At 57.8% G+C, this 56189-nt stretch carries 60 protein-coding genes, 3 tRNA genes and 1 rRNA gene (1 of these 64 running past the window's edge); 8 read left to right on the top strand and 56 right to left on the bottom strand.

Going from position 1 to position 56189, the window contains the following annotated elements:
- The 7 genes from H8S45_RS00325 to H8S45_RS00295 all read right to left on the bottom strand — a co-directional run.
- Positions 1 to 915: the 5' portion of a D-alanyl-D-alanine carboxypeptidase family protein gene (locus tag H8S45_RS00325; RefSeq protein ID WP_107632070.1), read on the bottom strand. It extends 177 nt beyond the left edge of the window; only the first 915 of its 1092 coding nucleotides appear in the window; it begins with the start codon at positions 913 to 915; its stop codon lies beyond the left edge, outside the window.
- A gap of 72 nt (positions 916 to 987) precedes the next feature.
- Positions 988 to 1419 (bottom strand): GerW family sporulation protein, encoded by a 432-nt coding sequence (gene ytfJ / locus H8S45_RS00320; RefSeq protein WP_054327656.1) that lies wholly within the window; start codon positions 1417 to 1419, stop codon positions 988 to 990.
- Entirely contained in the window at positions 1412 to 2056 is a 645-nt protein-coding gene (locus H8S45_RS00315; protein ID WP_147573638.1) for a DUF2953 domain-containing protein, read from the bottom strand. The genes ytfJ and H8S45_RS00315 overlap by 8 nt, the downstream gene beginning before the upstream one ends.
- Before the next feature lie 7 nt (positions 2057 to 2063).
- Positions 2064 to 2684, bottom strand: a complete 621-nt coding sequence (gene scpB, locus H8S45_RS00310) for an SMC-Scp complex subunit ScpB (RefSeq protein ID WP_054327659.1) — start codon at positions 2682 to 2684, stop codon at positions 2064 to 2066.
- A complete protein-coding gene (locus tag H8S45_RS00305) occupies positions 2684 to 3403 on the bottom strand; it encodes a segregation and condensation protein A (protein WP_054327660.1) in 720 nt (239 codons plus the stop codon). Before H8S45_RS00305 ends, scpB begins: the two co-directional genes overlap by 1 nt.
- A 12-nt stretch (positions 3404 to 3415) precedes the next feature.
- Complete coding sequence (locus H8S45_RS00300; RefSeq protein WP_054327661.1) at positions 3416 to 4159, bottom strand: site-2 protease family protein; 744 nt, start codon at positions 4157 to 4159, stop codon at positions 3416 to 3418.
- Positions 4160 to 4429: 270 nt separating this feature from the next.
- Complete coding sequence (locus tag H8S45_RS00295) at positions 4430 to 5005, bottom strand: hypothetical protein (protein WP_054327662.1); 576 nt, start codon at positions 5003 to 5005, stop codon at positions 4430 to 4432.
- Positions 5006 to 5228: 223 nt separating this feature from the next.
- Here H8S45_RS00295 and H8S45_RS00290 point away from each other — a divergent pair, with 223 nt between their 5' ends.
- Together H8S45_RS00290 and H8S45_RS00285 are read left to right on the top strand one after the other, a co-directional pair.
- Positions 5229 to 6305, top strand: a complete 1077-nt coding sequence (locus tag H8S45_RS00290; RefSeq protein WP_242977957.1) for a sensor histidine kinase — start codon at positions 5229 to 5231, stop codon at positions 6303 to 6305.
- Complete coding sequence (locus H8S45_RS00285; RefSeq protein ID WP_054327664.1) at positions 6302 to 7009, top strand: response regulator; 708 nt, start codon at positions 6302 to 6304, stop codon at positions 7007 to 7009. The genes H8S45_RS00290 and H8S45_RS00285 overlap by 4 nt, the downstream gene beginning before the upstream one ends.
- A gap of 46 nt (positions 7010 to 7055) precedes the next feature.
- Here the strand turns inward: H8S45_RS00285 and H8S45_RS00280 are convergent, their stop codons facing one another.
- A complete protein-coding gene (locus H8S45_RS00280; protein WP_107632066.1) occupies positions 7056 to 8126 on the bottom strand; it encodes an FkbM family methyltransferase in 1071 nt (356 codons plus the stop codon).
- 173 nt (positions 8127 to 8299) lie between these two features.
- Between H8S45_RS00280 and H8S45_RS00275 the strand changes: the two genes are divergently transcribed.
- Together H8S45_RS00275 and H8S45_RS00270 are read left to right on the top strand one after the other, a co-directional pair.
- Entirely contained in the window at positions 8300 to 8707 is a 408-nt protein-coding gene (locus H8S45_RS00275) for a hypothetical protein (protein ID WP_054327666.1), read from the top strand.
- Positions 8708 to 9565: a hypothetical protein gene (locus tag H8S45_RS00270; RefSeq protein WP_054327667.1), complete on the top strand. Its 858-nt coding sequence runs from the start codon at positions 8708 to 8710 to the stop codon at positions 9563 to 9565.
- Positions 9566 to 9599: 34 nt separating this feature from the next.
- On the opposite strand, the gene H8S45_RS00265 is transcribed toward H8S45_RS00270, so the two are convergent.
- The 24 genes from H8S45_RS00265 to H8S45_RS00150 form a co-directional block, all read right to left on the bottom strand.
- Positions 9600 to 10568 (bottom strand): carbohydrate kinase family protein, encoded by a 969-nt coding sequence (locus H8S45_RS00265; protein WP_147573636.1) that lies wholly within the window; start codon positions 10566 to 10568, stop codon positions 9600 to 9602.
- Complete coding sequence (locus H8S45_RS00260) at positions 10565 to 11425, bottom strand: Cof-type HAD-IIB family hydrolase (RefSeq protein WP_186949418.1); 861 nt, start codon at positions 11423 to 11425, stop codon at positions 10565 to 10567. The genes H8S45_RS00265 and H8S45_RS00260 overlap by 4 nt, the downstream gene beginning before the upstream one ends.
- Positions 11426 to 11442: 17 nt before the next feature.
- Entirely contained in the window at positions 11443 to 12837 is a 1395-nt protein-coding gene (locus H8S45_RS00255; protein WP_107632063.1) for a glycoside hydrolase family 32 protein, read from the bottom strand.
- Positions 12834 to 14744, bottom strand: coding sequence for a PTS beta-glucoside transporter subunit IIBCA (locus tag H8S45_RS00250; protein ID WP_147573635.1), 1911 nt, complete (start codon positions 14742 to 14744; stop codon positions 12834 to 12836). The genes H8S45_RS00255 and H8S45_RS00250 overlap by 4 nt, the downstream gene beginning before the upstream one ends.
- A 214-nt stretch (positions 14745 to 14958) precedes the next feature.
- Positions 14959 to 15939 carry a LacI family DNA-binding transcriptional regulator gene (locus H8S45_RS00245; protein WP_107632061.1) on the bottom strand — a complete coding sequence of 327 codons (981 nt, stop codon included), beginning with the start codon at positions 15937 to 15939 and terminating at the stop codon, positions 14959 to 14961.
- A 24-nt stretch (positions 15940 to 15963) separates the two neighbouring features.
- On the bottom strand, positions 15964 to 16479 hold the full coding sequence (locus H8S45_RS00240; RefSeq protein WP_186949417.1) for a M48 family metallopeptidase: 516 nt from the start codon (positions 16477 to 16479) through the stop codon (positions 15964 to 15966).
- Positions 16466 to 17368 (bottom strand): DMT family transporter, encoded by a 903-nt coding sequence (locus H8S45_RS00235; RefSeq protein WP_147573632.1) that lies wholly within the window; start codon positions 17366 to 17368, stop codon positions 16466 to 16468. The genes H8S45_RS00240 and H8S45_RS00235 overlap by 14 nt, the downstream gene beginning before the upstream one ends.
- Before the next feature lie 94 nt (positions 17369 to 17462).
- Positions 17463 to 17960, bottom strand: coding sequence for a GreA/GreB family elongation factor (locus H8S45_RS00230; protein ID WP_054327673.1), 498 nt, complete (start codon positions 17958 to 17960; stop codon positions 17463 to 17465).
- A gap of 139 nt (positions 17961 to 18099) precedes the next feature.
- Positions 18100 to 18186, bottom strand: a tRNA-Leu gene (locus tag H8S45_RS00225).
- Positions 18187 to 18231: 45 nt separating this feature from the next.
- Positions 18232 to 19611: a sodium-dependent transporter gene (locus H8S45_RS00220; RefSeq protein ID WP_054327674.1), complete on the bottom strand. Its 1380-nt coding sequence runs from the start codon at positions 19609 to 19611 to the stop codon at positions 18232 to 18234.
- A gap of 38 nt (positions 19612 to 19649) precedes the next feature.
- Positions 19650 to 20147, bottom strand: a complete 498-nt coding sequence (gene tadA, locus H8S45_RS00215) for a tRNA adenosine(34) deaminase TadA (RefSeq protein WP_107632058.1) — start codon at positions 20145 to 20147, stop codon at positions 19650 to 19652.
- Between the two features lie 132 nt (positions 20148 to 20279).
- Complete coding sequence (mreB, locus tag H8S45_RS00210) at positions 20280 to 21344, bottom strand: rod shape-determining protein (protein WP_054327675.1); 1065 nt, start codon at positions 21342 to 21344, stop codon at positions 20280 to 20282.
- Between the two features lie 126 nt (positions 21345 to 21470).
- A complete protein-coding gene (gene recD2, locus H8S45_RS00205) occupies positions 21471 to 23720 on the bottom strand; it encodes an SF1B family DNA helicase RecD2 (protein ID WP_147573631.1) in 2250 nt (749 codons plus the stop codon).
- A 24-nt stretch (positions 23721 to 23744) separates the two neighbouring features.
- Positions 23745 to 24044, bottom strand: a complete 300-nt coding sequence (locus tag H8S45_RS00200; RefSeq protein ID WP_054327679.1) for a hypothetical protein — start codon at positions 24042 to 24044, stop codon at positions 23745 to 23747.
- Between the two features lie 157 nt (positions 24045 to 24201).
- Entirely contained in the window at positions 24202 to 24456 is a 255-nt protein-coding gene (locus H8S45_RS00195) for a hypothetical protein (protein WP_054327680.1), read from the bottom strand.
- Positions 24457 to 24551: 95 nt separating this feature from the next.
- On the bottom strand, positions 24552 to 25757 hold the full coding sequence (gene tuf, locus H8S45_RS00190; RefSeq protein ID WP_054327681.1) for an elongation factor Tu: 1206 nt from the start codon (positions 25755 to 25757) through the stop codon (positions 24552 to 24554).
- Positions 25758 to 25838: 81 nt separating this feature from the next.
- Positions 25839 to 27941, bottom strand: coding sequence for an elongation factor G (gene fusA / locus H8S45_RS00185; RefSeq protein WP_054327682.1), 2103 nt, complete (start codon positions 27939 to 27941; stop codon positions 25839 to 25841).
- Between the two features lie 36 nt (positions 27942 to 27977).
- Complete coding sequence (gene rpsG / locus H8S45_RS00180) at positions 27978 to 28448, bottom strand: 30S ribosomal protein S7 (protein WP_054327683.1); 471 nt, start codon at positions 28446 to 28448, stop codon at positions 27978 to 27980.
- Positions 28449 to 28639: 191 nt separating this feature from the next.
- Entirely contained in the window at positions 28640 to 29059 is a 420-nt protein-coding gene (gene rpsL, locus H8S45_RS00175) for a 30S ribosomal protein S12 (RefSeq protein WP_054327684.1), read from the bottom strand.
- 67 nt (positions 29060 to 29126) lie between these two features.
- Positions 29127 to 29369 carry a ribosomal L7Ae/L30e/S12e/Gadd45 family protein gene (locus H8S45_RS00170; protein WP_054327685.1) on the bottom strand — a complete coding sequence of 81 codons (243 nt, stop codon included), beginning with the start codon at positions 29367 to 29369 and terminating at the stop codon, positions 29127 to 29129.
- A 202-nt stretch (positions 29370 to 29571) separates the two neighbouring features.
- Entirely contained in the window at positions 29572 to 33105 is a 3534-nt protein-coding gene (gene rpoC / locus H8S45_RS00165) for a DNA-directed RNA polymerase subunit beta' (RefSeq protein ID WP_054327686.1), read from the bottom strand.
- Between the two features lie 53 nt (positions 33106 to 33158).
- Positions 33159 to 36866 (bottom strand): DNA-directed RNA polymerase subunit beta, encoded by a 3708-nt coding sequence (gene rpoB / locus H8S45_RS00160; protein ID WP_147573629.1) that lies wholly within the window; start codon positions 36864 to 36866, stop codon positions 33159 to 33161.
- Positions 36867 to 37102: 236 nt separating this feature from the next.
- Positions 37103 to 37792, bottom strand: coding sequence for a YoaK family protein (locus tag H8S45_RS00155; RefSeq protein ID WP_082397240.1), 690 nt, complete (start codon positions 37790 to 37792; stop codon positions 37103 to 37105).
- 104 nt (positions 37793 to 37896) lie between these two features.
- Positions 37897 to 38091, bottom strand: a complete 195-nt coding sequence (locus tag H8S45_RS00150) for a hypothetical protein (protein WP_054327687.1) — start codon at positions 38089 to 38091, stop codon at positions 37897 to 37899.
- A gap of 138 nt (positions 38092 to 38229) precedes the next feature.
- Here H8S45_RS00150 and H8S45_RS00145 point away from each other — a divergent pair, with 138 nt between their 5' ends.
- On the top strand, positions 38230 to 38400 hold the full coding sequence (locus tag H8S45_RS00145; protein WP_153802391.1) for a hypothetical protein: 171 nt from the start codon (positions 38230 to 38232) through the stop codon (positions 38398 to 38400).
- A gap of 69 nt (positions 38401 to 38469) precedes the next feature.
- Here H8S45_RS00145 and atpC read toward each other — a convergent pair whose 3' ends face one another.
- The 13 genes from atpC to H8S45_RS00080 all read right to left on the bottom strand — a co-directional run bounded on the left by atpC (position 38470) and on the right by H8S45_RS00080 (position 47627).
- Positions 38470 to 38871 (bottom strand): ATP synthase F1 subunit epsilon, encoded by a 402-nt coding sequence (atpC, locus tag H8S45_RS00140; protein ID WP_054327688.1) that lies wholly within the window; start codon positions 38869 to 38871, stop codon positions 38470 to 38472.
- A 1-nt stretch (position 38872) separates the two neighbouring features.
- Complete coding sequence (gene atpD / locus H8S45_RS00135) at positions 38873 to 40270, bottom strand: F0F1 ATP synthase subunit beta (protein ID WP_054327689.1); 1398 nt, start codon at positions 40268 to 40270, stop codon at positions 38873 to 38875.
- 26 nt (positions 40271 to 40296) lie between these two features.
- Positions 40297 to 41163, bottom strand: coding sequence for an ATP synthase F1 subunit gamma (gene atpG / locus H8S45_RS00130; RefSeq protein ID WP_054327690.1), 867 nt, complete (start codon positions 41161 to 41163; stop codon positions 40297 to 40299).
- Positions 41164 to 41184: 21 nt separating this feature from the next.
- Entirely contained in the window at positions 41185 to 42690 is a 1506-nt protein-coding gene (gene atpA / locus H8S45_RS00125) for a F0F1 ATP synthase subunit alpha (RefSeq protein ID WP_107632052.1), read from the bottom strand.
- 16 nt (positions 42691 to 42706) lie between these two features.
- Positions 42707 to 43249 carry an ATP synthase F1 subunit delta gene (gene atpH / locus H8S45_RS00120; RefSeq protein ID WP_054327691.1) on the bottom strand — a complete coding sequence of 181 codons (543 nt, stop codon included), beginning with the start codon at positions 43247 to 43249 and terminating at the stop codon, positions 42707 to 42709.
- Positions 43250 to 43253: 4 nt separating this feature from the next.
- The gene (atpF, locus tag H8S45_RS00115) at positions 43254 to 43751 is read right to left on the bottom strand and encodes a F0F1 ATP synthase subunit B (protein WP_082397241.1); all 498 of its coding nucleotides are present in this window, start codon (positions 43749 to 43751) and stop codon (positions 43254 to 43256) included.
- Positions 43752 to 43810: 59 nt separating this feature from the next.
- Positions 43811 to 44074, bottom strand: a complete 264-nt coding sequence (gene atpE / locus H8S45_RS00110) for an ATP synthase F0 subunit C (RefSeq protein WP_054327692.1) — start codon at positions 44072 to 44074, stop codon at positions 43811 to 43813.
- Between the two features lie 66 nt (positions 44075 to 44140).
- The gene (locus H8S45_RS00105; protein WP_242977956.1) at positions 44141 to 44860 is read right to left on the bottom strand and encodes a F0F1 ATP synthase subunit A; all 720 of its coding nucleotides are present in this window, start codon (positions 44858 to 44860) and stop codon (positions 44141 to 44143) included.
- On the bottom strand, positions 44857 to 45237 hold the full coding sequence (locus H8S45_RS00100) for an ATP synthase subunit I (protein ID WP_243182342.1): 381 nt from the start codon (positions 45235 to 45237) through the stop codon (positions 44857 to 44859). Before H8S45_RS00100 ends, H8S45_RS00105 begins: the two co-directional genes overlap by 4 nt.
- Positions 45238 to 45242: 5 nt before the next feature.
- Entirely contained in the window at positions 45243 to 45500 is a 258-nt protein-coding gene (locus H8S45_RS00095) for an AtpZ/AtpI family protein (protein ID WP_054327694.1), read from the bottom strand.
- A 195-nt stretch (positions 45501 to 45695) separates the two neighbouring features.
- On the bottom strand, positions 45696 to 45950 hold the full coding sequence (locus H8S45_RS00090) for a hypothetical protein (RefSeq protein ID WP_107632050.1): 255 nt from the start codon (positions 45948 to 45950) through the stop codon (positions 45696 to 45698).
- Positions 45951 to 45982: 32 nt separating this feature from the next.
- Complete coding sequence (locus H8S45_RS00085) at positions 45983 to 46393, bottom strand: hypothetical protein (protein WP_054327695.1); 411 nt, start codon at positions 46391 to 46393, stop codon at positions 45983 to 45985.
- 100 nt (positions 46394 to 46493) lie between these two features.
- Positions 46494 to 47627 (bottom strand): D-alanyl-D-alanine carboxypeptidase family protein, encoded by a 1134-nt coding sequence (locus tag H8S45_RS00080; protein ID WP_054327696.1) that lies wholly within the window; start codon positions 47625 to 47627, stop codon positions 46494 to 46496.
- Positions 47628 to 47756: 129 nt separating this feature from the next.
- Between H8S45_RS00080 and H8S45_RS00075 the strand changes: the two genes are divergently transcribed.
- A complete protein-coding gene (locus H8S45_RS00075; RefSeq protein WP_107632048.1) occupies positions 47757 to 48695 on the top strand; it encodes an AEC family transporter in 939 nt (312 codons plus the stop codon).
- Between the two features lie 43 nt (positions 48696 to 48738).
- Here the strand turns inward: H8S45_RS00075 and H8S45_RS16090 are convergent, their stop codons facing one another.
- The 7 genes from H8S45_RS16090 to H8S45_RS00040 form a co-directional block, all read right to left on the bottom strand.
- Positions 48739 to 49128 carry a CPCC family cysteine-rich protein gene (locus tag H8S45_RS16090; protein ID WP_082397243.1) on the bottom strand — a complete coding sequence of 130 codons (390 nt, stop codon included), beginning with the start codon at positions 49126 to 49128 and terminating at the stop codon, positions 48739 to 48741.
- Positions 49128 to 49877 carry an exodeoxyribonuclease III gene (locus tag H8S45_RS00065; protein ID WP_054327699.1) on the bottom strand — a complete coding sequence of 250 codons (750 nt, stop codon included), beginning with the start codon at positions 49875 to 49877 and terminating at the stop codon, positions 49128 to 49130. Before H8S45_RS00065 ends, H8S45_RS16090 begins: the two co-directional genes overlap by 1 nt.
- Positions 49878 to 49913: 36 nt before the next feature.
- On the bottom strand, positions 49914 to 50297 hold the full coding sequence (locus tag H8S45_RS00060) for a VOC family protein (protein ID WP_107632046.1): 384 nt from the start codon (positions 50295 to 50297) through the stop codon (positions 49914 to 49916).
- Between the two features lie 9 nt (positions 50298 to 50306).
- Positions 50307 to 51473 carry an aminotransferase class I/II-fold pyridoxal phosphate-dependent enzyme gene (locus H8S45_RS00055; protein WP_186949414.1) on the bottom strand — a complete coding sequence of 389 codons (1167 nt, stop codon included), beginning with the start codon at positions 51471 to 51473 and terminating at the stop codon, positions 50307 to 50309.
- Positions 51474 to 51478: 5 nt separating this feature from the next.
- Entirely contained in the window at positions 51479 to 52201 is a 723-nt protein-coding gene (locus H8S45_RS00050) for an alpha/beta fold hydrolase (protein WP_147573626.1), read from the bottom strand.
- A gap of 2 nt (positions 52202 to 52203) precedes the next feature.
- Positions 52204 to 52674, bottom strand: coding sequence for a VOC family protein (locus H8S45_RS00045; RefSeq protein WP_054327714.1), 471 nt, complete (start codon positions 52672 to 52674; stop codon positions 52204 to 52206).
- Between the two features lie 202 nt (positions 52675 to 52876).
- A complete protein-coding gene (locus H8S45_RS00040) occupies positions 52877 to 53425 on the bottom strand; it encodes a TetR/AcrR family transcriptional regulator (RefSeq protein ID WP_159068213.1) in 549 nt (182 codons plus the stop codon).
- A gap of 117 nt (positions 53426 to 53542) precedes the next feature.
- Here H8S45_RS00040 and H8S45_RS00035 point away from each other — a divergent pair, with 117 nt between their 5' ends.
- The gene (locus tag H8S45_RS00035) at positions 53543 to 54157 is read left to right on the top strand and encodes an MBL fold metallo-hydrolase (RefSeq protein WP_054327704.1); all 615 of its coding nucleotides are present in this window, start codon (positions 53543 to 53545) and stop codon (positions 54155 to 54157) included.
- 4 nt (positions 54158 to 54161) lie between these two features.
- A complete protein-coding gene (locus H8S45_RS00030) occupies positions 54162 to 54857 on the top strand; it encodes a flavodoxin family protein (protein WP_186949412.1) in 696 nt (231 codons plus the stop codon).
- A 39-nt stretch (positions 54858 to 54896) separates the two neighbouring features.
- On the opposite strand, the gene H8S45_RS00025 is transcribed toward H8S45_RS00030, so the two are convergent.
- The 4 genes from H8S45_RS00025 to H8S45_RS00010 all read right to left on the bottom strand — a co-directional run bounded on the left by H8S45_RS00025 (position 54897) and on the right by H8S45_RS00010 (position 56022).
- Entirely contained in the window at positions 54897 to 55544 is a 648-nt protein-coding gene (locus tag H8S45_RS00025; RefSeq protein WP_107632041.1) for an HAD hydrolase-like protein, read from the bottom strand.
- A 55-nt stretch (positions 55545 to 55599) separates the two neighbouring features.
- Positions 55600 to 55716: ribosomal RNA gene (gene rrf / locus H8S45_RS00020) — 5S ribosomal RNA — on the bottom strand.
- A 78-nt stretch (positions 55717 to 55794) separates the two neighbouring features.
- Positions 55795 to 55869, bottom strand: a tRNA-Glu gene (locus H8S45_RS00015).
- A 77-nt stretch (positions 55870 to 55946) separates the two neighbouring features.
- Positions 55947 to 56022: transfer RNA gene (locus H8S45_RS00010), tRNA-Lys, on the bottom strand.
- Between the last annotated feature and the right edge of the window lie 167 nt (positions 56023 to 56189).

Genomic DNA, 56189 nt, shown 5'->3' with positions numbered 1-56189 from the left:
TTTATCACCGTACCGCACGGTCTCAATCCGGTCCTTTTCCTCCGACGTGACATGGGCTGTCAGCGTATGCTGCGCAACGAGCGGAACCGTATCCGCATCCCCGCCAAAAACGCGCTGCACCGCGACCTCCTCCCCCGCCTCATGGAGCGTGATCTCCTCATATTGGGCAAAGCCTGCGTCGAGCAGCTCCATATGATCGTTCCAGTCGTTTGGGTCATTCAGGGTAACCGCGATCAGGGTGCGTCCGTTGCGCTCCGCCGCGGACACCAGACAGCGCCCCGCCGCCTTGGTGTAGCCTGTTTTGACGCCGATCGCGCCTTCATACATGCTGAGCAGGCGGTTATGGTTGCTCAGCGTGCGCTGTCCCACCGTATAGCTCTGGGTCGATACGATCTGGCGGAACACAGGATCGCGCAGGGCGGCGGCCGTGATCTGTGCCAGCTCATGGGCGGTTGTATAATGCGTTTCGCTGGAAAGGCCGTTGGGATTGTCGAAATGCGTATCCGTCAAGCCAAGCTCGGCCGCCTTTGCATTCATTTTTTCTATAAACACATCAAATCCGCCGCATTCGCCAGCGATTGCCACCGCCGCGTCATTGCCGGATTCCAGCATCAGCCCGTACAGCGTATCCCGCAGGGTCAGCTTTTCCCCTTCCTGCAGGTACATAGACGAGCCTTCGACTCGGGTATATTCCTTTTTCACCGTGTATTCCCGATCCAGATTGCCCTCGCCCAATGCGACAAGGGCGGTCATGATCTTTGTTGTGGACGCCATTGGCAGGCGTGCGTCGCCATTCTGTTCCAGCAGCACCTCGCCGGTATCCGCGTCCATCACAACCGCGCTCTGCGCGCTGAGCGCCCGCGAATCGGGCAGCAGCAGCAAACAGAGCAGTATCCCGCACCACAGTTTCTTCATGTTCGCACATCTCCCCTGCAAAACAAAACCTACTCAGCATTCGTGTGAGTAGGTTTTGCGGGAAATGCGGCATTATTCGTCAGCTTCGGCCGTTCGGTCCATATTTGGCCCTGCCTTTCCTTTGTAGCCCTCCACAAAGCTGGAAACCTTGTTAATCGCACCCGGGATCATTTCGACCAGGCGGTCGACCGTTGTCGAGGCCTGCGCGTTCACGCCGAGAATATTGGCGCTGCCGTCCGTGCCGATAATCAGGAAGCAAACGGGCGATACCGTCACGCCCGCACCGCCGCCGCCGCCAAAGGCCAGCGGTGCGCCCTGCGGCATATGCTTGGGCGCAAAATCGCTGCCGCCGGATGCAAAGCCGAACGTGACCTTGGAGACCGGAATCACGGTCGTGCCGTCCGCCGTGGTAATCGGCGTGCCAATAATGGTATTGACATCCACCATTTCCTTTATTTTCGCCATGGTCTCGGTCATCAGGTTGCTGATAGGATGCTCACTCATTTGTTATCGCCTCTTCTTTCTTTATCAATCGTTTATACAGACGGAAAAGTTCCCCGGCGTGCCGCAACAGCACGAGCAACAGGCGCAGCGGCCGCATGGAACAAAACACGGTAAACGCCCATTCCGTACGGTCTGCCTCAAAATCCGCGTCCACATCGACGTGATACGCTTTCATTTCAAAAGTATTCTCCAAAAACGGTACAATCATGCCGGTCAACGCTGCGGACTGCCCCAAAAGAAGTCCGGTTTTTGCCGCGTCGTCCGTGCCAATCCGCACCCGCACGCGCAGCCGGCTGATGCGGAGCGTATCCGCCATTTCGCTCAGCAGCGTCAAGGTCAGTCCGGCCAGCTCCCCGATATCCAGTTCCTCACGCTGAAAAGAATACCGGTATTTGGATTTTTTCCGCCTTTTTTTGCGTTTTGCCGGCGCCGCGGCAGTCTGCGGCGGCGCTTCCTCTCGCTTCGGCGGCGGCCAGACTGGGATACGCGCCGGCCCGTACCGGATTTCTACGCTGACCTCCCCGTTCACGCCCACGGCCTCTATCCCTGTGCGGACACAGAGCAGGAGGAGACAGACGGCCAGCATCAACAGGAGTAGCCCCAGCAGCACCGCCAAAATCCAAAGCAGAGCCGTCATATTCGCTTCACTCCGTTTCCTCCGGCCACGCCCGCGTGGGCGGGGACTCTATCTGCAGTTGTCCCTCCAACGCGGCCTCAGGCTGCCGCCCGTCCAAATCCAGCTCCATTTGTTCGTTTTCCTCAAGCGATGGCAGCGCGGGCAGCTCGCTCAGGCTACTGAGCGCGAACGTCCGCAGGAATATCTCGGTCGTGCGATAAAGGATCGGCCGGCCGGGTACATCCATGCGTCCGGCTTCTTCGATCAGGCCCTTTTCTGCCAGCCCTGCAACGGTGCCGCCCGAATCCACGCCGCGCAGCTGGTCGATGAACGCCCTTGTCACCGGCTGGCGGTACGCGACGATCGTCAGCACCTCCAGCGCGGCCGGAGACAGGGACGGCGGCTTGCGCGATTCGGTCACCCGACGGGCCGCGTCCGCATACAGCGGACGCGAACAGAGCTGTAGCTTGTCCTCCAGCCGCAGCAGCATCAGACCCCTGTTTTCAAAATCATATAGGTTTTCCAGCGCTGCGGCGGCCTCAAGCACCGCGCCTCGCGGCGCTTCCAGCGCTGCGGCCAGCCGGTCGACCGGTACAGCGTCCCCTGCGGCGAACAGCACAGCCTCCAGGCCGGCTTCGAGTTCGGTCATCAGACGTTACTCTCTCCTTTATCGTTTGTAAGCGTCAACTCCATATCCTCTCCGTCGCCTTCCAGCAGGATACGGCGGGTCTTGGACAGCTCAAGCACCGCCAGAAAGGTCGCGACGATCTCTGAACGGTTTTTCGCGTCGTCAAACAGCCTTCGAAACGGCACGCGGACCGACCGGATAAACCGCCGAAGGATCGCGGTGATCCGCGTTTCGACCGGCACAGGCTCCCGCCCGACAATGCCGGAGAACGCGCTCGCCGGCGGCGGTATCCGCCGCTGGGCCTTGCGCAGCATATTGTTAGCCGCCCGAACCAGATCGTTGACCGACTGGCGGTATTCTTTCGGCGCTTCCCCCAGGTTTTCCGGCGGTTTGACGAAGATATCCCGCCCGAGCTCCCCTTTTTCGCGGAAATACGGCGTGATTTCTTTTAGGCGCTGGTATTCCAGCAGCATCTCAACCAGTCCGGCACGGGGATCGTCCTCCTCGTCCTCCTCATGGCGCGGCAGCAGCATCTTCGACTTGATGTAAACAAGCTGCGCCGCCATCGCCACGAAATCCCCCGCGATGTCAAGGTCCATCGCCTCGGCCGCATGCAGGACTTCCATATACTGATCGAGTATCACCGCGATCGGGATGTCGTAAATGCTGACCTTGTTTTTGGCGATCAGATGCAGCAATAAATCGAGCGGGCCATCAAAATTCTCCAAATGAAAATCCATGACAGCATCCTGCTATAAAAACAGTCCGACAAACCGTGCCGCCAGGTTGATGGCCGCACTGTCCGCCATCAGCATCAGCCCGTCCAGCCAGCCGAACCAGATTGCCGCAACAAACAGGAGCAGGATCACACCCTGGTATTTTTGCAGCTTGAGCGACCAGGAGAACGGCAGGAACGCGTCAACCACGCGCGACCCGTCCAGCGGATGAACAGGGATAAGGTTGAATACCCCGAGGCCCACGGACAAAACCGCCGTATAGCCCAAAAAGATCATCAGCACAAGCAGAAATACCGCGATGCCGTTCGCGGCGATCTGTCCAGATGTCAAAAGAGACATCAGGAGGTAAACACCGCCTACGCCAAACGAGAAAACCTGCGTTCCCAGCAGGTAAACCCCGATCGCCAGATAACCCGCAAACGCCAAAAACGCCGTGATGAAATTGGCTGCGGGACCTGCAGCGGCAGTCAGCGCCATACCCGCTTTTCTATTTTTGAAGTTCGATATATTGACCGGCACAGGCCGCGCCCAGCCAAATCCGAACACCAGCAGGCATAAAAAACCGACCGGATCAATATGCGCTAAAGGGGAAAGCGTGACGCGGCCGGAATCGCGCGCCGTGCGATCGCCCAGCAGATAGGCCATTCCTCCATGCGCGGCCTCATGCACGGTGAGGCATAAAACGACCGCAGGGAGCGACAACGCAAGCGTGATGATTGCGGTCTGCAGGTCCCCCCTGCGCAGAGCACTCCAAAGCAAGCAAACTCCTCCAAACTATCAGCCGCACCGCTATTCTTGCCACGAGCGCCTGATTTTATCATTTTAACCTATTTTTTGCTTCCTAACAGACGCGTCAAAATAATTTTAACGCGGTTTTCCGGATAGCAAACCTGTGTATGTTTGGAATTATATCACAATACCAGCCAATTGTCATCCCTTTCTTGCTTTCCTGGTAAAAGGCAGTTCGCTTGATAAAAAGGGCTGCAGAATATTCTGCAGCCCTTTTCCCGTTCATATCAATTGAAAGTCTTATGCAGCGCGAGTGGCGTCACGGCCCTCCAAGAGCTCCACGGCAGCTTCCGCGTTCTTTACGCCATAGAAAACCAGTGCTTCCGCCCGGGTCCGATTCGTGGTGTTCTGACGGTCGATCATAGGATGGCACGCTCTCCAGCGGAGCTGCTTATTTACCTCTTCAAAAATCTTGCTGCCCAGAACGACGCTGTCTTCGTTCGCCACATCGCTGACAACCTTATAATCATCAATGTCGGACAGATCCATGGAGTAGAAAGTCTTGGCGTCGAATTCCAGAATAGCACGCTGGTTGGTGATGTAGTATTTCTGACGCTTCACGCTTGCACGCTCAAAGACTGGGGAAATCATAATCACAGCGCCGATGACTACCATACCGATTGCAACATTCATGCTCCACTGGCTGTTCTTCGTAACATAAGCTGCAAGCAGGCCGCCAATAATCACAACGGTCAGCAACCATGTACGCAGTACGCGGGTCTTATTGCCGTTTTCAATCAGCGGAAACGCCGCGGGCTCCCCCTGCCACAGCACGGTTTCGTTGTCCTGCAGATACTCTTGCAAATTTTTACTCATTAGAAACACTCCCTTTTTCATCTTGCACAGAATCCCTTTCTGTTGTCTCTATTATAGCGCATAATCCCGTTTAACCGCTGCTAAGGTCGCGTTTTGATTTGTTAATCTTCCGTCAAACGGCAACTTTTTCCCGTTCAGATTTTGTAAAGGATATTAACAGATTTTTAACACCTTTTCTGCTATAATGTTTTTGTACCCAATTGATAATAGGGAGTGTCCCATTTTGCAAAGCTCAAAGCATCGGAGTCCGTTTTTTTCCTTTTCCGCACGCGATTTTGCGGTTACCGCGGGCATTTTGGCCTGCGCGATTGAATTGTGCGTTATTTTAAGCATTGCCGATAGCATCGACGGCTTTGCGTATCCGATTTTCGTACTGGCCGTCCTGCTGGTTTCACGTTTAACGACCGGCTATTTTTTCGGTATCCTGGCCGCTCTGTTCAGCGTCATTGGCATCAACTATATTTTTACTTATCCATACTGGGCGTTCAACTTTACGCTGTCCGGCTATCCGCTGACGTTCCTGACCATGCTGTGCGTCTCGCTCATCACCTGTACGATGACCACCAAGCTCAAGCAGCAGGAGCGGATTCGGGCGGAAAGCGAAAAAGAGAAAATGCGCGCCAATCTGCTGCGCTCGGTTTCTCACGATATCCGCACGCCGCTGACATCGATCGTCGGCGTCACCTCCACCCTTCTGGAAACGCCCAACCTGCCGATTGCCGAGCAGCGCCAGCTTCTAGAGGACGCCCGCGACGAGGCGCAGTGGCTGATCCGCGTGGTGGAAAACCTGCTCTCCATCACCCGCATCGGGGACGCGCGCGCCCAGATTACCAAACAGCCGGAGGTCGTGGAGGAAATCCTCGGCGAGGTCGTGCAGAAATTCCGCAAGCGGTTTCCCGATGTTTCCATCCGCGTTGCCGCGCCGAGCGATCTCCTGTTTGTCCCCATGGACGCTATCCTGATCGAACAGGTGCTGTCCAATCTTCTGGAAAACGCGGTGATCCATGGTGAGACAACGACAAACATTCTGCTTTCCGTGCATCAGGAGGGCAAATACGCCTGTTTTTCCGTGCAGGACAACGGCAAAGGCATTCCCCCCAAGGAGCTTCCGACGCTATTTGACGGCAGCATGAAACGCAACGAAACGCCCGCTGGGGATGGGAAACGCAATATGGGCCTAGGCCTGTCGGTCTGTATGGCGATCGTACGCGCGCACAGTGGTACTATGGAAGCAAAAAATATGGGAGCGGGCGCGGAATTTTCTTTCCTGCTGCCGCTTTCCGAGGAGGAACTTAAATGAATATCCGAGAAAAAATCCTGATTGTAGAAGATGAAAAAAGCATTTCGCATTTTATTTCCACTATCCTCAATTCCAACGGTTACGAAACGATACAAGCCCGCACCGGTGCGGAGGCAATGTCCATGCTGTCCTCCCATTGTCCCGATCTGGTCATTCTGGACCTCGGCCTGCCGGACATGGACGGGCTGGAGGTACTCAACAGCCTGCGTTCCTGGTCCAGCCTGCCGGTGGTGGTCGTTTCCGCCCGCTCGCATGAGCATGACAAGGTCGGCGCGCTCGACCTCGGCGCGGACGACTATCTGACCAAGCCGTTCGGCACAGCCGAGCTTCTGGCCCGTGTCCGCACGGCAATCCGCCACACCCGCACCACCTCGGACAACGACGAGATCGCCCAGCGCGGCACCTATACGGTCGGGGACCTGACCATCGACTACAACAAGCATCAGGTCCTGGTGCGGGGAGAAAACGTCCATTTGACGCTGAGCGAATTCCGCATCGTCGCCCTGCTTGGCAAGTACGCCGGCAAGGTACTGACCTACGACTACATTATTAAGGAGTTGTGGGGGCCCCGCGCGGGCGGTGATAATCAGATCCTGCGCGTCAACATGGCGAACATCCGCCGCAAAATCGAAAAGAACCCCGCCGAGCCGGAATATCTGTTCACCGAGGTAGGCGTCGGCTACCGCCTCGCAGAAGGCGAATAAACCATACATAAAGAGCGCTGCCCGCAGGCAGCGCTCTTTTCCTGTTTTATGGGCAGACCGCATACAGGTTGGTATCCCATGCCGGCACATACGGATGGTGGCGCAGGTAAAGCCGGTAATCCGGACAAAGCGCATGCACCTGCAGCGCAAGGGAAAAGAAATCTCCGCTCCTATGGTAGGCTGCAAGGTTGAGCTTGGGCCGCCAGCTTCGGATGGTCTGCGCCGCGCCGCGCAGCGCCTCCCGCTCCGCGCCCTCCACATCCATTTTCAAATAGGTGCATGGCCTGCCGCGCAGCACGCTGTCCAGCGCGCGCATCCTTGTTTCCCTGCCCACATGCGAGATGCGCGACTGCCGCCCCGCCTGGTCCGAAAAGCACAGGACCGTATCCTCCGACCATGCGCCCGCCTGTTCCAGCGTTATATCCCCCGTAAGCTGTTCTTCCGCGTAGGCGGACAGCTTGCGAAAGCTGCGCCGGTCAGGCTCGAGCGCTGTGACCGAAGTGAAGCGCCCGCCAGTATAGTGCAGCAGCTCGCGGATCGTGTCCCCGTTATAGGCGCCCAAGTCTGCGAAACGCTCCTCCGGCCCGAGGCGCAGCACGGTACGGAACACCTCATCCTTATCGGTTTCGCTCGCGCACAGATAACAAAGCCTGCCGGACAGCTTGAAACGGACGGTATCCAGAAACACGGTGCGCGATCGTTCATCCGCCAGAAGCGCATACGCCCGCTCCATCTCCCCGCTGTGCGCGCGCACGAACGCTTCGTCAAATACCGCGCCCTCCACGACCGGCACATCCGGCGCGACCACGTCGAAGCGCCGGTCGAGCGCATACATCTTGTCCAGCACCTCCGGACGCTGGCTGGCAAACGCAATCACAATCAGGATATCCTCCCCAAACGCATCGACCACCTCGTCCAGCCGATGCACCCGAAACCCGCGGAAGCTGTGTCCCCGCACAAATTCATCGCTTGCAAATACTGCGGCGGCCTGAATCCCCAGCCGCTCAAACTGCCGAAGTATCTTATCCGCGCCGTCTCCCATGCCGTATAAAACAATCGGCCGCTTTTCTTCCTGCAGGCGCGGCCAGACGGACTGCTCGAGTGTCAAAAAATCCATTTCCAAAACTCCCTTATCCGTATCCTGGTATATTATACGTTCCGCCAAGCGCCCTGTAAAGCCTGCAGTCCGCAAATTTTTCCTCGGGCGGCGATTTTCTCGTTGCGGTTTTCAGTCCATTACAGTATAATTTACTTATCAGTGCATCTACTTTAACGGGGAGGCGGTTCTGCATGGCAAAATCCAACGGCATTTTGGCGATGAATCCCGAGCAATACCGCGAGATCGACGGTGTTGTATTTGATTTGGACAGTTATGCGAAGCACTGCCGGCCGGTCGAGCAAACGCCCGAGCCGATATTCCCCGCCGCCCCTTATCCCGCCGGCTGGTACCCCGTTGAGGAGGGACAAGCCCCTGTTCCCGTCATGGGAGGCGCGTTGCCCCCCCTCGAAACCGTCGTGACCGAAGACGGCATCACGATCCGGCGCACGGTTTGGGTGCAATGCGGTTCCGGCTCTGGTTCCTACCTGACCTCCTATACTACGTCCTACCGCACAAGTTATCGTTCGTCCGGTTCTGGTTCGCATTTTGGGGGTTCCTGCACTTACTTTGTCGGCGGCTATGGATTGGAGCTGATTTGAATGCTTTCCGCGTTTCATATCAACTGGACGTGCCCCTTTTTCGCGCGCACACCGGACCGGCCCTACGCGGTCGAACCGTTTGAACTGCTGACGACCGCGCTTTCCGCGCTCTCTTGGCAGAAAACCAACGGCTCCATCCGCATGATCTGCGACAGCACCGCCAAGCGATACTATGATGCGCTTGGCTTTTCCTTTCTCTGGGACGGCGGGGTGCATCCTCTGCTCGACGCCATGCCAGAGGATGTCAACCCCATCGCGTTTTGGGCGGCCGGCAAGCTGTATGCGCTTTCCGCCATGCCCGCGCCCTGTGTGATGATCGATACCGATTTTATTGTCTGGAAGCCGCTTGCGCCGCTGCTCCGCGGGCTGGATGCCGCCGCGGTCCACACAGAGGATATCATGCCCGATATCTACCCTGGGCCGGAGGCCTTCTCCCAGACGCGTGGCTTTGACTTTTCTGCTTTTGACTGGGCCGTGCGCCCCTATAACACCGCGCTTGCCTATTTTGGCAGCGATGCGTTCCGGCGGCATTATACGGATACCGCAATCCGCTTTATCCGCGCCTCCGCTACTGCGGACGACGTGCTGACCTACATGGTCTTTGCCGAACAGCGGCTCCTGGCAATGTGCGCGGCGCGGGAGCGCGTCCATGCCGCCGCGCTGTCCGACCTTGCCGCGTTGTTCAGCGGCAGGCAGCAGGGTTATTTCACCCATATCTGGGGCTTCAAACAGCAAATGCGGGACGAGCCCCTGCTTTACGAGGATTTCTGCCGCCGCTGCGCTGCGCGGCTGCGGCGCGACTTTCCTGAAGCGGCAGGGCGGCTGGCCGCCGCACCGCCGCTCTCCCCATACTTTTGAAAAGCGGTCTGCGCCCGAAACGCAGACCGCTTTTTTATTCTTTATCCGGATAGGCCCGCCGAAGCTCCTCCAGCGTCGCCATCACCGCTCCCTTGCGCTGTACGGTGAGCGACGCATACCGCGCGGAAAACTGTAAGTAGGAGGCCAGCCGTTCCTCCGAAAGCCGATCGAGCTGCTCCGCCGTAACCCCGTCCCGTGTCAGCTGGTACAGAAACGAACCGATGAAAGAATCGCCCGCGCCCGTTGTATCCGTAACAGGAACCGGAATCGTTTCGGTTTCCGCGTACGCGCCGCGTGTGTAGATCGCCGCCCCGTCCGCCCCGCGCGTAACGAGCAGCATGCGGCAGCCGCCCGCAAACAGCCTGCGCGCAGCCTCGCGCTCCTCTTTGCAGCCAGTCACGAACTCCACCTCATCATCCGACAGCTTGACTAGGTCGGCAAACGGCAGGAACGCCCGTATCGCGGCCTGGCAGTCCTCCGGACGCTCCCACAGCGGCAGACGCACATTGGGGTCAAAAGAAATCAGCGCGCCAGCTTCCTGCGCCAGGCCGATCGCCCGGCGATGCGCTGCCTTGACCGGCCAGTCCACCAGGTCCACTGAACAGAAATGCAGTGCCGCGCAGTCCGCAAACATGGCGGGCGTGATCTGTTCTTCACACAAAAACAGGTCGGCCGAGGGATTGCGGAAGAAGGAGAACTCACGGTTTCCGGAAGCGTCCAGGGATACAAAGGCCAGACCGGTGTTCGCCTTTCCGGTGCGAAACACGTTTCCGGTATCCACGCCGTTGGACTGCAGGACCTTGAGGATATGCGTACCGAACGCATCCTCGCCGACCTGGGATATCATGCCCGCCGTGCCGCCCAACCGCGCGACCGCGGCGGCGACATTCGCAGGCGCGCCGCCCGCCACGCGCTCAAAATGGGTGACCTCGTCCAGCGCGCAGCCTTTCTGCTGCGGCACAAAGTCAATGAGCAGCTCCCCGATCGCCATAACCTTTTTCATATCCGTTCCTCCAGCAAATACCGTTCTATCGCCCTCGCGACCCCATTTTCCGTATGATCCGCCGTGCAGGCATCCGCAGCGGCGCGGATGTGAGCGGGCGCGTTCCCCATCGCCACGCTCAGGCCTGCCTGCCGCAGCATGGTCAAGTCGTTATCGCTGTCTCCGACCGCCATCACCTGCTGCATGGAAAAACCGAGATGCGCGGCAAGCCGCTCCAGCCCTCTGCCCTTGTGTACGCCTTTCCGGTTGACCTCCACGTTTTTCAAAGCGCCCCCGTACATCACGGATGGCGCAAGCTCAAACCGTCCGGTCGCCTCCAGCGCGTGCATCATGCCGTCCACAACAGACGGGTCACGGTGGTACAAAATCGCCTTGGAAAAGGAAAGCTCCTTTTCCTCCAGCAGCGCCTCCCAATCCGCCATCTCTTTCACATAGACCGCGCCATCCCACTGGCGGCTGACCATATGATAACCGCGCCGCCTCAGCTCGTCAAAAAAGCGGTTGAACCCGTCGCCAAAATACAGCCGTTCCGCTGTATAAAAGCAAGGGTCGGAAGCATAGCGGCTGCACACCTCCAATATGGTTCGGCAATCCCGCTGGTCCAGCCCGGCGGACAGCACGATTTCCGACCCATCCAGCCGGCTGACCAACGCGCCGTTTACCGTGACCGCCCAGTCCGCAGGCGCGAAAAGCTGTTCGCCAAACAGCCGCGCATCCGCCAGATGACGTCCGGTGCAAAGCGCAATCTTCACGCCGGCCATCTGCGCGCGGCGCACGGCGCGGGCGTTTTGTTTGGTCACACGGCTCGACCGGTCCAGCAGCGTACCGTCCAGGTCGAGCGCAAGCAATTGATACATGGTTCCCATTCCACCTGCTATTGGATTTCCAGCGCGCCCATCGCCCACAGCGCAGCCTCCCCTGCTCCTGTAAACGCGATGCCGCGCGCCTCGGGCGCCGGATAATAGCGGGTGGAAAGCACCCGCTCGCCACGGTTTACGAACACCTCTGCCGAGGACGCATCCGCAAGGATGCGCAAATGCTCGACCTCCCGCTCCACGCAGGCGCGGCGCATGGTGCGCCCCGCATCTCCCGACTGGAAAGACAGGGTTATCCGGTTCCCCTCCCATTCTACCACAAGGCTCTCCCGAATGACAAGCTTTCCCGCGCCCTGCGGGCTGTATTCCAGATCGAACACCTTCGCGTTTTCCGGTGCAACGCGCTCCTGACGGAGCTTTTCCAGTTCTGGCACCGGATACCGCAGCAGCCGTGTGCCGTCACGGGAAATCTCACACGGCACGGTCAGACAGTGCTGCCAGCCGCTCTCCACGGTCGGGTTTTGATACTCCGCGTCCGGCATGCCCATCCATCCGATCATCAGGCGGCGGCCGCGGTCCTCGAACGACTGCGGCGCATAGAAATCAAAGCCGCAGTCCAGCTCGGTAAAGCCACCGAGCATGTACTCGCCCCGAAAATCCCCGTGCAGCGGAAAATAACCGCTGGAATAGATATTCTGGTATCGATCGCCCTGGCGGTCAACCCCCTGCGGCGAGCAGACCAGAAAGGACAGTCCCTCCAGCCCGAACAGGTCAGGACACTCCCACATATAGCCGAACTTTTCCGGTGTGGTGAGCGTATTGCGATGCCTCCACCGCCGTTTGTCCGCGGACTCGAATACCAATATCTCGCCCCGATCGTCCAGCGTGCGCGCACCCAGCACCATATAATACATCCCATCCTGCTGCCATACCTTGGGGTCGCGCACATGACAGGTCAGTCCGGCCGGATAATCGGCGTTGGTGAGCAGCAGCTCGTCGGACTGCACCGATACCCCGTCCCGCGAGACGGCAAGTGCGGTATTATGCCCGCGTCCCGCTGTGATATAGTCATAATCCCCCGCCTGCTTGACGTTGCCGGTGTAATACAGATACATGACTCCATCCTCGACCAGCGCGGAGCCGGAATATACGCCGTGGACGTCCCACGGCTCATCCGGATAGAGCATGACCGGCAGCTTTTCCCACTGCAGCAGATCGCGGCTCCGGTAATGCCCCCAGTGCTTGACACCGCCCGCCGCGTCAAACGGGCCGTACTGGTAAAATACATGATACCATTCCCCGCACCGGCACAGGCCGTTCGGGTCATTGAGCCAGCCCACCGGCGGCATCAGATGGAACCGCTGGCGGTAGGGGTCCGCCGCAGCGCGCGGTCCGTCTTCGCGTTCGACCCGCTCGACCAGACGCGCCAAGTCCCTGTGTAATGCGTTGCTCATGCATCCTCCTCCTGCGCGGCCAGCGTGAGCAGCGTATCCCGCTTTGCCGTTACCGAGCCCAGCGACAGTTCAACGGCCGCATACTGGTCCGAATTGGTCACAATCACCGGCGTGATAGTCTTATAGCCCTCTTTTTCGATCGCTTCCGCATCGAATTCGAGTAGCAGCTCGCCTGCCTGCACGCGCTGCCCCTCCACCACGTGGCCGGTATAATGCTTGCCGTTCAGGTTCACCGTATCAATACCCACATGGATCAGCAGCTCCACGCCGTTATCGCACTGCAGGCCGATCGCATGGCCCATGACTGCCGTGACCTCCGCCGCACAGGGCGCATATATCCTGTTTTCCGCAGGCTTTACCGCAACGCCTTTCCCCAAAACCTCAGCTGCAAACGCCGGATCTCCGGTTTTGGAAAGCGGGACCGCCTCGCCGGTCAGCGGCGCGGCCACCGTTACCATCCTGCCCTGCGGCACGGCCGCCGGCTGTGCCGCTTCCGGCGCCGCAGCCGGATACGGCTGCGGCTGACTCGCCTCCTCAGGGATTCCCATGATCCAGGAAAGCGCAAACGCAACGCCCGCCGCTATGCCGACGGTCAGGATATATTGGATCGGATGGTGCAGGTGCAGAAGGATGCCAAAGATGCCCGTTACGCCCGTACCCGTCGCACCCAGCCCGACAATCGAAGCGTAAAGCGCGCCGCACGCGCCGCCAACTGCACCGGCGATGAACGGACGGAAAAAGCGCAGGTTCACACCGAAGATCGCGGGTTCCGTAATGCCCATGAACGCCGACAGCGACGCGGGCAGGGCCATGGATTTGAGTTTTTTATTGCGGGTCTTGATCGCGACCGCCAGCGCTGCGCCGCCCTGCGCCACATTCGCCGCACTGGCCAGCGGCAGCCAGAACGTCAGGCCGTATGCGCTTAGCTGGCCGAGGTCGATGATGGTATACATATGATGGATACCGGAAACGACGGTCGTCGCATACAGCCCGCCCATGATAAACGAGCCGATGCCGAACGGAATCGCAATCAGCCACTGCACGCCGTCGATCACAAAGTTTTCCACCGTCGTGAACAGCGGCCCGATTGCGGCCAGCGTGAGGTATCCGGTCACAAACACAGAAACCAGCGGGGTGACGAACAGGTCGAACATCGGCGGCACGATTTTATGCAGCCGCTTTTCCAGGAAGCACATCACCCACACCGCGATGATGACCGGAATGACATGCCCCTGATAACCGACCAGCGGCACCTCGTATAAGCCGAAAAACACCTCCTGATAGGTCTGCACACCGTCCGCTACCGTCCATGCGTTTTGCAGACTGGGGTGAATCATAATCATGCCGACGACCGCGCCGAGGAACGGGTTGCCGCCAAAAACCTTGGCCGCTGAAAATGCGATCAGAATAGGCAGGAACGTATACGCAACATTGGAAAACAGATCCGCGAACACAAACAGTGAGCTTGTGCTGTCCAGCTCGATGAAGCCGTTGTTCACCATGAACTTGAGCGACTCCATAATGCCCATCAGGAAGCCGGACGCCACGATCGCCGGAATGATCGGCACGAAAATATCGCCCAGCGTCTTGATCGCGCGCTGGAACCAGTTGCCTTTCCGCGCGCCCTGCGCCTTTGCCTCGTCCTTGCTGACCGCCGCCGCGCCGGACTGCGCGATGAATTCATCGTACACCTTGTTTACCGTGCCTGTGCCGAAAATGATCTGAAGCTGTCCCTGCGCCTCAAATACGCCCTGCACGCCTTCCGCGTTTTCCAGCGTTTTCTTGTCAACCTTGCCGTTGTCCGCGATCACAAGGCGCAAGCGCGTTGCACAATGCGCCGCCGAAATGATGTTTTCTTTCCCGCCGATGCTTTCCAGCACTCCGGCCGCCGCTTTTTTGTAATCCACCGCGATTCTCCCTTTCTTTTTATGAAATCGATTTCATTTTATAGGTTAATTATACGCCTTATGCATGCCTTTGTAAATCCGCAATCCTGTCCAAATATCCCGCTCTCTTTTTGCGCATTTCATCCAACCCCCTTTCAGGATACCCCATTTTACACAAAAAAATCCGCTCCTGCCTTAGCAGGAACGGCTGCACCCTTTTCTATGGTTTTCCGCTTCAGGTCGTTTCTCCCAAACGGATTTCAAAGCCTAACTTGAGCTGTTTTTTGCGATCCATCCCCTGTTCAATCATTTCAATCAGATCTTTTGCTGCCTCTTCACCGCTGGTCTGGTAATAGTAATGCGCGGTCGTGAGCCGCGGACGGATCAATTCGCCTAGCCTCGAATGGCCAATGCCTGCCAGCGCAACATCCTCCGGCACACGCCGTCCATACTGCTCGAGCCGGTTCATTGCGCCAATCGCTATGGAATCGGTTGCACAAAAAATCCCGTCCACATCGTTTGCGCGCTGCAACATGCGCTCCGCTGCGGCGTAGCCTCCGTCAATAGAGAAATCGCTCTGTTCCATGCGGGACGCCGTTTCTTCCAGCCCTGCTTCATGGAGCGCATCCAAAAAACCCGCCCGTCGGGACTCACCCGCCGCCCTGTCCCGCTGGGTCACGCCAATATAGCCGAGCTTTTTCCTGCCGCCCTGTAGCATCAGCCGAGTGACCGCATAGGCCGCGCCACGGTCATCGTGGTAAACACAGGTCACCCCGTCCATCTGCTGCCCCAGCAGGACAACCGGCACGCTGCACGCCTGCACCGCCTTTCGATGCGCCGGCGACAGGATCGTTGCCACCAGAAGTACGCCGTCCACGTTTCCCGTGCGGAACACCTCCAGATATTCCAGTTCCTTGTCCATCCGGTTCTCGGTGTTGGCCAGCAGTAAGCGGTAACCCTGCTCCTCAAATATGCGTGAAATACCGGCCACCACACGGCTGACCGCCTCGGAATCGATGCGCGGTACGATCACGCCGATCATACGGCTTTTTCCCGTGCGCAAAGTCTGCGCCTGCTGGGATGGGATATATCCGGTCTCCTCAATGACACGGCGGATTGCCTCGCGTTTTTCCGAGCTAATATAGCCGTTATTTAGGTAGCGGGAAACCGCCGCCTTGGATACTCCTGCCCGCTGTGCAATCTCCGCAATCGTCATTTTTCGTTTTCCACTCCTTTGTTCCTATTCGCGCAGCATGGCGCGACGACGCTTGTAATCCGGCATATAGCGTTCCACCAGCTCCCAAAAACGGGGGCCGTGATTTTTATGGACAATGTGCGCAAGCTCATGCACAACCACATAATCAATCACGGCGTCCGGATAATCCATCAGACGCCAGGAAAAGCACAGCCTGTTTTTCGCACTGCAGGAGCCGAACCGCGTCCGCGCGGCGGTAATCCTTATCCCAGTCGGCCGCAACCCCATCCGTTCTGCATACCGCGCCACCCGACGCGGAATCTCGTCCCGAGCCTGCGCTTCCAGTTCTGCACAGCGCGCGGCGTCCGGCTCCGGATGCGCCTCCCGACGCAACGCCTGCCTCGCGCGCGCACGGTCAATCCAAGCCGTCTGGCTGCTCACGAAGTGCGCGATCTCCCGCTCCGGAACGTGCAGCGGCGCACGCACCACCACCGCGCCATCCCGCCGCACCTCGACCGCCAGCGTCCGCCGGCGGGAGCGAACCACCTCATACCGGTCCACGCGCCTGCCCCCTGCTTTCCACGGTCCGGTTATATAAAAATGTGACGACTGAAACGCCGCAGATCACGGCATAGCCGACGACGCTCATCCAATCCGGAATCTGGCCGAACAGGAAGAAGCCGAATAACGCGGTAAACAAAACCTGGGAATAATCAAACACAGAAATCTCCTTTGCCGACGCATGCGCATAAGCCAGCGTCACGCCGAACTGCCCCAGCGTGGCCGCAAAGCCAGCGCCCAGCAGATACACAAACTGTAGCCCGGACATCGGATGGAAATCAAAAATCAGAAACGGCAGCGTGACCAGCGTCGAAAAAGTGGAGAAGAAAAAGACGATCCGCGCGCTTTTCTCCTGTTTTTGGGAAAGCGCGCGGACCGCGGTATAAGCCGCGCCCGCACCGATACCGCCCAGCAGGCCGATAAACGCCGGAAACGCCTCTGCCGAAAATCTGGGCTTGATGATCAGCATGCTCCCGCCAAACGCCACCAAGACCATCCCGTATTGAAACAGGTTAGCCCGCTCTTTCAACAGGAAAAGGGAAAATAAAATCGCAAAAAAGGGCGACATCTTATTCAAAATATTCGCGTCCGCCAAAACCAGGCGGTCGATCGCATAGTAGTTGCAGAAAATGCCGAGCGTGCCGCATAACGCGCGCAGGAGCAAAAGAGGCAGGTTCCCTTTCTCCCACCGGAATCCGCTCCTATCGCGTTTGAGCAGCACCGCTGCCACGACCATCGCAACCGCGTTGCGGAAAAAGGATTTTTGTGTAAAAGGCAGATCGCCCGCCAAGCGGACGAAAACACTCATCATCGCAAACCCCAACGCGGAAAGCAGGATGAAGCCGATCGCCTTGCTTTTATTGGAAAGCACCAATGTTTCCCCTGTCATTCATTCTCTCCCTGTTATCATACCACAAATCCATGAAATATGCAAAACATCTGCGGATAACCGGATGCCCGATATTCCATGCCGCGCAGCACATTCAGAGGATCGTGCCGTTCCCATCGTCCATCTCTTTCGTGATGGACCGTATGACGACCGTATAGGCCGCCCCGTCATCGGTTTCCACTTTCACGCGGTCCCCCGCCTTTCTGCCGAGCACCGCTTTGCCCAAGGGTGCTTCCCGACTGACGCGCCCCTGCAGCGGGTCGCACCGAACCGTGGTCACGACCTGTATCGTTTCGATTTCATCGTCCTCCTCAAAGTACAGCTCCACCTTATCGAACAGCCCGATCTCATCCGCACCCGCGCGGTCTTCTATGATATGAGCGGATTTGATCATCCGCTCCAAATAGCGGATCCGGCTGCGGTTGCGGTTTTGCGCCTGCTTGGCCGCTTTATATTCAAAGTTTTCGCTCAGGTCCCCGAACGCCCTCGTCCTTTTGACCTCCTCAATCAGCTCCGGCATCAGTTCCAGCTTCCGGTGCTCCAGCTCCTTCTGCATCATTGCAATATCCTGCGCGGTCAGCTCATTGTGCATTGTCGTCGCCCGTCCTTTCCATCCCGCCGCACCGCTTCGTCCGAATTATTCCCGATGCCGCGGCGTTTTCCTGTATACTTAAAAAACACCGCACGTTTCGTGCAGTGTTTTTTAATATGAACCTGTAAAAAATACAGTATGGTGCCGGTGACCGGACTCGAACCGGTACGCTGTCGCCAGCGGTGGATTTTGAGTCCACTACGTCTACCAATTCCATCACACCGGCATATTTGGTGCAGCAAAATTATTATATCATACTGCACCACCGTTTTCAAGAGAACAGGAGCAAAATCTTGTCCTTTATTCCCAGCACGAAAATCACCAGCACAATCAGCGGCAGGATATAGCTGACATAGACACGTATCCCATCGCGCACCTTAAAGCCGCCGCCCTCGTTGGCCTCCTCCTTAAAGTTTTTCCAGCCCCAGCCATAACGGCTGGTACAGAACAGCAGATATATGATCGACCCCAATGGCAGCCAAATGTTGGAAACCAGGAAATCCTCCAGATCCAGCACAGCGGTCCCCTCGCCAAACGGCTGGAAGCCCGACCAGATGTTATAGCCCAACACACAGGGAAGCGAGAGCAGGATTATCAGGATGATGTTCACCCCTGCAACCTTTTTCCGGCCAGCGCCGGTCAGGTCCATGCCGCAGGAGATGATGTTTTCAAAAACAGCCAAGACCGTGGAAAACGCCGCAAACGCCATGAACACAAAGAACAGACTGCCCCACAGCCGGCCCATCGCCATATGATTGAAAATATTCGGCAGGGTGACGAAAATCAGGTTCGGGCCGCTGTCCGGCGAAACGCCAAACGCAAAGCAGGCTGGGAAAATAATCAGACCCGCGGTGAACGCAACAAATGTATCCAGGATTGCCACATTGACCGCTTCACCCAGCAGGGCGCGGCTCTTACCAACGTAGCTTCCAAAAATCGCCATCGCGCCAATGCCCAGAGACAGCGTAAAGAACGACTGGTTCATCGCGCCGACAATGACATTGACAATGCCAGCTTCCTGCATCCGGTTCAGGTCCGGAATCAGGTAGAACTTCAGTCCCTCGCCTGCGCCTTCCGTCAGGATACTGTTCACCGCCAGAATCACCATGATCGCCAGCAGCGCGAGCATCATCACCTTGGTCACACGCTCCAAGCCGCTCTGCAGTCCAAACGAATTGATTGCGAAACCCACAACGACGACAACGACCATCCAGCCCCCCATCACAAGCGGCTGGCCAAGCATTTCGGGAAATACTGCCTGCACCTGTTCGGTCGTCGCCCCTTCAAACCGTCCGGAAGCGGTCAGATAGAAATAATGCAGCATCCATCCGCACACGGTCGTGTAAAACATCATCAGCAGGTAGTTGCCAATCATGGCCAGATAACCGTGGATATGCCATTTCTGCCCCGGCTTTTCCAGCGCCTGATAAGCGCGCACCGGACTTTTCTGACTGGCGCGGCCCACCGCAAATTCCATCGTCATAATCGGCAGCCCCAGGATGATTAGGAAGAGTACATAAAACACGACAAACGCGCCGCCGCCGTACTGGCCTACCATCCATGGAAACTTCCATACATTTCCCACGCCGATGGCGCACCCTGCCGAGAGCAGGATGAAGCCCAAGCGTGAGCCCAATCTTTCTCTTTGCATTGCTACATACCCCTTATAAAACTTACATCTTTATATTTTCAAACGTCCGCGACGTCTGATTTCTCCTGAAATCGCAGCCGCCTGCGCTTTTCCCGCAGCGCGCGGAAAAAGTCTCTGAGGATCGCTGCGCACGCCTCCTCCATCACGCCGGAAACGACCGTCGGCCTGTGGTTATACGGCAGCGCGAACAGGTCGACCAGCGTGCCGCATGAGCCGGCTTTCGGATCGGGCGCCCCGTAATATACCGTTTTGATCCGCGCGTTGATGATAGCGCCCGCGCACATCGGACACGGCTCCAACGTAACATACAGGTCGCATTTATGCAGCCGCCAGCCGCCCAGCTTTCTGCACGCCTTTTCGATGGCCTCGATCTCCGCATGATGGAGCGCGTTTTTTTTGGTCTCCCTGCGGTTCCGGCCGCGGCCGACGATTTTCCCTTCGCAAACAACCACCGCGCCCACCGGCACCTCGCCCTCCTCCGCCGCCTTTTGGGCGAGACGGAGCGCTGCTTTCATATATTTTTGCTGTTCTGTCATCTACCTGCCTCCGCACCGCTCCATCAAAAACACCCGTCCAATGGCGGGTGTTTTTTGCCTTGCCTTTACTGGATGCAAGCCTCGGCAACGCTATACTGCTGCGTAGCATATGGACACAGGCTTTGCGCCCGTTTATTGCATCATCTGACGCTGCCGCGAAAGGTTCATCGTTCCATCCTGCATGCCGGACAGGTTCTCCAAGCAGTTGCCCGTGCCGTAAGCGACACAGGAAATCGCTTCATCCGCGATGTGGGTCGGGATGCCGGTCTTGGACGCGACCAGTTTGTCGAAGCCCCAGATCAGCGAACCGCCGCCGGTCATCACGATGCCGTTGGTCGAAATATCGCCGGTCAGCTCAGGCGGCGTCCGCTCGATGACCCAGTGGATCGCCTCGACGATCGACGCGCTGACTTCCTCCAATGCGTCCAGCACCTCGGTCGAGTTGACCGAGAACGTGCGCGGCAGGCCGGTCATCAGGCAGCGCCCCTTGACCTCCATCGATACCTCTTCCGTACGCGGATAAACACAGCCGATGGTCTTTTTGATCTGCTCCGCAGTGCGCTCGCCGATCAGGGCGTTGTGCTTTCGGCGGACATATTTGACGATCGCTTCGTCGAACTTATCGCCCGCAATCTTGATCGAAGTGGATTCCACGATGCCGCCGAGCGAAATAACCGCAACATCGGTCGTACCGCCGCCGATATCGACCACCATGTTGCCGTTGGGCTTTGCAATATCGATGCCCGCGCCAATCGCCGCCGCGACCGGCTCCTCGATCAGGAAAACACGCTTTGCGCCCGCCTGGGTGCCGGCATCGATCACCGCGCGTTCCTCGACCTCCGTGATGATCGAAGGCACGCAAATCACCACGTTGGGCTTAAACAGGCGGAAGCCCTGCACCTTGCGGATAAATTCCTTGATCATGCGCTCGGTCATTTCATAGTCTGAAATCACGCCCTCGCGCAGCGGACGGATGGCAATAATGTTGCCCGGTGTGCGGCCCAGCATCTTCTGCGCCTCCGCGCCGACGGACAGGATCTTGCCCGACACCTTATCCACCGCGACAACCGATGGTTCGTTCAGCACCACGCCCTTCCCCTTAACGTAGACCAGAACCGTCGCCGTGCCGAGGTCAATGCCGATATCACTCGAAAAAAGCGAAAACTTTTTCGCTAATGTTTCCAGAAAAGAAGCCATAATCTTCATTCATCCTTTTTGCTCTGTTACCGCCGATTTGCAGTATTTTTATTATACCCCATACACCGGTCGGTTTTCAAGGCTATTTGCGAAAATATTGTCAAATCGACAACATTTCCCTGCGTTTTATCCGAGAACCGATGCATTCGGCGTCGGTTCCGCGCGCAGGCGCGCCTTGAGCGCGCTGTACCTCCTGCCTTTCTGGTTGTTTTCCACCATATAAGCGACTGTATCCGCGCTGCCGACGATCACCAGAAGCTGCTTGGCGCGCGTGATCGCGGTATAAAGGATGTTGCGCGTCAGCAGGCGGCGCGGCAACCCGTCGGACAGCGCCAGTACGACCGCGTCAAACTCGCTGCCCTGCGACTTGTGTACCGTGACCGCATACGCCAGTTCCAGCTCGCCCAGCATATCATAGGTGTAGGTTGCGATGCGGTCGTCAAACCGGATGACCATGCATTCCTGCTGCGGGAATATCTGTAGTATTTCCCCAACATCGCCGTTGAATATGCCGGTCCCCTGCTCCTCGTCCTCCCGACGCTCCCATACGATGTCGTAATTGTTGCGCACCTGCATCACCCGATCCCCCTCGCGGAATATCCAGTCCCCGAAGCGCTTTTCCAACTTGCTTTCCGCAGGTGGATTGAGAGCTTCCTGTAAGCGCCGGTTGAGCGCCACCGTGCCGCTCCCCTGCCGCTTGGCGGGCGACAACACCTGAATCTGCGCAGGGGTAAAGCCGTAATGCTTCGGCAAGCGCGACGCGCAAAGCTGCGCGACCGTTTCGATCACCGCGGACGGCTCGGAGCGCTTGAGAAAGAAGAAGTCTCCGTCCGCGCCGGATGGAACCGGCATTCGGCCCGCATTGACCGCATGCGCATTCATCACGATATCGGATTTCTGCGCCTGCCGGAAAATCTCGGTCAGCCCAATTGTCGGAACACGGTGTGAGCCGATCATATCCCGCAGGAAATTCCCCGGTCCCACCGGCGGGAGCTGGTCCGCGTCACCCACCAGCACCAGCCGCGCCCCATGCGGCAGCGCCTCGACCAACGCCTGCATCAGCGTGATATCCACCATGGATACCTCGTCCAGAATCACCGCGTCGCATTCCAACGGATTCGTCAGGTTATGCGCAAAGGCGGTGCGCCCTCCGGCGGCAAAGCCGGCTTCCAGCAGCCGGTGGATGGTTCTGGCCTCTATACCGGTCAGATCGGATAAGCGTTTGGCCGCCCGTCCGGTTGGGGCCGCGAGCAGCGTGTGCAGTCCCAATGCCTCAAAAACCTGCAGGATGCCGCGCACGGTGGTCGTTTTGCCCGTACCCGGCCCGCCGGTCAGGATCACAAGCCCGCTGCGCGCCGCCACGGAAATGGCCTGCTTCTGCTTTTCCGAATAGGGAAATTCACTGCCCTCCATCAGCGCGCCGAGCAGCTCGTCCACGTCAAAGTCATACAAAAAGCAGCGCTCCGCCATACCGCCCAGCATCTCTGCGAGATAGGCTTCAGCATCATGGATGCTGCGCAGATAGACCGCGTCCCTGCCCGCAATCTGTTCCCGCACCAGTTTCCCGCGCTCGCTCAGCCGCAGGATGCTCTCCAGCGCCCGCGCCTCATCAAACTCCACATCCTCATCCGACAGCAGCACGCAGACCGTATGGGTCAGCTTTTCCATCGGTATGAACGTATGCCCGTTATCCAGGTTAAACGTCAGGGTATACAGCACGCCCGCGTCTGCCCGTTCGTCCGACAGCAACGACAGCCCCAGCTCCATTGCCAGCCCGTCTGCGATACGGAATTCAACATCATAATACGGATCGCACAGCAGATATGGGTTCTCACACAACGCGTCGATCGCACTGTCATGCAACCGCTTATACAGCAGCGGCGTCAGCGATACCGGCAGGTTATGCTCGCTCAAAAAATCCATCAGCAGGCGCATTTCGCTTTGCTCGATAAACTGCCTGCCGATTTCCCGCGCTTTCTTTTCCGTAATCCCCCTGATCTCAGTCAGGCGGTCGGGAGCATGTGTCAGAACGTCAAAGGTATCTTCCCCAAAGCGCTCCGCAATCCGCGCCGCCAGGCGCTGCCCCACACCGCGAATCAGTCCGGAACCCAAGTATTCGGCGATGCCGCGCACGGACGATGGCAGACGCCGCTCAAACGCTTCTGTGGCGAACTGCTCTCCATAGGAGGGATGTGTAACCCAATAACCGGTCAGGATTACCTGTTCCCCGGGTCCGATATTGGGGAACGTGCCGGTCGCCGTTACCTCCGCCCCCTCTTCGGACGCAAGGCGCAGCACGGCGTAACCGTTTTCCTGATTATAGAAAACGATCTGTTCCACCGTGCCGCGTATCAATACGTATTCTCTTTCGTCCACCCGATATGTTCCTCTACTTCCGTGTCATTCCAAATACATCATGTCCTGCCGCGCCGCCATATGCTTCGCCACATTTTGGCCCTGTCCGCTGCCGATCTCGACGAATGTGATAGACATGCTGGGCAGATACTGCTTACGGATCCGCAGGGCGGTCCGGATCAGCTGCTCGCTCGACGCGTCGCAGCCATCCCCGTACAGCGTCAGCTCCGCCGAGCCGTGCAGCCGCAGCATACGTACAAAAACGATTTCATACACGGTGTGCAAAACGGTATAAAACCCTACCGCAGCAAATACCGCCAGCACAGATTGCCAGAAAACAGACATGGTTTTCCCCTCCTGCTTTCAGCCTATGCCGCGGGCGGGCTTCATGTTACGCGGCGTTATATTAATTGTATCACAAGTCGGCAAAAAAGTAAAATACCGCCACACAACGGGGGCTGCAGGCTTCGCGTCCGCAGCCCCCGCACCGTCCGTTTGCCCTTTACGTCTCGTGCTCAATGCACCACTCGGTCAGATCCTCGCTGTTCGTGCCGCGCATCGGATGCGCCCGTCCGCAGTTCCGCTCATGCGGCGGCAGCGCCTCCCCCTGCGTCTGAACGTCTTTCTGGCGGTGACAGTTACTGATCTCATGTTCGCTGCTGCGCGCCGCAACGCTCGGTTTGCTCCGCTCCATCCATTCAATATTCTTTTTTGCGGATTCCAGCTGCTGGGCAGAAACCTCATGCTCGTTTTTCATCAAGCATCCCTCCTCACAGCTATTGTGTCGCACGCCCGCACACTTTAGACAAGAAAAAACTCCCATGCGAAGCATGGGAGTTTAATGATTGCCAATTAGTCGGCGTTGATCTTGGTAACAACGCCCGAACCAACCGTACGGCCACCCTCACGGATAGCGAAACGGAGACCTTCCTCGATCGCGATCGGGGTGATCAGCTCAACGTCCATCTCAACGTTGTCGCCCGGCATGCACATCTCAACGCCCTCCGGCAGAGCGATAACGCCGGTAACGTCAGTGGTGCGGAAGTAGAACTGGGGACGGTAGTTGTTGAAGAACGGAGTATGACGGCCGCCCTCTTCCTTCTTCAGGACGTAAACCTGACCGTGGAACTTGGTGTGCGGATGAATGGAACCCGGCTTCGCCAAAACCTGGCCGCGCTCAATCTCGGTCTTCTGGATGCCGCGGAGCAGCGCGCCGATGTTGTCGCCAGCCTCAGCGTAGTCCAGCAGCTTGCGGAACATCTCGATGCCGGTAACAACGGTCTTGCGCGGCGCGTCCATCAGGCCGACGATCTCAACTTCCTCGCCCATCTTCAGCTGGCCACGCTCGACACGGCCGGTAGCAACCGTACCACGGCCAGTGATGGAGAATACGTCCTCAACCGGCATGATGAACGGCTTGTCAGCCGCACGGTCCGGCGTCGGGATATAGGAGTCAACAGCATCCATCAGCTCGCGGATGCAAGCGTACTCCGGCGCGTTCGGATCAGTGGAGTCAGAGGTCAGAACGCCCAGCGCGGAACCGCGGATTACCGGAATGTCGTCGCCCGGGAACTCATAGGAGGACAGCAGATCGCGGATCTCCATCTCAACGAGATCGAGCAGCTCCTCGTCGTCAACCTGGTCAACCTTGTTCATGAATACAACGATATACGGAACGCCTACCTGACGAGCAAGCAGGATATGCTCACGGGTCTGCGGCATCGGGCCGTCAGCAGAAGAAACAACCAGGATCGCGCCGTCCATCTGAGCAGCGCCGGTGATCATGTTCTTAACGTAGTCGGCGTGGCCCGGGCAGTCAACGTGCGCATAGTGACGGTTCTTGGTATGGTACTCAACGTGAGCGGTATTGATCGTAATGCCGCGCTCCTTCTCCTCCGGCGCCTTGTCGATGGAGTCGTACGCCTGATACTCAGCCTCGCCCTCGAGAGCCAGAACCTTGGTGATCGCCGCGGTCAGCGTGGTCTTGCCATGGTCAACGTGGCCGATGGTACCGATGTTAACGTGCGGCAGGGAGCGGTCAAATTTTTCCTTTGCCATTGTGGATATCCTCCTCGTAAATTGAATTCATAGTCATGGTGAGTTTATTCTACTGCAAATCACAGAAAAATGCAATAGTTTTTAGTTGTCTTTGTTACGGGTGTCCATAATCTTTTCCTGGATGCTCTTGGGTACTTCCGTGTAATGGCTGGGCTGCATGGTGTATTGGCCACGACCCTGCGTACTCGAACGCAGCGCGGTCGCATAGCCGAACATCTCGCTCAGCGGAACGGCAGCGGAAATCGCCTGCACACCGCCGCGCGGCTCCATACCCTGAATCTGGCCGCGGCGGGCATTCAGGCCGCCGATGACATCGCCCATATAATCCTCCGGCACCATAACGTCAACCTGCATGATAGGCTCCATCAGAACCGGATCCGCCTTCTTCATCGCTTCCTTGAACGCCATGGAGCCGGCAATCTTGAACGCCATTTCAGAGGAGTCAACCTCGTGGTAGGATCCGTCATACAGGGTAACCTTGACGTCGACTACCGGATAACCCGCCAAGATACCGGCCTGCATCGCACCCTGGATACCCTGGTTGACAGGCTCGATATATTCCTTTGGAATCGCACCGCCGACGATCTTGTTGATGAACTCGTAGCCCTTACCGGACTCGTTCGGTTCAACAATGATCTTGACATGGCCGTACTGGCCCTTACCGCCAGACTGACGCGCATACTTCTGATCTACGTCCGCAGAGCGGCGGATGGTTTCCTTGTAAGCAACCTGCGGCTCGCCGACATTCGCCTCTACCTTGAACTCGCGCAGCAGGCGGTCGACGATGATCTCGAGGTGCAGCTCGCCCATGCCGGCGATGATGGTCTGACCAGTTTCCTCGTCGGTATAGGTCTTGAAAGTCGGGTCCTCTTCCGCCAGCTTTGCCAGCGCAATACCCATCTTCTCCTGACCGGCCTTGGTCTTAGGCTCGATCGCAACGCGGATAACCGGCTCTGGGAAGTTCATGGACTCCAGAATGATCGGGTGCTTCTCGTCGCAGAGCGTGTCACCCGTGGTGGTATTCTTAAAGCCGATGCCCGCGGCGATATCGCCTGAATAAACCACATCGATATCCTGACGGTGGTTTGCGTGCATCTGCAGGATGCGGCCCAAGCGCTCGCGCTGGTCCTTGGTCGCATTGAGGACCGAGGAACCCGCAGTGATCGTACCCGAGTAAACGCGGAAGAACGTCAGTCGGCCGACGAACGGGTCGGTCGCAATTTTGAACGCCAGCGCAGAGAACGGCGCCTCATCGGAGGACGGACGGGAATCATCCTCGCCAGTCTTGGGGTTGACGCCCTTGATATCCTCGATGTCGGTCGGCGCCGGCATATAGTCGATAACCGCGTCAAGCAGCATCTGGACGCCTTTGTTGCGGTATGCGGTGCCGCACAGAACGGGAATGATCTGATTGCCAATGGTACCCTTGCGGATTGCAGCCTTGACCTCCGCAGCGGAGATCTCCTCGCCCTCGAGGTACTTCATCATGAGATCCTCGTCAAGCTCGGCAGCGGCTTCCCACAGCGCGTCGTGATACTCCTGCGCCTGATCCATCATATCGGCCGGAATTTCCTCGTCGCGGACATCCTTGCCAAGATCGTCATAGTAAACCTCCGCACGCATGGTCACCAGGTCGATGATGCCGCGGAACGTCTCCTCTACGCCGATCGGAAGCTGGATCGGCACTGCGTTGCACTTGAGTCGGTCCTTCATCATGCTGACAACATTGAAGAAGTCGGCACCCATGATGTCCATCTTGTTGACGAACGCCATACGCGGCACCTTATAATCATCAGCCTGATGCCAAACCGTTTCGGACTGAGGCTCAACGCCGCCCTTGGCGCAGAAAACAGTGACCGAACCGTCCAGTACGCGCAGAGAGCGCTGCACCTCGATGGTGAAGTCAACGTGGCCCGGGGTGTCGATGATGTTGATACGGTGCTCCGGAAACTGATGCTGGGAGCCCGACCAGTGGCAGGTGGTTGCGGCAGAGGTGATGGTGATGCCGCGCTCCTGCTCCTGTTCCATCCAGTCCATCGTAGCGGTACCGTCGTGGGTATCGCCGATCTTGTGGTTTACACCGGTGTAGTACAGAATACGCTCGGTGGTAGTGGTTTTACCGGCGTCGATGTGCGCCATGATGCCGATATTTCTGGTTCTTTCCAGGGAATATTCTCTAGGCATATTGCTCTCCTTTCAAAGCGTAAAACGGATCGCAGATTAATAGCGGTAGTGCGCGAATGCCTTGTTCGCTTCCGCCATCTTGTGCGTATCCTCACGCTTCTTCACAGCGCCGCCCAGATTGTTGCACGCGTCCATGATCTCGCCGGCCAGGCGCTCGCGCATAGTCTTCTCGCTGCGGGCGCGGGCATACTTGGTAATCCAGCGCAGGCCCAGGGTCTGACGACGCTCCGGACGGACTTCCATCGGCACCTGATAGGTGGCGCCGCCTACACGACGGGCCTTAACTTCGAGCGACGGCATGATGTTCTCCATCGCTTCCGTAAAGACCTCCAGCGGTTCACGTCCGGTTTTCTCACGGACGATATCAAAAGCACCATAAACGACCTTCTGCGAAACGCCTTTCTTGCCGTCCAGCATGATCGAGTTGACCAGCTTGGTGACAAGCTTAGAGTTGTAAAGCGGATCGGGTAGAACGTCTCTCTTCGGGACATTACCTCTTCTTGGCACTTTGCTTCCCTCCTTCAAAAATATTTGATTTCATAGGTACTCCGGCTCAGCACATAGGGCAAGCCGTTGTAATGCCTGTCCGAGGTAATACACCCGTATATGCAATCGGATATAAAACGCCTCAGACAAAGCATGAGAGTGCTTTGCTGAAAAAACTTTAACTTTTCTCGCAAAACGTGTGGGTCGGCAGCTTACTTGCCTGCCTTCGGACGCTTAGCGCCGTACTTGGAACGAGCCTGACGGCGGTTTGCTACGCCCTGGGTATCCAGCGTGCCGCGGATGATGTGGTAGCGGACGCCGGGAAGGTCCTTTACACGGCCGCCGCGAACCATAACGACAGAGTGCTCCTGCAGGTTGTGACCTTCGCCCGGGATGTAAGCGGAAACTTCCATCTGGTTGGTCAGCTTGACACGAGCAACCTTACGAAGCGCGGAGTTCGGCTTCTTCGGCGTCATGGTTTTAACCGTCGTGCAGACGCCACGCTTCTGCGGAGCAGACTGGTCGGTGGCTTTCTTCTTCTGAGAGTTATAGCCTACCTGAAGAGCCGGCGCCGTAGATTTGTAAACGACTGCCTCGCGCCCCTTACGGACGAGTTGGTTAAAAGTTGGCATTTTATTTCCTCCTTCTTTCAAAAGTATTTATGAAAAACGCGCGCCGCGCGTATTCCATCAAACAGCATCAGCGCAGGACTGTGACGACCGCAGCACCGACATCGATGCCCGCCGCGTCCCCCAGCTCCGCCATGGTGGTGATTTCCGTGATCCTGGTATCCGTCTCGCTGCAAAGCTCGTAAATGGGACCTACCACGCGTTTTTCCGCGTCCAGCGCAACATAGACCTCAGCCGCCGCGCCGTCCCGAATCGCCTTTTTCGACTGCTTCACACCGATGACCTTGTGCGCCGTGCGAAGTTCTGAAAGCATACTAACCCTCCTATACGGCATACTTCATTAGTATAATTGCTTTCCGGCATGAAGTCAAGCATTTTTACAGAGATTTTTCACCATTTCTGCCATAATATGCGTTTGCTACATCGTTTACAGCGAAAAAATGCGCCACTGACCGTAAAAACAAGGGAACGCCTTTCAGCATTCCCCTGTTTTGCAGAATTTATACTTTTCCGATTCAGCCGAGATCGACCGTCTGCTCGTAATGTCCGTCGCAGTATTCGGTCATGCCGGAGCCTGCCGGAATCAGCTTGCCGATGATGACGTTTTCTTTCAGGCCCATCAGCGGGTCTACCTTGCCCTTGATCGCGGCGTCGGTCAGCACGCGGGTTGTTTCCTGGAACGACGCGGCGGACATCCAGGAGTCGGTCGCCAGCGACGCCTTGGTAATACCCATGAGCGTCGGCTCGGCCACCGCCAGGCGGAGACCCTCCTCGCCCGCGTCGATACGGTCCTGCACCTTCTGGTTATAGTCCTCAAACTCAAGCAGATCCATTACCGAGCCGGGCAGCACCTCTGCGTCGCCCGCGTCCTCGACGCGCACCTTGCGCATCATCTGACGCACGATGACTTCGATATGCTTGTCGTTGATATCAACGCCCTGCTGGCGGTAAACCTTCTGCACTTCCTTGATCTCATAGTCATGCACTGCACGCGGATCGAGGATGCGCAGGATATCATGCGGGTTGAGCGAACCTTCGTTGAGCTGGAAGCCCTGCTCGACCTCCTGCCCATCGGTCACACGGATGCCGGAAGACGACGCGAGCTGGTAAGAACGCATATCGCCTGTTTCCGAATTGACGATGTTGACTGTCTTGACCGTGGTGCGCTTGGACTCCTCAATGGTGATGACGCCGCTGATCTCCGCAAGGGTTGCGGCCTTCTTGGGCTTGCGTGCCTCGAACAGCTCTTCAACACGCGGAAGACCCTGCGTGATATCCGAGCCGGCAACGCCGCCGGTGTGGAACGTACGCATGGTGAGCTGGGTACCCGGCTCGCCGATGGACTGCGCGGCGATGATGCCGACCGCCTCGCCCTTGCCGACCGGCGTACCCATCGCCAGATTCATGCCATAGCAGTGCGAGCAGACACCCTTGCGCGCGCGGCATTCGAGGACCGAGCGGATCTGTACGCGGGTGATACCGGCCGCGATGATCGCGTCCGCGTCCGCATCGTTCATCATCTTGCTCTTGGGTACGATCAACGCGCCTGTTGCCGGATCGCAGATATCGTCGACCGGATACCGGCCGAGCAGACGCTCGCGCAGCGGCTCGATGACCTGATTGCCTTCCTTAATATCCTCTACCCAGATGCCCTTGGCCGCGCCGCAGTCCTCCTCACGGATGATCACGTCCTGGGAAACGTCTACCAGGCGGCGGGTCAGGTAACCGGAGTCCGCAGTACGCAGCGCGGTATCTGCCAGACCTTTACGCGCGCCGCGCGCAGAAATGAAGTATTCCAAAACCGAGAGACCCTCGCGGAAGTTGGACTTGATCGGAATCTCAATCGTCTTACCCGAGGTGGACGCCATCAGGCCGCGCATACCGGCGAGCTGGCGGATCTGGTTGATCGAACCACGCGCGCCAGAATCGGCCATCATGTGGATCGGGTTGAAGCGCTGCTCGCGCATGTTTTCCTGCAGCTTGGCGGTAACCTTTTTGGTCGTGGATTCCCACTCGGCGACCGTCAGGCGGTAGCGCTCGTCGTCCGTGATAAAACCGCGCTTGTATTTTTTATCGATCTTGGCGACCTGCTGCTCGGATTCATGGATCAGGGTCGCCTTGTCGTCCGGCACCAGCATATCGGCCACCGCAACGGTCAGCGCGCCCTTGGTCGAATATTTGTAGCCCATCGCCTTGATTGAGTCGAGAACCTCGGCCGTTACATTGAAGCCATGCACATGGATGCACTTGTCAATGATCTTGCCCAGCTCTTTTTTGCCGCAGGTGAACATGATCTCCAGATCGAATTTCTTGTCCGGATCCGAGCGGTCGACAAAGCCGAGGTCCTGCGGAATGCGCTCGTTGAAGATCAGGCGGCCCGGCGTCGCGTCCACAATGCGGCTCTCCATCTTGCCGTTGATCTCCTTGGTCACGCGCACCTTGATCGGCGCGTGGATGCCGACAACGCCCTCCGCATAAGCCATCAGCGCTTCATCGGCGTCGCGGAACACCTTGCCGGTACCCGGCTCGGTATCGCGGTCGATGGTCAGGTAATAGGAGCCCAGCACCATATCCTGCGACGGTACGGTGACCGGCTTGCCGTCCTGCGGCTTGAGAAGGTTGTTGGCGGACAACATAAGAAGGCGCGCCTCGGCCTGCGCTTCTGCGGACAGCGGCACATGCACCGCCATCTGGTCGCCATCAAAGTCCGCGTTGAACGCCGTACAGACGAGCGGATGCAGACGGATGGCGCGGCCCTCGACCAGCACCGGCTCGAACGCCTGGATGCCCAAGCGGTGCAGCGTCGGCGCGCGGTTGAGCATGACCGGGTGACCCTTGATGATACCGGCGAGCACATCCCAAACCTCGGGCTTGGCGCGCTCGACCATCTTCTTGGCGGATTTGATATTGGACGCCGTTCCGTCCTCCACCAGCTTTTTCATTACAAACGGCTTGAACAGCTCAAGCGCCATCTCTTTGGGCAGGCCGCACTGGTAAATCTTCAGATCCGGACCGACAACGATAACCGAACGGCCGGAGTAGTCGACGCGCTTGCCGAGCAGGTTCTGGCGGAAGCGGCCCTGCTTGCCCTTGAGCATGTCGGACAGGCTCTTGAGCGCACGGTTGTTCGGGCCAGTGACCGGCCGGCCGCGGCGGCCATTGTCGATCAGCGCATCCACCGCCTCCTGAAGCATGCGCTTCTCATTGCGCACGATGATATCGGGCGCGCCCAGCTCCAGCAGGCGCTTTAAGCGGTTGTTGCGGTTGATGACGCGGCGGTACAGGTCGTTGAGGTCCGAGGTCGCGAAGCGGCCGCCGTCGAGCTGCACCATAGGGCGGATCTCCGGCGGGATGACCGGAACCACGTCCATGATCATCCATTCCGGACGGTTGTGAGACAGCCGGAACGACTCTACGACCTCCAGACGCTTGATGATGCGCAGGCGTTTCTGTCCGGAGGATTCGCGCAGTTCCGCGGTCAGCTCCTTGGAGAGCTGGTCGAGATCCAGCTCCTGCAGCAGTTCCTTGATCGCCTCCGCGCCCATGCCGGCGCGGAAATCGTCCTCATACTTTTCGCGCATGTCGCGGTACTCCGCCTCGTTTAGGATCTGCTTTTTCATCAGCGGGGTATCGCCCGGATCGATCACAATATAGTTGGCAAAGTACAGGACCTTTTCCAGCACGCGCGGGCTGATATCCAGGATCAGACCCATGCGGGACGGGATGCCCTTGAAGTACCAGATGTGCGAGACGGGCGCGGCCAGCTCAATATGGCCCATGCGCTCGCGGCGGACCTTGGCGCGCGTGACCTCGACGCCGCATTTGTCGCAGATCTTTCCCTTGAAGCGGACTTTCTTATATTTGCCGCAGTGGCACTCCCAATCCTTCGTGGGGCCAAAGATGCGCTCGCAGAACAGGCCGTCCTTTTCCGGCTTGAGCGTGCGGTAGTTAATGGTTTCGGGTTTTTTGACTTCACCATACGACCACTCGCGGATCAGGTCGGGCGAGGCCAGGCCGATCTTGATGGCGTTAAACGTATGATATCCCATATATTTTCAGATGCTCCTTCCCAATTCACAGATGATTCCGGCCGGCCGCTGGCTTATTCGCCCAGGCCGTCGTCAAAATCACCTTCGGCATCGTCGCCGTCCTCGTCGGCGCTGTCCAGTGTAAAGAGATCGGTGTCGCCCTCCTCGGCGTCGTTGATGCCGAAGCCAGCCGCGGTGAATTCATCATCCGCGCCCGAAACAGCCTGCTCCATCGGGCGGATGAAATCTGCATCGTCGTCCTCGTCGTCCGCCAGCTCGATAACCTCCATGTTCTCGTCGAGCACCTGAATGTCCAGGCACAGGCTCTGCAGCTCCTTGACCAGAACCTTGAAGGATTCCGGCACGCCCGGCTGCGGCACGTTATGGCCCTTGACGATCGCTTCATAGGTCTTGACACGGCCGGTGATATCGTCCGACTTGACAGTCAGGATCTCCTGCAGGGTATAGGCGGCGCCATAGGCTTCAAGCGCCCAGACTTCCATTTCGCCGAAGCGCTGGCCGCCGAACTGCGCCTTGCCGCCCAGCGGCTGCTGGGTGACCAGCGAGTATGGGCCGGTCGAACGGGCGTGAATCTTATCGTCTACCAGATGATGCAGCTTGAGGTAGTACATATAACCGACGGTAACGCGGTTGTCAAACTGCTCGCCCGTGCGTCCGTCGTAAACAACGCTCTTGCCGTCCTCGCCCACGCCGGCGGCAACCAAGGTCTCCTTGATGTCGTCCAGGGTCGCACCGTCGAACACAGGGGTTTCAACCTTCCAGCCGAGCTTTTTCGCCGCGAAGCCGAGGTGTACCTCGAGCACCTGCCCGATGTTCATACGGGACGGAACGCCCAGCGGGTTAAGCACGATATCAAGCGGACGGCCGTCCTCCAGGAAAGGCATATCCTCCTGCGGCAGAATACGGGATACAACGCCCTTGTTGCCGTGGCGGCCCGCCATCTTATCGCCGACCGAAATTTTGCGCTTCTGCGCGATATACACGCGCACAACCATGTTCACGCCCGGCGAAAGCTCGTCGCCGTTCTCGCGGGTGAACACCTTGACGTCCACCACGATACCGGATTCGCCGTGCGGCGCGCGCAGCGAGGTGTCGCGCACCTCGCGCGCCTTCTCACCGAAGATCGCGCGCAGCAGGCGTTCCTCGGCGGTCAGCTCGGTCTCGCCCTTGGGGGTTACCTTGCCGACCAGGATGTCGCCCGCCTGCACCTCCGCGCCCACGCGGATGATGCCGCGCTCGTCGAGGTTGCGTAGCGCGTCCTCGCCGACGTTCGGGATGTCTCGAGTGATCTCCTCCGGCCCGAGCTTGGTGTCGCGGGATTCGGATTCATATTCTTCAATGTGGATCGAGGTATACACGTCGTCGCGCACCAACCGCTCGTTGAGCAGGACGGCGTCCTCGTAGTTGTAGCCCTCCCAGGTCATAAAGCCGATCAGCGCGTTCTTGCCAAGCGCGATCTCGCCCCTGTCGGTCGATGGGCCGTCCGCCAGCACGTCGCCCGCCTTGACGCGCTCGCCCAGATCGACGATCGGGCGCATGTTGATGCAGGTGGATTGGTTGGAGCGCAGGAACTTGGTCAGATGATAGGTCTTTTCCTCGCCGTTGTCATACTGCACGACGACCTCGCGCGCGGTCACGCGGGTGACGACGCCGTCGCTCTCGGCCAGCGGGATGGTGCCCGAGTCGACCGCCGCCTTGTATTCCATGCCGGTGGCCACGACCGGCGCTTCGGTCTTTAAGAGCGGCACAGCCTGACGCTGCATGTTCGCGCCCATGAGCGCGCGGTTTGCGTCGTCATGCTCGAGGAACGGGATAAAAGCGGTCGCAACCGAAACCATCATGCGGGGCGAAACGTCCATCAGATCAACGTCCTTGCGGTCTACCTCGACGAACTCGTCGCGCATGCGGCAGGTGACGCGGTCGTTCAGCAGGTAGCCGTTTTCATCGATCGGCTCGGTGGCCTGACAGACAATATACTCGTCCTCCACGTCCGCGGTCATATACTGCACCTGGTCGGTCACGCGGCCGTCTTCCTTATCGATGATGCGGTACGGCGCTTCGATGAAGCCAAAATCGTTGATGCGCGCATAGGTCGCCAGATACGAGATCAGGCCGATGTTCGGACCTTCCGGCGTCTCGATCGGACACAGGCGGCCGTAGTGCGAATAGTGTACGTCGCGCACCTCAAAGGATGCGCGGTCGCGCGACAGGCCGCCGGGGCCAAGCGCGGACATACGGCGCTTGTGCGTCAGCTCTGCCAGCGGGTTGTTCTGGTCCATGAACTGAGAGAGCGGCGAAGAGCCAAAGAATTCCTTGATGGCCGCGGTCACCGGGCGGATGTTGATCAGCGACTGCGGGGTGACGATGTCCAAATCCTGAATGGTCATGCGCTCGCGGATAACGCGCTCCATGCGGCTGAAACCGATACGGAACTGGTTCTGGAGCAGCTCGCCCACGCAGCGCAGGCGGCGGTTGCCCAGGTGGTCGATGTCGTCGGTCGTGCCGATGCCATGACCCAGGTTGAGCAGGTAGCAGATCGAGGCGAGCATGTCGTCCACGATGATAGTCTTGGGAATCAGGTCGTGAATGCGGGTCTGCACGGTCTTTTTCAGCTCGTCGCCCGAAGCGCCCGAATCGATGATCTCTTTGAGTACGGAAAAGCGCACCTTTTCCTTTACGTCCAGCTCCTCAGCGGTAAAGCCGGTGTACTCCTGGAAGTCGCCGATATCGACCATGCCGTTGCCGAACACCTTGACGGCAGTTCCCTCGCTCGATTCAATCACAGCATGGTTGACGCCCCGACGGGACAGCAGGCGCGCCTTGTCGCGGGTGAGGATTTCCTCCCCCTCGGCCAGCACCTCGCCGGTCATGGGATCGACCACCGGCTCGAGCAGCTTATGGCCGGTGATACGGCGGGCGATGTCCAGCTTCTTGTTGTATTTATAGCGGCCGACCGCGGAAATATCATAGCGGCGCACGTCGAAGAACATCGCGTCCATCAGGCTGGTCGCGGACTCGACCGTGGGCGGCTCGCCCGGGCGCATTTTCTTGTAAATCTCAATCAGCGCCTCGTCCGAGGTATGGGCGGGGTCCTTGTCGAGCGTGGCGACGATCAGCGGGTCCTCGCCGAACAGTTCCTTGATCTCCGCGTCGGTCTTGACGCCGATGGCGCGGATAAAGCTGGTGATCGGGATTTTGCGGTTCTTGTCGATGCGGACGTAGAACACGTCGTTCGCATCGGTCTCATATTCGAGCCACGCGCCGCGGTATGGGATAACGGTTGCGGACAGCAGCAGCTTATCGGTCTTGTCATACTCCCTGCCATAGTAGACGCCGGGCGAACGGACGAGCTGGGAGACAATCGCGCGCTCCGCGCCGTTGATGATAAAGGTTGCGGAATCGGTCATCTTCGGGAAATCACCCATGAAGATCTCCTGCTCCTTGATCTCGCCGGTTTCCTTGTTGCGCAGGCGCATGCGGACCTTGAGCGGCGAAGCATATGTGGCGTCGCGCGCCTTGCATTCCTCTACGCTGTACTTCGGCGCCTCGTCCATCGAGTAATCGAGGAACGAAAGCTCCAGATTGCCGGTGTAGTCCGTGATGGACGCGGTATCGGCGAAAACCTCGCGCAGTCCTTCGTCAAGGAACCACTGGTAGGACTTTTTTTGCACCTCGATCAGATTGGGCATCTCCAATATCTCGTTGATGCGTGCAAAGCTCTTTCGCGTGGTTTTGCCGTGCTGTACGTCTTTCACCTTCATGTGCTTTGATCACTCCGTTTCTTTCGGCTGTGTTGGTGTTGATACGCCCGGCGGCGTGGCAAAAATATCATTTTGGGTCTTGCATTTTGACCAAGACCGTGCTAACATGTATTTAGGAGTCGGGATAATTTCCCGATTTTGTTAAGCGTTTTATTATACCATGATTTTGCATAATAAGTCAAGGATATTTTTGTATAAAAAGGGAATGGATTTTTCCATTCCCTTTTGCTTTTGTGCTAATTTTCCAGAGAACCGCGCGTTTCGCGCCCCTCCCGCTCCTCCGCGATGAACATAATACCGAACACCGCCAGCAGCGGCGCACAGGTCAGCAGCAGCGCCCGCTCCCCCAGCCAGCCGGTCGCAAAGCTGCCCAGCACCGCGCCCAGGATGAAAAACAGGATGATCGCATAGTAATTGCGCATCTTTTTTGCGGCGCCACGGTCGCCGGTCTGCCGCCAGATGACAAGCTGCTCGGTACCGGAGCGCAGGTTGCCGGTACACATGGTTGTGGCGATCGCGCTGCCCTGCACCTTGCGGAACGCTTCCACCTGCAGCGCGCAGACGAATGAGATCACGCTGTTGACAACCGTGTTCCGCTCCTGCGGCAAAAAGGCCATGCAGGCGACCAGCACGGTTTCCGCAAGGACGATGATCTGCCGCCAGTGGATATTGATATCCCGATTTTGCTGCACCTTGTACCGGTGCTTGACCACCTCGGCCACCACAACGCCGACCGCGAACGCCACAATCGGCACCAGATAGCCCAGCGCGCGTATCCATTCCCTCTGCGCCAGCTCCAGCCCGAACAGCACGATGTTGCCGGTCTGCGCATTGGCGAACACACCGCCGCGGCACAGGTAGGTATAAGCGTCGAAAAAGCCGCCCGCCACGGCCAGCAGCGCGCCCAGCAGGAGCGATTCGGACATTTGCCCCCGTATCCGTTTCAATTTTCTTTCCCCATTTCTTTCGGTATCTGGTTTCAGTATAGCAAAAAACACCGTGCGGTTCAACCGGCCGCACGGCGTTCTGCTTATTCTTCCGGAAAGGTTTCCGGAAAATCCGTGTCGAGCATGCGCCTGGGGAAGCGCTTCAGCTCGGTTTCATCCGGATCGCGCATAACGCAGTCCGCGCACATCCCATAGCTGTTGATTTCGATTTCATCGAAAGTGCAGCGGCTCTTTTGATAATGAATGCACCACTTATTTTCGCATACAATCGTGTCCATACACATCATCTCCCCTTTAATTTTAATGCCCATCAAGGATGTATGCCTTACCAGAAAAATCTATGGTATCCTTACATGGTATTTTTCTAAGGTATCCTATTTTCTGCATTTCCTGTAAACTATAATCAGGTGAGCAGTATGAAATGGAACATTCGGCGTCCTCTCGAAAAAGAAGAGAGCGTCTATAAAACAATTTACATCAAGCAGTCGCTTGTTTCCAAAATTGACGCGATCGCAAAGGAGAACGACACAAGCTGGAACAACGTCGTCATCTCCATGATTGAAACCTGCCTCGAGGACGAGCCGTAATCCCCTCCCCGCAGGTCCATACCCATATAAAAAACGTCCGGCCTTAGGCCGGACGTTTTTTTATTGCAGTCATTTATCCCCCGCGATACGGATACGGTTGACCGCTTTTTTCAATTTGATCTGCGCGATGTCATGCTCATGGTCGCTTTCTTTCTGCTGCAGGGTCTGGCGGGCGCGTTCCGCGGCCTCCTCGGCACGGTGAACGTCGATTTCATCCGCCCACTCGCAGGTGCGCGCCAGCACGACGGTTTCCTCCCTGGAAACGTCCACAAAGCCGCCGGCAACCGCCGCCACGCGCTTCTCCCCATCCTTGAGGATGGTCAGGCCGCCGATGCCGAGCGCCGCCGTATACGGCACATGGTTCGGCAGGATGCCAACGTCGCCCTGCGTTGTGCGGACAACAATCCGGTCGACCGCATCGTCGTAAAAACAGCGATCCACGGTCAGTACTTTCAAGTGAAAGGTAGCCATGTTATGCCCCCTTCTTCGCCTTCTCCACTACCTCGTCAATCGTGCCGGCGAACAGGAACGCGGACTCGGGCAGGCCGTCATGCTGGCCCGCGAGAATCTCCTTGAAGCCGCGGATGGTTTCCGCAATCGGCACATACTTGCCCTGGAAGCCCGTGAACTGCTCCGCAACGTGGAATGGCTGCGACAGGAAGTTCTGTATCTTGCGGGCGCGGGCAACGGTCAGCTTATCCTCGTCGGAAAGCTCATCCATGCCGAGGATGGCAATAATATCCTGCAAATCCTTGTATTTCTGCAGGATTGACTGCACCGCGCGGGCGACCTCGTAATGCTCCACGCCGACAACGTCCGCGGTCAGGATGCGCGAGGAGGAATCCAGCGGGTCCACCGCCGGATAAATACCCATGGAGGCGATATCACGCGACAGCACGACCTTGGCGTCCAGATGGGAGAACGTGGTCGCCGGCGCGGGGTCGGTCAGGTCGTCCGCCGGAACGTAAACCGCCTGCACGGACGTGATCGAGCCCTTCTTGGTGGAGGTGATACGCTCCTGCAGCGCACCCATTTCGGTTGCGAGCGTTGGCTGGTAGCCTACCGCCGACGGCATGCGGCCGAGCAGCGCGGAAACCTCCGAACCGGCCTGCGTGAAGCGGAAAATATTATCGATGAACAGCAGCACGTCCTGCCCTTCCACATCGCGGAAATACTCCGCCATGGTCAGGCCGCTCAGCGCCACGCGCATACGCGCGCCGGGCGGCTCATTCATCTGGCCGTAGACGAGCGCGGTCTTGTTGATAACGCCCGACTCCTGCATTTCGTTATACAGGTCGTTGCCCTCGCGGGTGCGCTCGCCCACACCGGTGAATACTGAAATACCGCCGTGCTGCTTGGCGATGTTGTTGATCAGTTCCATGATAATAACCGTCTTGCCGACGCCCGCGCCGCCGAACAGGCCGATCTTGCCGCCCTTGGCGTATGGCGCGATCAGGTCGATGACCTTGATGCCGGTTTCGAGGATCTCGGTCGTGGACTCCTGCTCCTCATAGGAGGGCGCGGGGCGGTGGATCGGCCAGCGCTCCTCCCCCTCGACCGGCGGCTTGTTATCCACCGGCTGGCCGAGCAGGTTGAAGATGCGGCCGAGGTTCTTATCGCCCACCGGCACCGTGATCGGCCCGCCGGTATCGACCGCTTTCATGCCGCGCACCAGGCCGTCGGTGGACTCCATCGCGATGCAGCGCACGGTATCCTGGCCGATATGCTGCGCGACCTCGACCGTAACGGTCCGGCCTTTGTTGTCAATCGTGATGGCGTTCAGCAGCTTCGGCAGTGCGTCGGCGGCAAATTTGATGTCAAGCACCGGCCCGATAATCTGGACGACGGTGCCAATATTCTGCTCACTCATTGGCAAAACTCCTAATTCTTATCATCCTATGCGCCGACCTCGCCCGAACCCGCGACGATCTCGGTGATCTCCTGCGTGATGGCCGCCTGACGGGCGCGGTTGTAGGACAGGTTGAGGTTTTCGATCATCTCGCTGGCATTGTCGGAGGCAGCCTCCATTGCCATGCGGCGCGCGGACTGCTCGGAGCAGTAGCTCTCCACCACCGCGCCGTACAGCACGCCGTACAGGTATTCCGGTATGACCGCATCGAACACCGCCTCTGGCGAGGGGTCGTATTCGGTCAGCACGCGCGGGCCCGCGGGCGCTTCCTGCGCCGCGTCTTCAAAGCGCGCCGGAAGCAGCTGCAGGCACTTCGCCTCCTGCTGCAACGGCGAGACAAACTCCGTGTAGCACAGGAATATCTCGTCCGCCTTTCCCTCTCGGAACAGGCGGAGCAACCCGTCCACGATCGGATGGGTATCACCAATCTTCATCCCCTCGGCGATGGCCGGATAATCTGCGGCCACCGGCCAGGGGCGCTTGGCGTAATGCTCCTGCGCCTTTTTGCCGATCGTGATGACCTGCGCGTTTTTGCCCTCCATTTCGGCCGCCGCCAGCTTGAATACATTGGCGTTGTAGCCGCCCGCCAGCCCGCGGTCGCCCGCGATGACGATGAACAGGCTGTTCCTGACCTCTCGGCGGCGCGTATAGACCGATTCGCTGCTCCGCGTGGCGGCAGCCAAGCGGGCAACGGTACGGTACATTGTATTGAAATACGGCCGCGCGGCCAGCGCGCGCTCCTTGGCACGCCGCATTTTGGACGATGCCACCAGCTCCATCGCCTTGGTGATCTGCATGGTGGATTGCACGGACTTAATGCGGCGCTTGATATCTTTCATGTTTCCGGAAGCCATTGCTCAGTCCCCCTTTCCGCGTCAGTGCTCGGAAAGGAACTTTGCTTTGAATTCCTCGATCGCTTTGGTCAGCTTTTCCTTGATATCGTCGTCCATCTGGCGGGTCGCGCGGATGGTTTCCGGAATGTCTCCATACACGCCGTCCACAAACGCGAACAACTCTTTCTCAAACTCGCCGATCTGGTCCGCCGGAATATCGAGCAGCGCGCCCGAAATGACGGCGTAAATGATGATAACCTGCTTCTCGACCGGAATCGGGCTGTTCTGCGGCTGCTTGAGCACCTCGACGATGCGTTCGCCCTGATTCAGACGCTTTTTGGTATCCGCGTCCAGATCTGAGCCGAACTGCGAGAACGCCTGCAACTCGCGATACTGCGAATAGGCCAGTTTGAGCGTACCCGCGACCTTTTTCATCGCCTTGATCTGCGCGTTGCCGCCAACACGGGATACCGAAATGCCGGGGTTGACCGCCGGCCGGATGCCCGAGTTGAACAGCTCGGTTTCCAGGAAGATCTGGCCGTCCGTAATCGAAATCACGTTGGTCGGGATATACGCCGAAACGTCGCCGGCCTGCGTCTCGATGATGGGCAGCGCGGTCAGCGAGCCGCCATCCTGGATATTCGCCGCGCGCTCGAGCAGGCGGGAATGCAGGTAGAATACATCGCCCGGGTACGCCTCGCGTCCTGGCGGACGGTGGAGCAGCAGGGAAAGGGCGCGGTACGCTACTGCGTGCTTGGACAGGTCATCATAAATAACCAGCACATCCTTGCCCTTATGCATAAAGAATTCACCAATCGAGCAGCCCGCATACGGCGCGATATACTGCAGCGGCGCGGACTCGGACGCGGTCGCCGCTACGATGCAGGTATAATCCATCGCACCGTTCTGCGCCAGCGTCTCCGCCACCTGCGCGACGGTCGAGCGCTTCTGGCCGATCGCCACATAGATACAGATAACGCCCGTCCCCTTCTGGTTGATGATGGTATCCAGGCAGATCGCAGTCTTGCCGGTCTGCCGGTCGCCGATGATCAGCTCACGCTGGCCCCGTCCGATCGGGATCATGGAGTCGATTGCCTTGATGCCGGTCTGCAGCGGCACATTAACGGGCGCGCGTTCAATGATGCCCGGCGCCGGGCTTTCAATGGGACGCGCCTCCGTGGTATGGATCGGACCCTTGCCGTCGATCGGTTTGCCCAGTGCGTCGACAACGCGGCCGAGCATGGCCTCGCCCACCGGTACCTCAACGATGCGCTTGGTGCGCTTGACCGTGTCGCCCTCACGGATATTCTGGTCCGAACCCAGGATAACGGCGCCGACGAGATCCTCCTCCAGGTTCTGCGCCATGCCGTATACGCCGCCCGGAAATTCGAGCAGTTCGCCGGACATGCAGTTTTCCAGACCGTGTACGTGCGCGATGCCGTCGCCGACCGTGACAACCGTACCGACATCGGTCAGTTTGATCTGGCTCTGATAGTGCGTGATCTGCTCTTTAATAATATTGCTTATCTCTTCGGGGCGTAATTCCATAAAGTCACCTACTTCCTTACGCGATAGTGTTGGTCAGCCGCGCGGCAAGCTCGCTCAGGCGAGTGCGCAGGCTGGTGTCGAACTGCTCGTTGCCCAGCTTGACAACGATGCCGCCGATGATCTGCGGATCGACCGACGTTTCCAGCACCACCTGCTTGCCGGTCACGGCGCTCATCTTTTCTTTCAGCTTTTCGGTCAGCGCGGCGCTCATGGGCTTTGCCGTGACCGCGCGCACCTCCACGATGCCGTTTTCAAAATAATAGTGCTCTTTATAGGCCTGACGCATATCCTGAACTAGGCCGACGCGGCCTTTTTCCGTAATCAGCATCAGGAAATTGAGCAGGAATGGTTCGATCCGTCCCTCGAAGGCCTTCCGCAGGACGTTCTGCTTTTCCTCCAGTGCGATGGAGGGCGTGGTGAGCATTTTCAGAAAGTCAGGCTCGCGCCCAAACACCTCGCAGACCGCGGTCAGCTCGTCGAGATAGGCTTTTTCCTTTTTCTCATCCGCCGCCACTTCATACAGGCTCAGTGCGTAGCGTTCGCTTACAATATCAGCCACTTGCTCACCCTACCTTGTCGATAAACTCTTCGATGAAGCGCTCATGGTCCTCTTCCTTGATGTCACGCTCGACCACCTTGGAGGCAATCATGACCGAAAGGCCCGCGACCTCATCCTTAAGCTCATTCATCGCCTTTTTGCGCTCCTGCTCAATCGTGCTTTCCGCTTTCTTCAGCATGGCAGCCGCCTGCTGCGAGGATTCCTTGAGGATCTCTTCGCTGCGGACCGTCGCCCGACGGGTGGCGGAGCCGACGATCTCGGCCGCCTCCTCCTTGGCCTTGGACAAGCGTTCCGTATACTCGCTGCGCATGCTTTCCGCTTCGGTCTGCGCCTTTTCCGCGGTGGCGTACATGGCCTGAACCTCCTGCTCGCGGGCCGCCAGCATCCTGCGCACCGGCCCAAACAGGAATTTCTTGATGATCAAAAAGGTGATGAGCGTATTGCACATCGTAACGAGGATATTCCACCAGTTGATATAGACAAAGGACTGGAATATATCCACTGTTTTACCTCCTTCCCAAACGGAGATTCGCTCCGTTTATCCGTTCGCCTGCGTCCGGTTCAGAAATTGCCGACAAACGGGTTGGCAAACAGCAGGATCAGCGCGATAACCAGCGCGTAAATACCGGTAGACTCCGCCATGGCGATACCAAGAATCATGGTACGGGTAATATCGCCCTGCGCCTCCGGCTGGCGGCCGATCGCCGCACACGCCTGGCCCGCGGTGTACCCTTCGCCGATGCCAGGGCCTAGGCCCGCGATCATCGCCATACCGGCGCCGAGGGCGGACATACCTGCTACAAATGCGTTAGAATCGATACCCATAGTTTTTTCCTCCTGAAATAATGTTGTTGAAACTTCAAATGGATATGGTGAAATTTTTTTGACGGATCAACTGCTGCCGCGCGCGTCGCCGACGTAAGCCATCGTCAGCATGCTGAAAATGAACGCCTGCATGCATGCCGTAAAGCAGTCGAAGTACAGCGACAGGACGCCCGGCAGGCCGATCTGCAGCAGCGGCACCGGCAGGAAGCCCAATACCGCCTTGGACAGCACCTGAAGCGCGCCCATGATGAGTGTCGAGATGACTAGGCCGCCCGCCATATTGCCGAAATGACGGAACGACATCGAAACAGGTGTCGCGATCTCGCTGAGCACATTGAGCGGCGCCATGACGAATACCGGCTCCAGGAAGCCCTTGAGATAACCGCCGATCCCATTGTACTTGATTTTATTGAATGTGATCAGCGCAAAAGTAATCAGCGCCCAGCCAAGCGTCGTATTCAGGTCTGCCGTCACCGGACGCATCCAGAACAACGTGGCCAGCGAGCCGAAGAGAGAGCTCATCAGCAGCGTTGCAATATAGGGCGAAAATGCCTGGCAACCTTTCCCCATCGTATTTTCGACCAGGTTGTCGATCATTACCACAGCCTTTTCCGCCAGCGCCTGCTTCCCCTTGGGGATTTTCTGCATCCGGTGCGTCAGAAAAATACAAAGAAACAGAATAACCGCCATCACGATCCATGCGTTGCGCATAGTTTCCGTGATCGGCAGATTGGGATTGCCAAACAGATAGCCCAATACCTTAGGGCCGTTTATTTCAACATTCAACGTCTACCCCCCTTTCCTTTGGAATACATGGACCACAGTAAAATGATTTTGGGAAAGAAAAGCGGAACGACTGCTGCGAGCGGATGGAGAAACGGCAGCTTGATTGCCAGAAACACCATCACACCAGTCAGCAGATACCGGAAAAAATATCCGCGCCGGACGATCCTCGTCCCCTGCGCCGGCGGGAAGAGTACTGCCTTGGCCGCGCTTTTCCCGATCATCCGGAACAGCAGCAGCGAATAGCATGTCCCCAACAGCAGGCTTACGGCGCTCCGCGCCGGATCCGCCCCCGCCAGCAGGAATACGCCAAACGCGATCACCGCCAGCGGTATCATGCCGCGCAGCATGCGCCGTGTTTCCTCGCGGACGATCTCCATCCCTGTCACGGCATTTTCTCCTTCCTTTCGCTTTCTCTGGCTTTCCGCTCGGTGAACCGCAGGAAATCCCGCAGGCCGCAAACCGCAACCCCGACGCCGAGCAGCAGCCCGGCAATCACCACGCCGTTCCCCCAGCCGAACCTGTCCCGCAGCCAAACTGCTCCGAAACAGCCGAGCAGGGGCGGTACAGCCACCGTGCATCCTACTTGGCTGAAATATGCCAGATAGCGCAGTACCGACCATTTGCTTTCGCTTTTCCTCATCCGCATTCCCCCAGGCCACAATTTGATGCAGCGAGCACAGACGCCGCCCGAAGGCGGGCTGTCCCCTATCCCTACACATCAGTCTTATTATACCTAACCCTACCAAAAAGTGAAACACTTTTTATCAGAAATTTCTTAGATATTTCCCGCTTTACTACAATGTTAGGCAATATGCACAATGGAATTGCTCAATTATTATAAATTGCAACCAGAGCCTTTACGGACAAAAAATATGCGCTCCCAACCGCGCCGGCATTCCGAAGCCATTTTCATTCCCCCTGTCCAGACTGCCTGTTTTTTCAAAGCTTTCCGGCATCCGGTGGCGCCGCTGGGAACATTAAAACAGACGCCCCGCAGACCTTTCCAAATCTGCGAGGCGCCTGTCTCATACATCAGCATATCCAATTGAAAGGCAAATATTCTCAAAAGGAATGTCGCTGCTTCAGCCATTGCAGGAGCGTTCCGCGTATCCTAAGTATCTCTTATAAAAAGCGCTTCATGCTTTCGGTCGCGGACGACGGCTCCTCGCTCAACGAGACGGTAAAGTTTACGCTGTGCTGGGCTGAAAACGCGTCCAGCGCATCCAAGAACGCCTCCGCCTTGGCGACATCCTTAACGCCGGTGATCTTATACAGGCCGTCGATGAAAACGCGGGTAATGTCATAATTGCCGGCATGGATACCGCTCAGGAATCCCAGCAGGCTTGCGTAATCCTTGATCGGGTAATCGGTCGCATCGATCAGCCGCGCATCATGCGAAATATCAAACGTCAGCTTATTGCCGCGCGAAACACATACTACGCTTCCTTTTTCTTCTTTTACCGCGGTGTTGACCTGGTCGATCAGTTCCTTGGTCTTGCCAGAGCCGGTACCGCCAATAATAAGTTTTACCATAGGTTTATTCCTCCCAACCTTTGAGGTTATGTTTAGTGTAGCATAGTTTGCCCAAAACCTCAAGCATGATTTACAAATTTCCTCGTCAGTTTGTATCAATTTATTGGCCGCCTGCCAGAACCGCATTCCAGAAGGACAGAAACAGATCTCCTACCCCTTTGGCCTCCACGCTCTCCGCAGCGGTCAGCGGCACGGTGAGCAGCACTTCCTCTCCGTTCAGGATGGACAGCTCCCCGATCTGCTGCCCCGCCTCGACCGGCGCGGTCAGCTTTTCCGGCAGATCCAGACGGGTTTCCAGCCCTTCCGCCTCGGTCTTTTCCACAATAATGGACCCGCCGCCCTCCATCCGCGGCATTACCGAGCCGCTTTTCCCAATCGCGACCGGCACCGGCTCCAGCAGCCCGTCCGGCGGCGTGTAGGCGCAAAAGTTGGCAAAGCCGTAATTGAGCAGAGCCGTGGCGTCCGCCATGCGCGCCTCCTTGGTCGGCGCAGCCATGACGACCGCGACCAGGCTCAGCCCATCCCGCTCGGCGGAAGCGGAAATACAGAACCCTGCCTCTGAAATATACCCTGTTTTCAGGCCGGTCAAACCCTGATAGCTTTTGAGCATTTTATTGGTGTTGGCAAGCGTGAACTTTCCATCCCGTATGCTGTCCATCCAAATCCCCGTATACTCAAGTATTTTGGGATGCCGCAACAGCTCGCAGGAGATCAGCGCCAGGTCGCGCGCCGAGGTCAGCGTTTTCTGGCCCATGCCGTCCAGTCCGTTGGCATTGATGAACTGCGTGTTCGTGCAGCCAAGCTCGGCCGCGCGCTGGTTCATCCGTTCGACGAACGCCGCCTCGGTTCCCGCCAGATGCTCAGCCACGGCGACCGCACAGTCATTGGCCGAGCCGACCGCAATCGCCTTGAGCATATCGTCCAGAGAAAGCTGCTCGCCCGGTTCCAGCCAGATCTGCGTCCCACCCATCGAGCAGGCATACTCGCTACCGGTAATCATCGTATCCAGCGTAACCTCTCCTCGTTCGAGCGCCTCCATCGCCAGCAGCATGGTCATGATCTTTGTCACGGACGCGGGCTGCAGCGGCTCGTCGGCATTCATGGAATACAGCTCCTGCCCGTTCGACGCATAGAGCGCGGCCGATTTGGCGTTCAGCGGCCCCATTTCCGGAAGCGCCAGCGCAGATGGGAGCAGCAGGCAGAAACACAGCGCGAGACAAACGATCTTTTTCATCCGTTCCGTCCTCCCTTTTTGTTCCACCCTATGCGGCAGGCGGGAAAAACATACCCTCGGCAAATTGACAAATTCTGCGAAAACGCGTATGATGTAAAGTGTTAAGAAGTTGTTAACTGGAGGAAGCCCATGTTCACCAACAGTCTGATCGTCCTGCAGCAAATCATCGTCATGTTCCTGCTCATCCTGATGGGCTATGTCCTGTTCCGCAGAAACGTTTTTACCAACCAGACGACACAGAGCCTCACTGTGCTGCTCAATAAGTACATTGTGTTTTTTGTTTTGCTGCGGTCGTTCCAGCGCCCGTTCGACGCCCATCTTGGCTACGCCTTGGGCGTCACTTTTGTGTGCAGCATGCTTTTTTTCCTGATCTCTATCGCGCTTGCAAACCGCGTCTACCGTCCGGAAAAAACGGAAAATTATGCGGACTGCCGTGTTTCCGTCGTACTGACCAATAACGGCTTCATGGCCCTGCCTCTGCTCGATGCGATGTTCGGCTCGGACGGGGTTTTCCTCGGCGCATCCAGCATTGCCTGCATGGCGATCATTCTGTGGACCTACGGCGTGCAGCAGCTCTCCGGCGGCAAGGAGGGCAACGGCATCCGGAATATCCTTTTGAATCCCGCCCTGCTCGCTACCGTATGCGGCTTTCTCCTGTTCTGCTCGCCTGTCAAGCTCCCCGAGCTGGTGTTCCGAGCCGTGGATTTTTTGGGCGATCTCAACACGCCGCTCGCCATGCTTTCGCTCGGCTGCTTCCTTGCCCAGATCGATCTGAGGGAGTGTTTTACCGATCAAGAGATATGGAAAGTCTCCGCTGTGCGCCTGTTGCTGATTCCGGCGATCGCCATTGTCCTGCTGTTGTTCATCCCGCTCGATCACATGTCCAAGATCATCCTGCTGACCGGCACCGCCGCCCCCTGCGCACTTGCCTCGGCCATGTTTGGCCAGATCTATGGCACGGATTACTTATTTTCCACGCGCGTCATCTCGCTTTCCACACTGCTTTCCGTAATTACCCTCCCTCTTTGTATCTCTGTTCTGGAGGGCTTGCTTCACTTTTTCGGATAGCCGGCAACCTATAGAAAAACACGCTGCCAAAGCAGCGTGTTTTTTATTCGTTTTCCCTCTCTATAAGCCACGGGCTGCTGCACCCAAAGGTACGGAAATTCATCCGCGCCTCCTCCAGCGAAAGGCCGTGGTTCTGGTCGCTCGGTTCCTCGGGCGCATCCTGCGCGTCGTAATCGATCTCCCACAGGCAGGTCGGACAGATATACCCCCACGATGGATTTTGGGGGATATCCGCCCCGCAGCAGGGGCAGGGCTCAACCGGCATCTCGGGCGACCACGGTAGCGCCTGCTCCTCGTCAAGGTCGGGCAGATCGGGGCGCTCCCACGGGTCGGGCGGCGCGTCGTCCTCAGGCACCCAAGGCGGCCAAGACACAAAGATCTCATCGTCTTGCGCCTCAGGCAAAAACCAGTCCTTTTCCCACTCTACTCCCATCACTCCAGCTCGATCAGCACCGGACAGTGATCCGACCCGAACACATTGCTCAGGATACGCGCGGCCTTGACACGACCGATCAGCCGGTTGGACACCAGGAAGTAGTCGATACGCCAGCCCGCGTTCTTCTCCCGCGCCTTGAAGCGATAGCTCCACCAGGAGTACGCGCCCGTCAGCTCCGGATAAAAATGCCGGAACGTATCTGTAAAGCCTGCGCTGAGCAGCTCGGTCATTTTGGCGCGCTCCTCATCGGTGAAGCCTGCGTTGCGGCGATTGGTTTTGGGGTTTTTCAGGTCGATCTCCTGATGCGCAACGTTCATGTCCCCGCACACAATGACCGGCTTCTCCGCATCCAGCTTTTGAAGGTAGGCGCGGAAGTCGTCCTCCCAGCGCATCCGATAATCTAGACGCTTCAGCTCATCCTGCGAATTGGGGGTGTAGACCGTAACCAGATAAAACGCCCCATAATCCGCCGTAATGACGCGCCCCTCATGGTCATGCTCGTCAATGCCAAGGCCGTAAGAAACCGCCTCCGGCTCGGTTTTGGAAAACAGGGCTACGCCGGAATACCCCTTTTTTTCCGCTGAATTCCAGTATTCATAGTATCCCTCAATCTGCGGGGCCTGCTCGGGTTGCAGCTTGGTTTCCTGCAGACACAGCATATCCGGCTGCTCCGCTTCCATAAACGAAAAAAAGCCCTTGCCCACGCACGCGCGCAGTCCGTTTACATTCCAGGAAATTAATTTCATCTTCCGCTCCTTTTATTCGCTGTCCGCGGGATCAGCTCACGCGGTGATTTCGACCGTGTTTCCATCCGGATCGAGCACGCAGCTTTCATAATACCCATCACCCGTCACGCGCGGCCCGCTTGTCACTTCATAGCCGTCCGCGCGCAGACGCTCGGTCAGCGCGTCCACATTTTCGCACGTCCCCGCTTTGAATGCCAAGTGGGTCCAGCCTGTCCACAGGCGCGACCGCTCGCATTCCTCCAATTCCGGTCGCGTCATCAGCTCCAGCCGCGCGCCATCCGCAAAGGAAATAAAGTAGGTCTGCAGACCGGTTTTCTCATTCCGATACTGCTTGTTTGCTTTACCGTCGAAGTAATCCTCATAAAAGGCGCGCAGCCGCTCCAAATCGAAGGTATACAGCGCCGCATGGTCAATCTTCATATCACAAGGTCACCCTTTCAAAATACCGCTTTCCACGATCCGTTCGACCGCTTCCCGCATCCGTTCGGGTGGTACGACCAGCGCGAATCGGACATAGCCCTCGCCCTGCCCGCCGAACGCGCTGCCCGGCACGCAGATCACTCCGGTTTTTTCCATCAGCTCCAGCACGAATTCTACGGACGAGCCGAACCGCTCCGGTATTCTCGCCCACACGAACATGGTACCCTGCGCGTCCGGCACATCCCAGCCGATTTTGCGCAGGCCGCCGCACAGCGCGTCGCGTCGCGCCATGTAGCCCTGCCGGTTGCGCGCAACAATCTCCTGCGGTCCGGTCAGCGCCGCGACCGCGCCCGCCTGGATGGGATAGAACATCCCGTAGTCGATCTGCGAGCGGAACGCGCGGAACCGGCTGATTATCTCACGGTTGCCGAGCGCAAATGATACGCGCATGCCGGTCAGGTTATACGTCTTGGAAAGGGAATTAAATTCGATCCCGACTTCTTTTGCGCCCGGTATGGACAGGAATGACAGCCCCTGTTCCCCGTTGAGGAGCAGGTCGGAATAGGCGTTATCGTGCAGGATGATGATTTGATGCTCGCGCGCATAGGCCACGAGCCTCTCATAAAACGACCGGTCCGCGACCGAAGCGGTCGGATTGTTCGGATAGGATACAACCATCGCTTTGGCGCGGCTGGCGACCTCCTCCGGTATATCCGCGAAATCAAGCTGCCAGTTGTTTTCCGCCCGCAGCGGATACAGGCCAACCGTAGCGCCGGTCATCAGCGGGCCGAAAGAGAAAATCGGGTAGCCCGGGTCGGGGGCGAGGATCAGGTCGTTCGGCCCCGCGAACGCAAAACCGACATGGGCGATGCCCTCCTGCGAGCCGCATACGGCCATGATCTCCTCGTCCGCAAGCTGTACGCCATAGCGGCGGCTGTACCAGTCCTGCACCGCGTCGAGCAGCGCGCGCGTCTCGGTCAGCGAATACTTATACTGCTCCGGATCGAGCGCCGCGCGGCTGACCGCCTCCATCACATGCCGGTCCGGCTGGAAATCCGGCGTGCCGATCGACAAATTGATCACATCCCGCCCGCTTGCCAGCAGGCGGCGCTTGCGTTCGTCCAACTTATTGAAAATGTTGCTGTCCGCAGGCTCTCCCGCTTTGATGAATTGCATGTTGTCTATCTCCCCAGTAAAAATTCTATCACCGTCCGGTTGAAACGGGACGGCTGCTTTGCCGCGACAAAATGGTCCCCATCCCGAAACACCTCGACCCGACAGTGCGGGATCCGCGCCGCCATTTCTTTAGTCTGGCTGGCCCGCACCATGTCATGCTCGCCCACGATGATCAGCGTCGGCATGGTCAGGCGGGCAAGATCGTCCATGCCCACGCCGTAAGGATGAACCATCAGGCCCATCACGTCACGCTTGCGGGCCGCCTTTTTGCTCAGGCACCCCAGCACGGCCAGAACGCCATACCCCGCATATACCGGAAGCTGGATATGCGGCTTGATGCCGCCGAACATTTCGATATTGGCGCCGTTCAGGATCAGCTTGTCCACATACGCCGGATAGGTGAGCGCGAACTTGATCGCCAGGTTGCCGCCATCCGAAAAGCCGAGGATATGCGCTTTTTTTACCCCGCGCGCATCCAATACGGTTTTCAAATCCTGCGCCATTTGGTCGAACGACAGGCCATGCGCGCCGCTTTCCGAGGCGCCGTGTCCCCGGCTGTCCACCGCAATCACGCGGTAAAACCGCGTAAACTCCGGTACCTGTGCTTTCCAGTACGCGCTGTCCTCACCGTTTCCATGCAGCAGGACAAGCGGCTTGCCGCGGCCAATATCATAACAGGCAATGCGGGCGTCGCCGCAGTCGACGAACTCCGCCTGATAACCAAACATATTTATTCCATACCTTTCCTGCACTGTTCCACAAACCCGACCGGAAGCTGGGTCATTTCCGCGGTCCGCTCCACATCGTTCCCCTCGCGCAGCAGGCGCTGCACAACGACCGTCATGGACTCCCCTACCTCGATCATATGCCAGTCCGGATCGTAAAGTCGCACCACGCGCTGGTGCCATTCATGCGTTTTGGGTCCATGCACCAGATCGACGTCCGGATGCTGCTGCAGCCTGCTCCAAAAGGCTTCAAAATCGTCGACCTCGAAATACAGCTCCATATTATTCGTCTGGTGCAGGATTGTGGATTTGGGGATGCCTACCAGCCAGTCGAAATCCTGCTGGATCGCGAAGCCGCCCGAAAACGTCACGTTCCGCCCCAGATCCATCGACACCTCCTGCTCAAATAGGTCGTGGTAAAACCGCTTGGAAACCTCCACATCCCGCACCGCCAGCAGTGGCAACTGGTATTGAATCATCCTTCTCCCTCCCATTATGGCGTCGCTGGCGCCAACTATCCGCAGCTACGGGTAAATTCCTGCTTTTCCTGCGCTTTAGAAGAAACAAACACAGGCCGGCCGCATATAGTTTCCCGATACCGCCTTCCAGCGGACAGCGCGGTCAAAGCCTGCATATTGTTATTTTACCACACTTGAACCCCCTGGTAAAGGCGCGTCTCTATGCTTTCAGTCGTCGAATCTGACAAAAAAGCGTGGTCATTTGCTCCACGGGTTCGACGGCGCCTCCGCACATCCAGTCCCGCAGCAGCGCGTAGCAGCCTCCCGACACAAAGCTGGCGCAATACCGCTGGAACGTCCGGTCCTCCCTCATGGCCTCCGGACAGGTAAACCAGCCGCCGACCCGCGCAGCCACCCGTTCAAATTCCCGCTGCACAAACCGGAATTCGCCGCTTTGCTCCAACAGACGGAACAGGTCCGCGTACGGCTTCCAATAGGCGAACAGCGTTTGTGCGAACGCGGTATCGCCAAAGGGGGCCTGCTCCCGCAGCTTTTCCAGAAAGCCGTCTGCCAGGCAGGCGATATATTCCCGCAATATGTCATCCTTTTCCGCGTAGTTGCGGTAAAAGGTCTTCCGTCCGAGCTGCGCATGTTCGCACAGCGCCGTTACCGTAATCTGCCCATAGGGTTGCTCCGTAAGCAGTTCCAGCATCGCCTGCTGCAGCATGGAGCGAGATCGGACGGCAATCGGGTTTTGGCTTTTTTCCACTCGGCCCATCTCCCGACACAAAGATTCTTCCATCGTGTCACTTGCGCCAAACGCCTTGACACGAATGTGTCACCTGCATTATACTCTGCATTGGCCAGAAAAGCAAGGAGGAAAAACATGCGTATTCACCGTATCCGTTCCGGAATGACAAACTGTTGGCTGATTCAATGGAGCGGCCGGACGCTGCTGGTCGACGCCGGTATCGCATGGGATCGTCGGTTCCTCGGACACCTGCAGCGCACGGTTGACCCGCATATGATCGAACTGCTGTTCCTGACACACGGCCATACCGACCACATCGGCCATGCCGCCGCTTTACAGGAATATTACGGCATCCCCGCCGCGCTGCACCCTGCTGACCTTGCCCTTGTTATGCCGCCGGCACCGGACATCAGGGCGGTCCGCAGCGGCCGAAAAAAGGAGAAACACGTCCCCTTTTCACCGGCCTTCCTCGTGCCGGACGGACTGCCGCCCAGCGCAACACCGATACCCTGCCCAGGGCACACCGCCGGCTCCTGCGCGCTACTGGTGGAGGACTGCCTTTTCGCAGGCGACGCCGTTATGTCGTTTCTACACCCTGCCCTGCTTGGATACAGCGAAAACCCACAGGCCGCGCGAGACAGCCTGCTGCGTCTGGCAAGGCTGGACTGCAGCATGATTTATCCGGCCCACGGCCGCCCGTTCCCGATGGAGCGGCTGCGGTATTTGGCCGACAAAATACAAAGGAGCTGAAAATATGAAGATCACCGCGATTTATGGAACCAGCCATACAGGCAGCACCGTTTTGCTGGCGCGCATACTGATGCAGTCGCTTCCACAGGATAACAGTAGTACATTTTTGGAGTTTTTTCTCCCACAGGATTTCAGTCACTTCTGCAGCGGCTGCTGCGCATGCTTTGAAGCCAGCGAACCCCTATGCCAGCAGGCACCCGCACAGCTCAAGCCTATTTTACAGGCAATCGACGCATCCGACGTTATTCTTCTGGCCAGTCCGGTGTATGCTTACCATGTAACCGGCGCAATGAAATCCTTTCTGGATCACTTGGGCAACCGCTGGATCGTCCATCGTCCAAACAGTAAACTGGCGCACAAAACCGCCGTCCTGCTGGCAACCGCTGCGGGAAGCGGCATCAGGCAGACGCTGCGGGATATGAAAGACAGCGTAAACTGGTGGGGCATCGGGCGGGTATATGCCTACGGCATCCGCTCGATGGCGCTGAAAGCCGCCGAACTAAGCGAATCGCGAAAAGAAAAAATGCGGCGGGATATGCAGCGCCTCGCCCGCAGGCTCCAACCCGCTCCGGTCGAACCGCGCTGCGGTGTACGCATGCGGTACTGGCTCAGCCGCAAAATGGGCGGCGGCCTTACAGCCAGCGACCATGCCTACTGGAAAACGCAGGGCTGGATGGACGGAAAATCACCCTGGAAATAAAAAAGGCGGCTGTCACCAGCCGCCTTTCCGCGTTGTTCCTCACTTCAAAAGCAATTCCCGCAGTTCTTCCATCGTATCAACAATTTGGTCTACGCCGGCACAAGCCAACTCATCCCTGCCGCCAAAGCCAAAGGTAACACCAATACACGCGATGCCGTTGTTCTGCGCCCCCTCCGCGTCATGCATCCGGTCCCCCACCAAAACCGCTTCGGAACGTTCCCGCACCTGCAGCATCTCCAACGCCTGCCTGACAACCTGTGATTTGGTAGAGATCACACCATCCAGCGTGGCGCCGGAAACGACATCGAAATAAGAGTCGATCTGGAACCTCTGCAAAATTTTCTCCACAAAAACCGTTGGCTTGGAGGACGCAATGGCCGCTTTCTTTCCTGCGTCCTTCAGCGCCCGCAACAACTCCGGAACGCCTGAAAACAAAAGGTTTTCTTTCCAGCCCCGCACACTGAAGCGCTCTCGGTAAGCCGCGACCGCCTGCTTTGCGCCAGCATCGTCAAATCCATAGCAGCGAATGAATTCATCATAGAGCGGCGGACCGATAAAATGTTCCAAGGCTGTTCGATCGGGCGCATCAATTCCCATTTTGCCGAGCGCATACTGCACAGACCTTGTGATTCCCTCTCGCGGATCGGTCAGTGTCCCATCCAGATCAAATAAAATATATTGATACATGCTTTTCCCTCCTCAAACAGAAGAAAAGCAGCAACCAAAGTTGCTGCTTTCGTGATGTGCGCATCGAGTTATCTTTCCAGGCCGTCGCCAGCCAAGTATTGTCACCGTAAATGAGCTTAACTACTGTGTTCGGAATGGGAACAGGTGTACCCTCATCACCATAGATACGCACTATATCGAGAAATGCTCCAGGCATTTACTCACCTTGTAAAACATACCACATCGCCGCCATCTTGTCAACCGTCAAAGATGGTGACCCGTGGGGGAATCGAACCCCCGTTTGCGGCGTGAGAGGCCGCCGTCTTAACCGCTTGACCAACGGGCCATTTCCAGCCTGCTTCCGGTATGCTTGCCGGCTCCACCGTGGGACTGAACTCGGCCAATCCCACAGCGCACCGTTTCTGGTACACCATCACGGGCTCGAACCGTGGACCCACTGATTAAGAGTCAGTTGCTCTACCAACTGAGCTAATGGTGCATGCTTCTCCTTGAAAAAGAAATTTTCTTTTCGCAGAAACAGAAGGTCTTACACCTTGAAAACTGAACAATAACTATGGCAAACAAAGAGTAAAATCTGAGATTGCCTCTAATATGAGGTCAAGCCCTCGGCCTATTAGTATCAGTCCGCTGCATACATTACTGCAC

Origin of the sequence: Agathobaculum faecis (genome assembly GCF_014287995.1) — a bacterium.
In the GTDB taxonomy this organism is placed as follows: Bacteria; Bacillota; Clostridia; order Oscillospirales; family Butyricicoccaceae; genus Agathobaculum; species Agathobaculum ammoniilyticum.
Note: the sequence above shows the minus strand (reverse complement) of the source record. Positions and strands in the feature narration are given on the sequence as shown.

What these genes read in the sequence shown, in the direction of transcription:
- H8S45_RS00090 (WP_107632050.1), bottom strand. Translation starts at nt 45,950, where the DNA reads ATGGCTGAAGCAGCGACATTCCTTTTGAGAATATTTGCCTTTCAATTG.
- H8S45_RS00050 (WP_147573626.1), bottom strand. Translation starts at nt 52,201, where the DNA reads ATGTTTGGTTATCAGGCGGAGTTCGTCGACTGCGGCGACGCCCGCATT.
- scpB (WP_054327659.1), bottom strand. Translation starts at nt 2,684, where the DNA reads ATGACCGAACTCGAAGCCGGCCTGGAGGCTGTGCTGTTCGCCGCAGGG.
- H8S45_RS00025 (WP_107632041.1), bottom strand. Translation starts at nt 55,544, where the DNA reads ATGTATCAATATATTTTATTTGATCTGGATGGGACACTGACCGATCCG.
- atpG (WP_054327690.1), bottom strand. Translation starts at nt 41,163, where the DNA reads ATGGCTTCCGGAAACATGAAAGATATCAAGCGCCGCATTAAGTCCGTG.
- H8S45_RS00055 (WP_186949414.1), bottom strand. Translation starts at nt 51,473, where the DNA reads ATGCAATTCATCAAAGCGGGAGAGCCTGCGGACAGCAACATTTTCAAT.
- H8S45_RS00220 (WP_054327674.1), bottom strand. Translation starts at nt 19,611, where the DNA reads ATGCAAAGAGAAAGATTGGGCTCACGCTTGGGCTTCATCCTGCTCTCG.
- H8S45_RS16090 (WP_082397243.1), bottom strand. Translation starts at nt 49,128, where the DNA reads ATGGGAGTAGAGTGGGAAAAGGACTGGTTTTTGCCTGAGGCGCAAGAC.
- H8S45_RS00285 (WP_054327664.1), top strand. Translation starts at nt 6,302, where the DNA reads ATGAATATCCGAGAAAAAATCCTGATTGTAGAAGATGAAAAAAGCATT.
- H8S45_RS00315 (WP_147573638.1), bottom strand. Translation starts at nt 2,056, where the DNA reads ATGACGGCTCTGCTTTGGATTTTGGCGGTGCTGCTGGGGCTACTCCTG.
- H8S45_RS00075 (WP_107632048.1), top strand. Translation starts at nt 47,757, where the DNA reads ATGTTCACCAACAGTCTGATCGTCCTGCAGCAAATCATCGTCATGTTC.
- H8S45_RS00060 (WP_107632046.1), bottom strand. Translation starts at nt 50,297, where the DNA reads ATGAAGATTGACCATGCGGCGCTGTATACCTTCGATTTGGAGCGGCTG.
- H8S45_RS00080 (WP_054327696.1), bottom strand. Translation starts at nt 47,627, where the DNA reads ATGAAAAAGATCGTTTGTCTCGCGCTGTGTTTCTGCCTGCTGCTCCCA.
- H8S45_RS00305 (WP_054327660.1), bottom strand. Translation starts at nt 3,403, where the DNA reads ATGGATTTTCATTTGGAGAATTTTGATGGCCCGCTCGATTTATTGCTG.
- atpC (WP_054327688.1), bottom strand. Translation starts at nt 38,871, where the DNA reads ATGGCTACCTTTCACTTGAAAGTACTGACCGTGGATCGCTGTTTTTAC.
- atpE (WP_054327692.1), bottom strand. Translation starts at nt 44,074, where the DNA reads ATGGGTATCGATTCTAACGCATTTGTAGCAGGTATGTCCGCCCTCGGC.
- mreB (WP_054327675.1), bottom strand. Translation starts at nt 21,344, where the DNA reads ATGGCTTCTTTTCTGGAAACATTAGCGAAAAAGTTTTCGCTTTTTTCG.
- H8S45_RS00255 (WP_107632063.1), bottom strand. Translation starts at nt 12,837, where the DNA reads ATGAGCAACGCATTACACAGGGACTTGGCGCGTCTGGTCGAGCGGGTC.
- H8S45_RS00170 (WP_054327685.1), bottom strand. Translation starts at nt 29,369, where the DNA reads ATGCTTTCAGAACTTCGCACGGCGCACAAGGTCATCGGTGTGAAGCAG.
- H8S45_RS00235 (WP_147573632.1), bottom strand. Translation starts at nt 17,368, where the DNA reads ATGACAGGGGAAACATTGGTGCTTTCCAATAAAAGCAAGGCGATCGGC.
- rpoB (WP_147573629.1), bottom strand. Translation starts at nt 36,866, where the DNA reads ATGAAGGTGAAAGACGTACAGCACGGCAAAACCACGCGAAAGAGCTTT.
- H8S45_RS00260 (WP_186949418.1), bottom strand. Translation starts at nt 11,425, where the DNA reads ATGTATCAATTGCTTGCGCTCGACCTGGACGGTACGCTGCTGGACCGG.
- H8S45_RS00230 (WP_054327673.1), bottom strand. Translation starts at nt 17,960, where the DNA reads ATGCACAATGAGCTGACCGCGCAGGATATTGCAATGATGCAGAAGGAG.
- rpoC (WP_054327686.1), bottom strand. Translation starts at nt 33,105, where the DNA reads ATGGGATATCATACGTTTAACGCCATCAAGATCGGCCTGGCCTCGCCC.
- H8S45_RS00085 (WP_054327695.1), bottom strand. Translation starts at nt 46,393, where the DNA reads ATGGTAAAACTTATTATTGGCGGTACCGGCTCTGGCAAGACCAAGGAA.
- H8S45_RS00095 (WP_054327694.1), bottom strand. Translation starts at nt 45,500, where the DNA reads ATGAGGAAAAGCGAAAGCAAATGGTCGGTACTGCGCTATCTGGCATAT.
- H8S45_RS00265 (WP_147573636.1), bottom strand. Translation starts at nt 10,568, where the DNA reads ATGAAAAAGGTTATGGCGATCGGGGAGCTGCTCATTGACTTTGTGCCG.
- ytfJ (WP_054327656.1), bottom strand. Translation starts at nt 1,419, where the DNA reads ATGAGTGAGCATCCTATCAGCAACCTGATGACCGAGACCATGGCGAAA.
- H8S45_RS00065 (WP_054327699.1), bottom strand. Translation starts at nt 49,877, where the DNA reads ATGAAATTAATTTCCTGGAATGTAAACGGACTGCGCGCGTGCGTGGGC.
- H8S45_RS00030 (WP_186949412.1), top strand. Translation starts at nt 54,162, where the DNA reads ATGAAGATCACCGCGATTTATGGAACCAGCCATACAGGCAGCACCGTT.
- atpD (WP_054327689.1), bottom strand. Translation starts at nt 40,270, where the DNA reads ATGAGTGAGCAGAATATTGGCACCGTCGTCCAGATTATCGGGCCGGTG.
- atpA (WP_107632052.1), bottom strand. Translation starts at nt 42,690, where the DNA reads ATGGAATTACGCCCCGAAGAGATAAGCAATATTATTAAAGAGCAGATC.
- H8S45_RS00275 (WP_054327666.1), top strand. Translation starts at nt 8,300, where the DNA reads ATGGCAAAATCCAACGGCATTTTGGCGATGAATCCCGAGCAATACCGC.
- tadA (WP_107632058.1), bottom strand. Translation starts at nt 20,147, where the DNA reads ATGACAGAACAGCAAAAATATATGAAAGCAGCGCTCCGTCTCGCCCAA.
- H8S45_RS00295 (WP_054327662.1), bottom strand. Translation starts at nt 5,005, where the DNA reads ATGAGTAAAAATTTGCAAGAGTATCTGCAGGACAACGAAACCGTGCTG.
- H8S45_RS00155 (WP_082397240.1), bottom strand. Translation starts at nt 37,792, where the DNA reads ATGTCCGAATCGCTCCTGCTGGGCGCGCTGCTGGCCGTGGCGGGCGGC.
- H8S45_RS00145 (WP_153802391.1), top strand. Translation starts at nt 38,230, where the DNA reads ATGAAATGGAACATTCGGCGTCCTCTCGAAAAAGAAGAGAGCGTCTAT.
- tuf (WP_054327681.1), bottom strand. Translation starts at nt 25,757, where the DNA reads ATGGCAAAGGAAAAATTTGACCGCTCCCTGCCGCACGTTAACATCGGT.
- H8S45_RS00270 (WP_054327667.1), top strand. Translation starts at nt 8,708, where the DNA reads ATGCTTTCCGCGTTTCATATCAACTGGACGTGCCCCTTTTTCGCGCGC.
- H8S45_RS00280 (WP_107632066.1), bottom strand. Translation starts at nt 8,126, where the DNA reads ATGGATTTTTTGACACTCGAGCAGTCCGTCTGGCCGCGCCTGCAGGAA.
- H8S45_RS00195 (WP_054327680.1), bottom strand. Translation starts at nt 24,456, where the DNA reads ATGAAAAACGAGCATGAGGTTTCTGCCCAGCAGCTGGAATCCGCAAAA.
- H8S45_RS00200 (WP_054327679.1), bottom strand. Translation starts at nt 24,044, where the DNA reads ATGTCTGTTTTCTGGCAATCTGTGCTGGCGGTATTTGCTGCGGTAGGG.
- H8S45_RS00035 (WP_054327704.1), top strand. Translation starts at nt 53,543, where the DNA reads ATGCGTATTCACCGTATCCGTTCCGGAATGACAAACTGTTGGCTGATT.
- H8S45_RS00245 (WP_107632061.1), bottom strand. Translation starts at nt 15,939, where the DNA reads ATGACGATTGCGGAGATTGCACAGCGGGCAGGAGTATCCAAGGCGGCG.
- H8S45_RS00150 (WP_054327687.1), bottom strand. Translation starts at nt 38,091, where the DNA reads ATGGACACGATTGTATGCGAAAATAAGTGGTGCATTCATTATCAAAAG.
- fusA (WP_054327682.1), bottom strand. Translation starts at nt 27,941, where the DNA reads ATGCCTAGAGAATATTCCCTGGAAAGAACCAGAAATATCGGCATCATG.
- H8S45_RS00100 (WP_243182342.1), bottom strand. Translation starts at nt 45,237, where the DNA reads ATGGAGATCGTCCGCGAGGAAACACGGCGCATGCTGCGCGGCATGATA.
- rpsL (WP_054327684.1), bottom strand. Translation starts at nt 29,059, where the DNA reads ATGCCAACTTTTAACCAACTCGTCCGTAAGGGGCGCGAGGCAGTCGTT.